This is a genomic window from Burkholderia sp. COPS (assembly GCF_019425585.1).
Classification (GTDB): Bacteria; Pseudomonadota; Gammaproteobacteria; order Burkholderiales; family Burkholderiaceae; genus Burkholderia; species Burkholderia cepacia.
This window is the reverse complement of sequence record NZ_WIXR01000001.1, coordinates 1-54,282: the sequence shown is the minus strand read 5'-3', so window position 1 is coordinate 54,282 and position 54,282 is coordinate 1. Positions and strand designations below refer to the sequence as shown.

Here is a 54,282-nt window from a genome sequence, read left to right as displayed (position 1 = left end):
AGGCCCATGATCCCTCGCGGCAGCAGCAGCGGCACGAGCACGAAGATCAGGCCGAGGAAGAACAGCCAGTATTCGGCGAAGTACGCGGTGAAGAAACTCTTCGCGCCGTTCACCGCGAACGCACCGACGATCGGCCCGATCAGCGTGCCGCGCCCGCCCACCGCGACCCAGATCGCCATTTCGATCGAGTTGCCGGGCGACATCTCGCCGGGGTTGATGATGCCGACCTGCGGCACGTACAGCGCGCCGGCGATGCCGCACAGCACGGCCGACACGGTCCACACGAACAGCTTGTACGCGAGCGGGCTGTAGCCGAGGAACATCAGCCGCGTCTCGCCGTCGCGCACTGCGGTGACCACACGCCCGAGCTTGCTGGTGACGATCGCGCGCGCGGCGATGAACGCGAGCACGAGCGTCGCGAACGTCAGCAGCAACAGCACCGTGCGCGTGCCGGGCGACGTGATCGCGAAGCCCGCGATGCGCTTGAAGTCGGTGAAACCGTTGTTGCCGCCGAAGCCCGTCTCGTTGCGAAAGAACAGCAGCATCGCGGCGAACGTCAGCGCCTGCGTGATGATCGACAGGTACACGCCTTTCACGCGCGAGCGGAACGTGAAGAAGCCGAACACCCAGGCGAGCACGGCCGGCACGAGCACGACGAGCGCGAGCGCCCACGCGAGATGCTGCGTGCCGCTCCAGTACCACGGCAGCTGGTGCCAGTCGAGAAACACCATGAAGTCGGGCAGGTCGCTGCCGTACTTGCCGTCGCGGCCGATCTCGCGCATCAGGTACATGCCGATCGCATAACCGCCGAGCGCGAAGAACAGCCCGTGGCCGAGGCTCAGGATGCCGCAGTAGCCCCACACGAGATCGAGCGCGAGCGCGGCGATCGCGTAGCACATCAGCTTGCCGGCGAGCGTCATCGCATACGCGGACAGATGGAACGCGCTCGACTCGGGCGCGACCAGCGCGGCGAGCGGCACGCCGATGCCGATCGCGATGCACAGCGCGATCAGCGCGAGCCACGCGCGGCGCGACAGCAGCGCGGGGCGAGGCGGCAGGCCGAGCGCGAAACCGTTCTCCGCACGCGCGGCGGCAGAGGGCTTCGGCGCGTCGGCGAGCGGCTTCGACAACGAATCGGTGATTGAAGTCATGTCACGCCTCCGCGCTGCGGCCCTTCGGGGCGAACATGCCCTGCGGACGCTTCTGGATGAACAGCACGATCATCACGAGCACCGCGATCTTCGCGAGCACGGCGCCCCAGAACGGCTCGATCGCCTTGCTGACGAGGCCGAGCCCGAACCCGCCGAGCACGGTGCCGGCGATCTGCCCGACACCGCCGAGCACGACGGCCATGAACGAATCGATGATGTAGTTCTGGCCGAGGTCGGGGCCGACATTGCCGATCTGCGACAGCGCGCAGCCGCCGAGGCCCGCGATGCCGGCGCCGAACGCGAATGCGTACGCGTCGACGCGTGCGGTCTTCACGCCGACGCACGCGGCCATCCGGCGGTTCTGCGTGACCGCGCGCACGAACAGGCCAAGGCGCGTCTTCGTCAGCACGGCCCACGCGACGAATACCACCGCGAGCGCGAACGCGAGGATCACGAGGCGGTTGTACGGCAGGATCAGGTTCTGCATCACCGTCACGCCGCCGCTCATCCACGACGGGTTCACGACCTGCACGTTCTGCGCGCCGAACAGCATGCGCGTCGCCTGGATCAGGATCAGGCTCACGCCGAAGGTCGCGAGCAGCGTTTCGAGCGGGCGGCCGTACAGGTGCCGCAGCACGAGCCGTTCGAGCACGATGCCGACGAGCGCGGCCACCGCGAACGACACCGGCACGGCGACGAGCGGATACCAGTCGAATGCGCCGGGCGCGTAGCGCTGGATCAGCGTCTGCACGACATAGGTTGCGTACGCACCGATCATCAGGAATTCGCCGTGCGCCATGTTGATCACGCCGATCAGCCCGTACGTGATCGCGAGGCCGAGTGCGGCGAGCAGCAGCACGCTGCCGAGCGACAGCCCCGCGAACAGCGTGCCCGCGATCTCGCCGCGGCGCTGCAGCGAGTGCAATGCGTCGAGCCCTTGCTGGGCGGCGTCGCGCACACGCGCGTCGGGCTCCGCGTAGCTGCCGTCGGCATTCTTCGCGACGAGCGGGCGCAACTGCTCGATCATGTCGAGATCGCTGCGCGCGGCCACGACCTGCACGGCTTCGAGGCGCTTCGCCGGATCGGCGTCGTGCAGCGCGGCGATCGCCCATAATGCATCGAGGCGGCGCTTCAGCGCGGGATCGGTTTCCTTCGCACGGGCGCGGTCGATCATCGGCTTGAGTGCCGGGTCGGGCGACTTCAGCAGCGCATCGATCGCGTCGCGGCGCGCGGCGACGTCGGGCGACGCGAGCGCGAGCCCTGACAGCGCGCCCGCGATTTTCGTGCGCAGCAGGTTGTTCAGCATCACGGGCTGCGCGTCGCCGGCCGGCGTCGCGGCCTGCGAGAGCGCGTCGTGTGCGGTGTCGCCGGACTGGATCAGCAGGCGGCCGTCGCCGGTCGCGAGCGCGTCGCCGCTCGACAGCGCGTTGAGCAACGCGACGGCGCGCGGATCGGGATCGGCGGCGAGCCGTTCGATCGCAGCCGTCTTCGCGTCGAAGTCGTCGCCGGCGAGCGCGGCGGTATCGGCGGCCGTCAGCGCGAACGCGGCGCGCGGCAGCCCGCCCGCGAGGGCGGCGCACGCGACGATCGCGACGGCGGCTCGGCGAAAGCGTGTAGGCATCGGGAAATCCTGTCGGGCGTGGAAGGCGGATGCGGGCGGCGATGCGCGGGCGCTTGCGGTGCGTCGGCAAGCGCGCCCGGTACAGCGGCGCCTGCAAGCGGGCGGAGCATCGCGCCGGTGCGCGACGCCCCGCGTCGCGTCAGGCGAGCGCCGTGCGCTGCCGGCGCAGGAACGCCGGGATCGACGTGACGATGTCCGGCTTGCCCTGGTTACCCGCGATGTACGGGCTCCACGGTTGCGCGCGCACGGCCGTCTTCGTCTTCCACACGACGTTGAACTGCCCGTCGCCGCGGATCTCGCCGATCATCACCGGCTTGTGCAGGTGATGGTTGCCGTCCATCGCGAGCGTGAAGCCCGACGGCGCGGCGACCGTCTGGCCGATCATCGCGACACGCACCTTGTCGACATCGGTGCTCTTCGCCTTCTCGACGGCCTGCTTCCACATGTGGATGCCCACATAGGTCGCCTCCATCGGGTCGTTGGTCACGCGTTTCGCGCCGCCCGGCAGGTTGTTCGCCTTCACCCAGGCGGCGAACTGGTCCTTGAACTTCGTGTTGGTCGGGTTCTTCACCGACATGAAGTAATTCCACGCGGCGAGGTGGCCGACGAGCGGCTTCGTGTCGATCCCGCGCAGTTCCTCCTCGCCGACCGAGAACGCGACGACCGGCACGTCGGTCGCCTTGATCCCCTGGTTGCCGAGCTCCTTGTAGAACGGCACGTTCGAGTCGCCGTTGATCGTCGAGATCACGGTCGTCTTGCCGCCCTGCGAGAAGTTCTTGATGTTCGCGACGATGGTCTGGTAATCGCTGTGGCCGAACGGCGTGTAGACCTCCTGAATGTCGGCGTCCTTCACCCCCTTCGATTTCAGGAACGCGCGCAGGATCTTGTTGGTCGTGCGCGGATACACGTAGTCGGTGCCGAGCAGGAAGAAGCGCTTCGCGCAGCCGCCTTCCGCGCCCATCAGGTACTCGACGGCCGGGATCGCCTGCTGGTTCGGCGCCGCGCCCGTATAGAACACGTTGCGCGACATTTCCTCGCCTTCGTACTGCACCGGGTAGTAGAGCAGCCCGTTCAGCTCCTCGAACACCGGCAGCACCGACTTGCGCGACACCGACGTCCAGCAGCCGAACACGCACGCGACCTTGTCCTGCGTGAGCAGCTGGCGCGCCTTCTCGGCGAACAGCGGCCAGTTCGACGCGGGATCGACCACCACGGGCTCGAGCTTGCGGCCCATCACGCCGCCGCTCTTGTTGATGTCGGCGATCGTCATCAGCGCGGTGTCCTTCAGCGACGTCTCCGAGATCGCCATCGTGCCCGACAGCGAGTGCAGGATGCCGACCTTGATCGGGCCGGTGCCCGCATCGGCCGCGTGCGCGAACGGGCTCTTGCCCGCGAGCGCAAGCGCGCCGGCCATCGAACCGAACTTCAACAGACTGCGACGTTTCATCGGGTTCCCCTTGACGTGTTGGATATGCGTGCGCCTTGACGGCGTCGGCCAACAGATAACGCAAGGCATGTGCCAGTCGTGCGGATGCACGCCCGGCGTGCCTGCGCGGGGCAGGGTGGGGCGCCGGGACGGGGCACATGACGCGTCGTGCAGCATGCGCGGTCCGTCGCGGTGCAGGGTCGCGGGCGGAAATGGTGCACGGTCGGGGTTCCCCGTTCCGGTGCCTGCGTGCGGTGCGGGAACGGTCGTGCACCATGACTTCACGCCAAGCGGGGTGGGGCGGCGCGGTACCGTCGCAGGTCAGACGACGCCGAGACGAACCGGAGCGGGAAAGAAAAACGGGCGCGCCATGCGCGCCCGTTCGGCGGGTCGGTATGACCGGCGGCGATGTGCCGGCCGGTGCGGCGGCGCGCGATGCGCCACCGGCGGGATCAGTAGCGCGGGACGGACGGATCGACGTCGCGCGACCACGCGTCGATCCCGCCTTGCAGGTTGTACAGCTTCGTGAAGCCGCGCGACTCGAGGAACATCGCGACCTGCGCGCTGCGCATCCCGTGATGGCACACGCAGACGATTTCCGCTTCGTCGTCGAGTTCTTCGCTGCGCGCGGGAATCTGCTGCATCGGGATCGACACGCTGCCGGCGATGTGCGCGGTCGCGATTTCCCACGGTTCGCGCACGTCGAGCACGACCGGCGCGGGGCGCGCCTTGTCGCCGAGCCATTCCGCGAGCATCGCGGCGGTCAGGATCTGCATGGAGGCTCCGCTGCTCAGAACTTGAAGCGCGACGGCTCGATCGCGTTGACGAGGTGGTCGATGTAGGTTTCGAACACGTCGGCGACGCGGTACTGCTTGTCGTCGATGCGCGTGATGATCTGCGCCTTCATCACCGGACGGCCGCCGACGAATGCCGACAGGCGGCCGCCGACCTTCAGTTGCTCGAGCATTTCCTGCGGCACGACGGGCAGGCCGCCCGCGACGCAGATCACGTCGTACGGCGCCTTGCCGGCCCAGCCGCGCGAACCGTCGCCGAGGACGACTTCCGCGTTGGTCACGCCGTCGTTGCGCAGGTTGTCTTCCGCGAACTTCGCGATGGCCGGATCGATCTCGACGGCCGTCACGTGCCGGGCGCGATGCGCGAACAGCGCGGCCAGGTAGCCCGAACCGGCGCCGATCACGAGCACGTTCTCGTGCTTCTTGACGGCCAGCTCCTGCAGCACGCGCGCTTCGACGCGCGGGAACAGCATCTTGCTGGTGCCGCCCGGCAGCGGCAGTTCGAGGTCGGCGAACGCGAGATCGCGGTATTCGGCCGGAACGTAGTTTTCACGCTTGACGATCGACAGCAGGCCCAGGACGTCGAGATCCAGCACGTCCCACGGCCGGATCTGTTGTTCGATCATGTTGAAACGCGCGTTTTCGATATTCATGGTGTGGTCACGCAGCCTGGTCGGCCATCAGCGGGGATAGAGAAACTTCGTGATTGTACCAAACGGGGCGGCCGCGAAGCCTTCAGGCGGCCTGCAACAGACCTTTACCCCTTGCTCTTCTTGATCTGCGCCTCGAAGGCGAGGTCGAGCTTGCTCGCCTTGCGCGGCTTTTTGGGGCCGAATTCGTCGACGAACTTGACGAACTCGTCGAGCGGCAGCGGCTCGCAGCGCTTCTCGGCGGTGCCGCCCGAGCGGTCGACGAGATAGAACAGGCCGCCCGCCATTGCGACGGCCGCGAAATGCGGGTTGCCGGAGCGGGTCTTCAGGCGTTCGACCGCGTGGGTCGCTTTGGTGGTGCGCATCGTGCGGTTCTGGCGGGGCGTAAGCCCCACACTGTATCAAACCGGCCGCCCGCATGCGCCCGGCCGGCGCCCGGCCGACCCTAGACCGTGCGTGAATACCGTTGCTGCTGCGTTTGCCCGAGGTACGCGTCGAACGCCATCGCGATGTTGCGCACGACCATCCGGCCCGCCGGATGGATCGTCAGGCGGTCGCCCGCGATCGTCAGCAGCCCGTCGCGCTCGAACGGGCGCAGCGCGTCGAGTTCGCGCGCGAAATGATCGGCGAAGCGGATGCCGTGTGCGGCCTCGACATGCGAGAACGGCAGTTCGAGGTTGCACATCAGCTGCGTGATCACGTCGCGGCGCAGCCGGTCGTCGGGCGTGAGCCGTACGCCGCGCGCGATCGGCAGCCGGCCCGCGTCGAGCGCGGCGCCGTAGGCGGGCAGGTCCTTCGCGTTCTGCGCGTAGACGTCGCCGACCTTGCCGATCGACGACACGCCGAAACCGACGAGGTCGGTATCCGCGCGCGTGCTGTAGCCCTGGAAATTGCGTTGCAGCGTGCCGTTGCGCTGCGCGCGCACGAGTTCGTCGGACGGCCGCGCGAAGTGATCCATCCCGATGTACACGTAGCCGGCCGACGTCAGCATGTCGATCGCGAGGCCGAGCAGCGCGATGCGCGTTTCCGGCGGCGGCAGCGTCGCATCGTCGATCTGCCGCTGCATCTTGAACAGGTGCGGCATGTGCGCGTAGCCGAACACCGACAGCCGATCGGGCGCGAGTTCGATGATCGTTTCCAGCGTGCGCGCGAAGACGGCAACGGTCTGGTGCGGCAGCCCGTAGATCAGGTCGACGCTCACCGAATGAAACCCCGTCGTGCGCGCGGCGGAGAGCAGGTCGGCCGTCATCGCGCGCGGCTGGACACGGTTGATCGCCTGTTGCACGGCCGGGTCGAAATCCTGCACGCCGAGGCTCAGCCGGTTGAAGCCGATATTGCGCAGGTGGACGAGCGTGGCGGGCGTGACCGTGCGCGGATCGATCTCGATCGAGAATTCGGCGTCGGCATCCGGCGCGAGCGCGAAGTGCTCGCGCGTGGCCGCCATCAGCTCGGCCGTTTCGTCGTCGGACAGGAAGGTGGGCGTGCCGCCGCCCCAGTGCAACTGCGTGACCGGGCGCGCGGGATCGAACAGCGCGGCCTGCAGCGCCATCTCGCGCTTGAGCTGCTCGAGATACGGGCGTGCGCGGCGGCGGTTGTTGGTCGCGATCTTGTTGCAGCCGCAGTAGAAGCACGCGGTGTTGCAGAACGGGATGTGGAAGTACAGCGACAGCTCGCTCGACGAGGCGCCGGGGTCGCTCGCCGCGCGCAGGTAGTCGGCCGGGTCGAAATCGTCGCGGAACTGCAGCGCGGTGGGGTACGACGTATAGCGCGGCCCGTTCGCGCCGTATTTCGCGAGCAAATCGGGACGGAACATTGAGTCGGCAGAACCGGAACGCATGATGGTCTCGCGCTTTTTAGATGCTTTCGAGTATATAAACGCGCGATTGAGCTGCATTGTGTAATAACGTCGCAGCCGGCGATGGCACAATGCGGGGTGGGCTGCCGGCACCGCGTCCGGTTGCCGCACCGTTTTTTGTTGTTCGTTCGAGAGAGCCGAGTGTCCGTCGAAATGCCTGTCCGCCCGGCGCCTGCCGATGTCCCGCCGCCGCATGCGTGCCGCGAGGGCTGCGGCGCGTGCTGCATCGCGCCGTCGATTTCCAGCCCGATTCCGGGCATGCCCGACGGCAAGCCGGCCGGTGTGCGCTGCGTGCAGCTCGGCGACGACCTGCGCTGCCGGATCTTCGGCCGCCCCGAGCGGCCCGCGTGCTGTTCGGGGCTGCAGCCTGCCGCGGACATGTGCGGCGCGTCGCGCGACGACGCGCTCGCGTGGCTCACGCGTCTCGAGGCCGCGACGCGGCCGTCGCAACCAGGAGAGTGTTCAGCATGACCGCACCTTGCGCGCCCGGCCGGCGCCGTTTCCTCGCCGCAACCGTCGGCGCCATCGGCGTGACGCTGTCGCTCGCCGCTTGCGCGTCGACCTTCCCGTTCATCCCCGATCACTACACGTTCTCGCGCGGCGACGTGCAGAAGGCCGTCGCCCGCAAGTTCCCGTACCAGAAGACGGTCGCGCAGGTCGTCGACGTGTCGCTCGCGAACCCGGCCGTCAACCTGCTGCCCGACCAGAACCGCGTCGCCGTGCAGCTCGATGCGCATTTCGCGAGCCCGTTCCTGCGCGCGCCCGTCAGCGGCAAGTTCACCGTGTCGGGCCAGCTTGCTTACGACGCACCGAGCCGTTCGGTGGTGCTGAAGTCGCCGGCCGTCGACAGCCTCGCGCTCGACGGCGACGCGCAGATGTACGCGCAACAGGTCGGCGCGGCCGCGGGCCTGCTCGCGACGCAGTTGCTGACCAACTATCCGATCTACACGTTCAAGCCCGAACAGCTGCAATTTGCCGGGGTGAACTACGAACCCGGTACAATTACGATTCTTACAAACGGCATACGCGTGGCGATCGTCGAAAAGTGACGGCGAACCGCGCCCGGCCGGAGGGGGGCCGCGCGTGGAAGAGTGGCCCATTCATTCGACCATTTCGGAGTTGGGCCACGGATGGACTGGATCCTGATCTGCAAGGCTTTGATCCTCGGCGTCGTCGAGGGGCTGACGGAATTCCTGCCGGTGTCGAGCACCGGTCACCTGATCGTCGCGGGCAGCTTCCTGAATTTCAACGATTCGCACGCGAAGACTTTCGACGTCGTGATCCAGTTCGGGGCGATTCTCGCGGTCTGCTGGGAATACCGGCAACGGATCGCGTCCATCGTATCCGGGCTGCCCAGCCGGCCCGATGCGCGGCGCTTCACGCTGAACGTCGTGATCGCGACGATTCCCGCGATCGCACTCGGCCTCCTGCTCGAGAAGAAGATCAAGGCGGTGCTGTTCTCGCCGGTACCCGTCGCGTTCGCGCTCGTCGTGGGCGGGGCGATCATCCTGTGGGCCGAGGCGCGGCAGCGCGAACGCAGCGAGCCGCCGCGCGTGGTGTCGGTCGACGCGCTGACCCCGCTCGATGCGCTCAAGGTCGGCATCGCGCAGTGCTTCGCGCTGATTCCCGGCATGTCGCGCTCGGGCTCGACGATCATCGGCGGGATGCTGTTCGGTCTCGACCGGCGCGTCGCCACCGAATTCTCGTTCTTCCTCGCGATTCCGATCATCTTCGGCGCGACACTCTATGAAACCGTCAAGGACTGGCAGGCGTTCACCGTCGATTCGCTCGGCCTGTTCGCGCTTGGCCTCGTCGCCGCGTTCGTCAGTGCGTTCGTGTGCGTGCGCTGGCTGCTGCGCTACGTCGCGACGCACGATTTCACGGTGTTCGCGTGGTACCGGATCGCGTTCGGACTGTTCGTGCTGCTGGTCGGGTACAGCGGCTGGCTGAACTGGGCGTGACGCGGCACGGAGGCGGGCGCGCCTCCAATGAGAAAAGCCCGATCGGCAGATAACCGATCGGGCTTTTTTTATCCGGATCCGGGCGGCATGCGCCGCCGCAGCGGGAAGGCTCAGCCGGCGCGCTTGCGGAATACCAGGTCCCACACGCCGTGGCCGAGGCGCAGCCCGCGCCGTTCGAACTTCGTGACCGGGCGGTAGTCGGGGCGCGGGGCGTAGTCGGCGGCGGTGTTTTCGAGCGTCGGTTCCGCGCCGAGCACTTCCAGCATCTGCTCGGCGTAGTTCTGCCAGTCGGTCGCGCAGTGAATGTATGCGCCGGGCTTCAGGCGCGACGCGAGATGCGCGACGAGCGGCGGCTGGATCAGCCGGCGCTTGTGGTGGCGCGCCTTGTGCCACGGGTCGGGGAAGAAGATGTGCACGCCGTCGAGACTTTCCGGCGCAAGCATGTGCTCGAGCACCTCGACCGCGTCGTGCTGGATGATGCGGATGTTCGGCAGATCCTGCTCGCCGATCAGCTTCAGCAGCGCGCCAACGCCCGGCTCGTGCACTTCGACGCCGAGGAAGTCGTCGCCGGGGCGGTTCGCGGCGATTTCTGCGGTCGATGCGCCCATCCCGAAGCCGATCTCGAGGATGCGCGGCGCGCTGCGGCCGAACACCGCATTCCAGTCGGGCAGCTCCGGCGCATACGGCACCACGAAGCGCGGGCCGAGTTCGTCGAGCGCGCGGCGCTGGCCGGTCGACACGCGGCCGGCGCGCGTCACGAAGCTGCGGATGCGGCGGTGGTGCAGCGGATTGACGGCGTCGGCGCCTTCGGCGGCTTCGTCGGGAATGGCGTCGTCGTGCGGCGGCAGGCCGGCTTCGTTCGGATCGTCGTGCATCATCGGTACAGAGAAAGGCTCGGTTGCGGGCGAGGGCCCGTTGCGCGCAGCAGTGCGCCGGGTGAACCGGCACATGGTACAAAAAAGCCGCCTTCGACGAGGCGGCTTTTGCGCAGGCTGCGATGCAGCTGGAAAGTGGAGCGGGCGATGGGAATCGAACCCACGTCATCAGCTTGGGAAGCTGAGGTAATGGCCATTATACGACGCCCGCAGAACGCGTGATTCTACAGGGGTTCGGGTCGGGATGGCAAGCGGGAGGTTCGGCGCAGAGCAACTGACAGGGCTCGATGCCGGAGCGTTGGCGTCGCGCGCAGTGGCGGGTGAGCCCTCGTATTCACGGGATCTACTGTCCAGGCTGCGACCTGTTGTTTGGACGGAGTGCACTTGAAATCGGTCGTACATACGATCCGTTCTTTCATTCACTGGGACTGAAGGACACCAATTTTTCGGACCCGGTGTATGCCACCGGGTTCGCGGAGGGGGGGGGGATCGAGAGATTGATTTGCTACGCGCTCAAGTGCACGGTCGGATTCGGTTATACCGGGATGCTTGCATACGGAACACGTGCGGATGGCGGGACCCGCGTATTCGAGCACTGGACCTATGAATCCATGTTCGAAAACGCGCCCCTTCCTGCATGGCGATATTGGCCACCCGGTCGCACCTATCCTGCATCGCTTCCTCCCTGTCCGCCGAAGAACGAATCCGCAAGCGGCGAGGTTTGCAGCGACCAGGAGATTCCTGTCGAGGGGATCTGGGAGCCGTGGTTTCCGTTCGGCAAGGTGGGCTGTCCGAGCTACTTCCTCAAAGGCAGTGTTGCCCACAAGTATCTGTTGGAAGGTACGAACGACGAGCACGAGGTGCGCTGGCGGCTGCTGTGGGAAGACGAGCGTTACCGGGATGGCAGCATTCCGGCGGAGGAGGAAACTTACTTCCCCAAGCCTGTCGCGTAACCGAGGCTACACGCCTTGCCCGGAGAGCGCTTGTCCGCGCACCGGTTACTGGCAAAGCCCGGCCGCATCGTCAGGCGGCACCGCAACGCCAACACCGAACGAAAAGCGGCGGTCGTGCGCTTCCCCGCAGGCCGGTGTCGAAAATAGACGAGTCGGTGTCGGAAGCATGCAAGTCCCGACCACGCTTTCGCACTAACGTGACAAGCCCTTTACACGAACGTTAGTCTGGAGCTGACATGTCCGATTTCATCACCGTTCTGCGCGAAACCTGCCCGACGCCGGTCCTTGACGCGACCAAGTGGAAGCGTATCGGCGGCGATCCGCACACCGTGAACCTCAACGCGTACCTCTCCAAGGACGGCAGCAAGATCATGGGTACCTGGATCTGCACGCCGGGCAAGTTCGAGGTGAACTACGAGAAATGGGAGTACTGCCACTTCCTCGATGGCTACTGCATCATCACACCGGAAGGCGAGGAGTCGGTGCACCTGAAAGCCGACGACGTGTTCGTGATCGAACCCGGCATGAAAGGAACCTGGGAAGTGGTGGAGACGGTGCGCAAGTACTTCGTCTTCGCCTGAGCGGGCCGGTAGATTCGAGCCACGCATACCGTCGTCGTCCGGATACCTTCGAGGTTCGCGCCCTCCGGGCGACCGCACGCTTTCGCGCGACTGCGTGGCCGATGCGGTGTGCGCGGTTGGCCGGGGCATTCGTATCGCGGGGCGCGGTCAAATCGCCAGCCCCGGCGATGCGTTCAACCACGTGCTCGTTCAAGCCGGCACACACCGGCGCATTCCGTCCAGGCGGTGCGCCGGCCGATTCGAAAAGGCGATCGCCGCGCCGGCCTGCGCGTCATCGCCCAAACCCCTATGATGCAGCGATCCGCCCACCGTTCCGGTCGCATCGCGTACCTCGTTCGCTTGCGCCGGTCGCTACTCCCGGAATCCCGACCATGCGTATCACCGACATCCGCGAACGCACGATTCCCGTCTCCCGCTATGCCGACCCGGTCATTCCATCCGGCGGCCTGACGACGAGTGTCGTCGCGCTCACCACCGACGTCGTGCGTGACGGCCGCCCCGTGACGGGCTACGGCTACGCATCGGTCGGCCGCTTCGCGCAGGGCGGCCTGATCCGCGAACGGTTCGCGCCGCGCCTGCTGGCCGCCGCCGACGCGCTCGCCGACGAAGCCGGCACGAACCTCGACCCGTTCCGCGCGTGGCGCGCGATGATGGCCGGCGAAAAGCCCGGCGGACACGGCGAACGCTGCGTGGCGATCGGCGCGCTCGACATGGCGATCTGGGACGCCGCCGCGAAAATCGCCGACCTGCCGCTCAATCGCTTTCTGGCCGACTGGCTTGGACGCACGGCGGCACCGCGCGTCCGTGTGTACGCGGGCGGTGGTTATCGTTATCCGCACGACGATCTCGCGCGTCTGTCGGACGAGATGCGCCGCATTGCCGACCTTGGCTACACGCACGCGAAGATCAAGATCGGTGGCACGGACGTCGCTCAGGACAGCAGGCGCATCGAAGCGGCCGCCACGCAGTTGGCGGACAGTTCGCATCTCGCGGTCGACGCGATGAACACGTACGACGCGACGACCGTCGATATTGCCGTCGCGATGCTCGAGCCGTTCGGCCTCTGGTGGTTCGAGGACATCTGCGATCCGCTCGACCTGCCGCTCCAGGCGGACGTCGCCACGCGCTACGCGCCGCCGATCGCGGCCGGCGAAGCGCTGTTCTCGCTCGCGGAAGCGAAGCTGCTCGACCGCTACGGCGGCCTGCGTCCCGACCGCGACGTGCTCGTGTTCGACCCCGTGCATTGCTACGGGCTGCCGGGATACCTGCAGATCGTCGAGCACTTCGCATCGCGCGGCTGGCGGCGCGACGCGTTCTGGCCACATGGCGGCCACCTGTTCTCGCTGCACGTCGTCGCTGCACTCGGGCTCGGCGGTGCGGAAGTCAATCCGTTCGCGTTCGATCCGTTCAGCGGGCTCGCCGATGGCGCAACCGTCGACGCAGGTTTTGCGCGCACGCCGCAGGCACCGGGCATCGGTTTCGAGCGGCATGCCGGCGCGCATCGCGCGTTTCGCGCGGTATCGGGCCGCTGACACCCAAAGCGGTCAGCGCGTCGCCGCCTCGCCGAGGTTGAGCGCGACGAGCGCACAAACGGTCAGCGCGATGCCGGCGAGCTTCAGCGACGACACCGATTCGTCGAAGCAGACGATGCCGATCACGGCCGTGGCCGCGGTGCTGGCGGCGGCCCAGCTCGCGTACGCGAGCCCCATTTCGAGCCGCTTCGTCGCGAGCGCCATCAGCCAGACGGCGCAGGCATAACAGACGACGGTGAGCGCGGACGGGAGCGGGCGGGAAAAGCCGGCCGAAAACTTCAGGCCGACGGAGCCGAGCACTTCGGCGAGGACACTGACGCCCAGCAGAAGCCAGGCAGACTGGAGCGGGGACACGAACGGCCTCCTTCCCTCGACGCTTATACCGAGCGGCGAGGAGAAGTGGAGGTGTCAGCGGTACCCAGAACGAAAGCAGCTTAGTACGCGCGGAAGGGCAATACAAGGCATGCGCCGCGCCAGTCATGCGCGGTCGGTGTTGCCGGCCGCCCACTCCGGTCGCTGCCCGAGCGTGTCGAACAGCCGGACGATCTCGGCTTTCACCTTCTGCACCGCGTTGCTGACGAGCGCCGTATCGTGCCAGCACAGCGACAGGTCGCGCGCGAACAGCCGGTGCGCGACCGTCGACAGCTTGAGCTTGCGTTCCTCGATCTCGACGTGCGCGGCCGTCCACGGCAGGATCGTCACGCCGAGCTGCGCCATCACGGCCGCGAACAGCAGCCCGGTCGAGCTCGCCTCGAAGCCGATCTCGTACGACAGCCCGGCCTCGCGCATCGCCCATTCGACACGGTTGCGGATCGTGTTCGGTGCGCTCGGCAGGACGAGCGGCATCCGTGCGATCGCATCGAGCGGCACGGGATCGTCCGGCACCGGGAATTCGGGCCACGTGATCAGGTACAGCGTTTCCGTCAGCAGCCGGTGGATCGCGATGCCGCGCGTCTCGACCGCGTCGACGACGATCGCGAGATCGAGCCGTGCGCGTTCGAGCAGCGTGTCGAGATCGGCACTCGGCGCCTCGATCAGCTCCAGCATGATGCCCGGATAGCGGTCGCGCACCGCGCGGGCGAGCGGAATGGCCAGCACGCGCGCGGTGCTCGACGGCATCCCGACCGTCACGCGGCCCTGCGGCGTGTCGGCGTCGCGGCGCAGCAGCTCGCGCGTGCCGTCGGCCTGGCGCAGCAGTTCGAGCGCATGCCGGTACAGCGTGCGGCCGGCGGCGGTCGGCGCGACGCCGCGCACGCTGCGTTCGAGCAGCTGCATCCCGAGATCCTGTTCGAGATTGCGCATCTGCTGGCTCACCGCCGGCTGCGCGACATGCAGTGCCTCGCTCGCATGCGTGACGTTGCCGCATTCGACGACCTTCACGAAATAGCGCAACTGCCTCAAGTCCATCGCCGCCGCCTCCCGATTCAAGCCATAAGCCAATCCGATCGAGCAAGATGAATATCATATTTTTCCCCGATCGATGGGGTTTCTATACTCGTCTCACACAAGAGCCAGCCTGCCGGCCATCCCGGACCGGACGCGGCAAAAGCGCCGGCCCCGCCGGCAAGGAGACGAAGATGTTCAAGGCGATCGACGCGCCGGCGGCCGGCGCGAAGCCGCGGCGCACGCCGCTCACGCGCGAGCAGGTCAAGGGCTTCTGGGCCGTGTATGCGGGCTGGGTGCTCGACGGCGTGGATTCGGTGATCTATGCGCTCGTGCTGATTCCCGCGCTGACCGAGCTGCTGCCGGCGTCCGGCATCGCGGCGACGCCCGTGAATCTTGGGATGTACGGCTCGATCCTGTTCGCGCTGTTCCTGATCGGCTGGGGGCTGTCGTTCATCTGGGGGCCGCTCGCCGACCGCTTCGGCCGCGTGCGCACGCTCGCCGCGAGCATCCTGATCTATTCGGTGTTCACCGGCGCGGCCGCGTTCGTGCACGACGTGTGGGCACTGGCGGCGTGCCGTTTGATCGCCGGGATCGGCGTCGGCGGCGAATGGGCGCTCGCGGGCACCTACGTGGCCGAGAGCTGGCCGGAAGACCGCCGCAAGATGGGCGCCGGCTACCTGCAGACGGGCTACTACTTCGGCTTCTTCATCGCGGCGTGCCTGAACTACACGATCGGCGCGACCTACGGGTGGCGCGCGATGTTCCTGTGCGGGCTCGCGCCGGCGCTGCTCGCCGTGTTCACCGTGATGCGCGTGAAGGAGCCCGGCCAGTGGCGCCGGCACGACGCACGCGACGGCGACGTGGCCGACGCGCGGCGCGCGCATCCGCTGCGCGAGATCTTCGCGCCGGCCTTCCTGCGCCGCACGTTGACGAGCGCGAGCCTGGTCGGCGTCGCGATCGTCGGGCTGTGGGCCGGCTCCGTGTATGAGGCGAGCGCGGTCACGACGCTGGCGGCGCGTGCGGGCATCGATCACATCGGCGCGCTGCGGCTCGCGTCGATCGGCGCGGCGATCCTGTCGTGCGCGACGATCGCCGGCTGCCTGGTTGCGCCGTGGCTCTCCGAACGGCTTGGCCGGCGCACGGCGCTCGGTGTGTATTTCGCGGGCATGGCCGGTTCGATCGTGTTCGCGTTCGGCTGGGCGTTCTACCAGCCGAACGGGCTCGCGGCATTCATGGTGTCGCTCGCGTTCCTCGGTTTCTTCGGCGGCAATTTCGCGATCTTCTCGTTGTGGCTGCCCGAGCAGTACCCGACACGCGTGCGTGCCACCGCGTTCGCGTTCAACGCGTCGGTCGGCCGCTTCATCGGCGCAGGCGTGAACTTCCTGCTCGGCGCCGCGATTCACGGTTACGGATCGCTCGGCGTGCCGGTCGCATGGACCGCGGCCGCGTTCGGGCTCGGCATCCTGATCCTGCCGTTCGCGGTCGAAACGCGCCATCAGACGCTGCCCGAATGAGCGGTGCGCCGCGATCGTTCGGAAACAAGCCACACCCAGTCATCAATATCAGGAGTCCGGAATGCAGGCATTACAAGGAATCAGGGTCGTCGATCTGAGCCGCGCGCTGTCGGGGCCGTTCTGCTCGATGGTGCTCGCCGATCTCGGCGCCGACGTGATCAAGGTCGAGTCGGGGCCGCACGGCGACATGAGCCGCGCGTGGGGGCCGTTCGATCGCGGCGTGAGCACGTACTACCTGTCCTGCAACCGCAACAAGCGCGGCATCTGCGTGGATTTCCGGCAGCCGGCCGGCCTCGACGTCGTGCGCGGGCTGATCGCGCAGGCCGACGTCGTGATCGAGAATTTCAAGGCCGGCACGATGGACGCGATGGGGCTCGGTTACGCCGCGCTGAGCGCGCGCGATCCGCGGCTCGTGATGGGCAGCGTCACCGCGTTCGGCCCGCGCGGCCCGTTGCGCGACTGGCCGGGCTTCGACCAGGTCGCGCAGGGCTACGCGGGGCTGATGAGCCTCACCGGTTTTCCCGACGGCGAGCCGACCCGCACGGGCACCGCGATCGGCGATCTCAGCTCGGGGATGTGGGTCGCGACCGGTGTGGTGGCGGCGCTGTTCGAGCGCGAGCGCACGGGGCGCGGGCAGCATGTCGGCACGTCGCTGCTCGAAAGCCTCGTGTCGCTGCTGAGCGTGCACGGGCAACGCTACCTGAGCCTCGGTGACGTGCCGCGCCGCACCGGCAATGCGCATGCGGTGATCGCGCCGTACGGCGTGTTCGAGACGGCCGACGGGCCGCTCAACCTTGCGCCGATCACGACCGACATGTGGCTGCGGCTGTGCCAGTTGCTGGATCTGCCCGAACTGCCGGACGATCCGCGCTTCGCGACCAACGATGCGCGTGTCGCGCACCGTGACGAACTGAAAGCGCTGCTCGAAGGCCGGTTGCGCACGCGCGGCAAGCGCGAATGGACGCAACGATTCGTCGACGCCGGGCTGCCGGCGGGGCCGATCAACACGCTCGACGAAGTGTTCGACGATCCGCAGCTCGCGCATTGCGGGCTGGTCGAACCGGTCGCGCATCCGACGCTCGGCACGCTGCGCCAGGTCGTCACGCCGCTCGGCGGGATGGGGGACGCGGTGCCGGCGCCGCGCACGCGCCATGCGCCGCCGCTGCTCGGCGAGCATACGGTCGACGTGCTGCGCGAAGCGGGCTACGACGACGACGCGATCGACACGCTGCTGGCCGGGCGCGCGATCTTCCAGGCGGAAGCGGCGGCGGAGGCCGTGCAATGAGCGACACGACGAAACACGATGGCGCGTCGCGCGTGACGGTCGACATGGTCGGCGAACGGATCGCGCGCGTGCGGTTCGCGAATCCGGCGCGACGGCATGCGCTCGACGCGCCGTTGCTCGATGCGCTCGTCGCGCGCCTCGATGCGCTGGCCGAACACCGTCCTCCGCCCGTCGTGATCCTGTCGAACGACGGCAGCGGCGACGTGTGGAGCGCGGGGCACGATCTGCGCGAGCTGGCCGACGATCGCGATCCGCTCGCGTACGGCAAGCCGCTCGAACGGGCGCTGCGGCGCGTGCGGACTTATCCGGGCGCGGTGATCGCGGCGGTGTCGGGGTCGGCGTGGGGCGGGGCGGTCGATCTCGTGATGAGCTGCGACCTGGTGGTCGCGGCGCGCGATGCGCGTTTTGCGATGACGCCCGCGAACATCGGCCTGCCGTATTCGACGAGCGGCCTACTGCGCTTCCACGACAACCTGCCGATCCACGTGCTGAAGGAGATGTTCTTCTGCGCGCAGCCGCTCGATGCGGAACGCGCCGCGCATCACGGGCTCGTGAACCGGCTGGCGGAAGCCGGCGGTGTCGACGAGGCGGCGCTCGACGTCGCGCGCACGATCGCCGCGAAGGCGCCGCTCGCGGTGCACGCGGTGAAGGAGCAGTTGCGCGTGCTGCAGGATGCGCGGCCGTTGCCGGCCGACGCGTTCGAACGGATCGCCGAGTTGCGCCGGCACGCGTGCGAAGGCGAGGACTTCGACGAAGGGCTGCGCGCGTTTGCGGAGCGGCGCGCGCCGGTGTTTCGCGGCGCGTAGGGCCGGCGCAAGCCCGCTATCGGCGTGAACAGGCCCGCTGCGTTCACGTGCGCGAGCGGTTCCGCGGCGCGAGGCGGCGTGCGTTACGCGCCGCCGATCGCGTGCACGCCGACGAGCAGCAGCGCGCCGATGGCGATCAACAACAGCGCATGGACGCGCGTATACATCACGCACAGCGTCGACGCGACCGCGATCGCGCGCGCGGCCCAGCCGCCGTCGAGCGCCTGCAGCAGCACCCACACCGACGCGAGGATCATGCCGGCCGCGACCGGGCGCAGGCCGCCCTCGAGCGCGATCTGCCAGCGCGCGCCCTGGTGCCGCCGCCACAGATGCGCGACGCCGTAGATCAGGAACGCCGTCGGGCCGAACAGCGCGAGCGTCGCGATCACCGCGCCCCAGAAACCGGCCACCTGCCAGCCGATCAGCGTCGCCAGCAGCGAGCCGGGGCCCGGCGCCATTCGCGCGATCGCGAAATCGTTCACGAATTGCGTGGCGGTCATCCAGTGATGCACGTCGACCACCTGCCGCTGGATGTCGGCGATGATCGCCTGCCCGCCGCCGATCGTCGCGATCGACAGCGGCGCGAACACGCCGAACAGCGCGGCGTAGCGTTGCGATGCGGTCATCGTGTGTCGCGCCCGGCCGGTGTGGCGGCTGCGCGGCGGTATTCGAGCGCGACGCTCAGCGTGCCGCCGACCAGCACGGTCCACACCAGCGGCCAGTGCAGCACCGCAACCGACACGAAGGTGAGCGCCGTCACCGCGAACGGCAGCGCGCGGCGCGGCAACCGACGCACGGCGGTGATCGCCATCGAGATCGACAGCCCGATCGCGGCGGCCGCCGCGCCGGCGAGTGCGACGTGCGTGAGCGGAAAGCGCGTGAGGGTCGAGAACGCGATGCCGAACAACACGATCAGCACGGCCGGCGGCGCGATGATGCCGGTGAAGCCGGCCACGGCGCCGCGCCATCCGGCGAGCCGGTAGCCGATCCAGATCGCGAGGTTCTTCACGTTGACGCCCGGCAGCGCCTGCGACAGCGCGAGGCCGTTGAGGAACGCCTCCTCGTCGAGCCAGCGGCGCTCGTACACGAAGTCGCGCATCATCCGGCCGCTGAGCCCGCCGCCGAAGCTGGTCAGGCCGATCTGCGAGAACGCAATGAACAGTGCGAGGACGCCGGGCGTCGGCGCGTCGCCTGCGGGCGGCGCCGACGGGGAGGTGGCGGAGGGCGGGGGCATCGGGCGTGCAGTGCGTGGCGATGGGGTGGGCGCCCATGTTAGCAAGCGGACGCTGTCAGCACGCTGACATCGGCGAGGTGTTGGCGTGATGAAAGCACGCAGGTGATACGACGGACATATCCAGCCCATCCGCCACGGCCACGACCGACGCTACGCACGCACGACCGTCACGCCCGCCGCTTCGATCGGCTTCGTCAACGCGGCGTCGGTTTCCTTTTCGACCACCACGGTGTGCGCCAGCGTCAGCTCGCCGATCACGAACTGCGACGCCGCGCGCAGCTTCGACTGCGACGCGAGCACGACGGTCTCGGCCGCGCGTTCGGCCAGTGCGCGCTTGATCGCCGCTTCCTCGAAATCGCCGGTGCTGAGCCCCGCAACCGGATGCACGCCCGTCACGCCCATGAAGTAAAGATCCGCGTGGATGCGTGCAATGCCTTCCATGGCCGCCGCGCCGACGGCGACGATCGAATGCTTGTAGAGCCGCCCGCCGATCAGGATCACGTCGATCGACGGATGCGCGGCGAGCGCCACCGCGACACTCGGGCTGTGCGTGACGATCGTCGCGCGCAGGTCGGCCGGCAACTGGCTGACGAGCAGCGCCGAGGTGGTGCCGCCATCGACGATCGCCACCTGCCCGGGCGCGATCATCTCCGCGGCGCGGCGCGCGATGCGCCGCTTTTCCGCCGTCTCGAGCGTTTCGCGCTGCGCGAACGGCGCAACTGCCGGCGATGCCGGCAGCGCACCGCCATGCACGCGCTGCAGCAGGCCCTCGGCGGCCAGCTCGCGCAGGTCGCGGCGGACGGTGTCTTCGGATACGCCGAATTGCGCGCTCAGCTCGACCGCCAGCACCTGGCCGTCGCGCGCGAGTGCGTCGAGGATCGCTTTCTTGCGTTGTGTCGTCAGCATCGGGTTTGCACGAATTTTCTTGAAATTGCACGAATCTGCACGTTACCATGGGCACCGTCTTTTGTCGAACCGGAGGCTGGGATGGCTGCAACGCGGGACCGTGTCCGCATCGTCGATACGACGGTGCTGTCCGATGACTGGTATGTGCTGAAGAAGGTGACGTTCGATTTCCTGCGCCGCGACGGAACGTGGCAGCGCCTGAGCCGCGAGACCTACGATCGCGGCAATGGCGCGACCATCCTGTTGCGCAATGCCGATACCGGCGACGTGCTGCTGACGCGGCAGTTCCGGATGCCGGCGTTCGTCGGCGGACACGACGGCATGCTGCTCGAGGCCGCCGCCGGCCTGCTCGACGACGCGACGCCCGAGGCGCGCATCCGCGCGGAGGCCGAGGAGGAGACCGGTTACCGCGTGCGCGGCGTGCGCAAGGTGTTCGAGGCGTTCATGAGCCCGGGCTCGGTGACGGAGAAGCTGCATTTCTTCGTCGGTGAATACGATGCGTCGCTGCGCACCGGCGACGGCGGCGGCGTCGCGGAGGAGGGCGAGGATCTCGAGGTCGTCGAGATGCCGCTGCAGGCGGCGCTGGATGCGGTCGAGCGCGGCGAGATCGTCGACGCGAAGACGATCATGCTGCTCCAGTACGTCGCGCTGCGGGAAACCGCCGGCGCGCGCACGGCATGACGCCGCTGCTCGTGCTGGTCGCCGGCCCTTACCGCAGCGGCACGGACGGCGACCCCGCGCGCATCGCCGCGAACCTGCACCGGCTGGAGGAGGCCGCGCTCGCCGTGTATCGCCGCGGGCATGTGCCGATGATCGGCGAGTGGGTGTCGCTGCCGCTCGCCGTCGCGGCCGGGTCGCGACAGGTCGGCGACGCAGTCAGCGAGGCGTTCCTGTATCCGGCCGCGCACCGGCTGCTGCGCCGCTGCGATGCGGTATGGCGGATCGACGGCGCGTCGCGCGGAGCCGACGCGGATGTCGCCCTCGCGCGGCAGCTCGGCAAGGCCGTCTATTTCTCGGTCGACGACATTCCGGTCGTGCAGGACGACTCGGATCGCTGAACAGGAGGTGCCCGGCCAAGGCGGTGCAGGCGGCTCCGCGCGTCGCTCGCCCGCACCGCCCGCGGCCGGGCGAGCGTCGCGTCATGCCGTTGCATCGTGCACCTCATGCATGCCGCGCTGCGCGCGAACCGGCGTATGATCGCGACGCCACCCGCGCACCGTCCGACGCCACCGACGCCCCGTCATGCCGCTCTCCGATTCCGCTGATTTCACTGCTGCTGCTGCCGCCGCGCAACTGCCCGCCGATCTCGTCGCTTCCGCCGTTGCCGCGCTCGCACGCGCAGACGCATTGCTCGTGACGGCTGGCGCCGGTATCGGCGTCGATTCCGGGCTGCCCGATTTCCGCGGCACGGACGGGTTCTGGCGCGCGTATCCGGCGCTGCGCCACGAGCGCTTCGAATTCCACGAGATCGCATCGCCGCACGCGTTCCGCGCGCGTGCGCCGCTCGCATGGGGCTTCTACGGGCACCGCCTCGCGCTCTACCGTGCGACGGTGCCGCATGCGGGCTTCGCGATCCTGCGCCGCTGGATCGACGCGATGCCGAACGGCGGCTTCGTCCTGACGAGCAACGTCGACGGCCAGTTCCAGAAAGCCGGCTTCGATCCGGCGCGGATCGTCGAGATCCACGGTTCGATCCACGCGATGCAGTGCCTGCGCCCCTGCTCGGACGACACGTGGGATGCGGCGCCGTTCGTGCCGGACGTCGATGAAACCACCTGCCGCCTCGTCGGCGAAATGCCGCGCTGCCCGCGCTGCGGCGGCCTCGCGCGGCCGAACATCCTGATGTTCGGCGACACCGGCTGGCTCGGTGCGCGCTACGACACGCAGGAACGCGCGCTGGAAGACTGGATCGCGCGGGCCGGGCGTGTCGCCGTGGTCGAGATCGGCGCGGGCACCGCGATCCCGACCGTGCGCCTGCTGAGCGAACGGCTCGGCGCCGACGTGATCCGCATCAACGCGCGTGAAGCGCATGCGCGCCGTGCGGACGTGATCGGCCTGAAGGGCGGCGCGCTGGCGACGCTGGGCGCGCTCGACGCAGCCTGGCAACGCGCGTGACCGTGTGTGAACGTGCGGGTACCCGCCACGCGAACGGGCGGGCATCCCGCCGGTGGCGGCCGTTGCAGGCGCGACGCGAATCCGCATACAGTTCAGCCAGTGCCGCCCGCACGCGCGCCGCATGCGTGCGGCCCGGACATCACCCCGGGCGACCGGGGCCGGCGGCTGAATCCAGCCGCTTCATCGAACGGGAGCGCCCTTGTTCTATTCGATCGTCGCGATCTTCGTCGGCGCCGGGCTCGGCGCATTGCTGCGCTGGTTCCTGAGCCTCGCGCTCAACGAATTCTTTCCCGCCGTGCCGCTCGGCACGCTCGCCGCGAACCTGATCGGCGGCTACGTGATCGGCATCGCTGCCGTCGTGTTCACGACTCGCGTCGGGTTGCCGCCCGAGTGGCGGCTGTTCGTGATCACGGGCTTTCTCGGCGGCCTCACGACGTTCTCGACCTATTCGGTCGAAGTGATGACGCATGCGTTGCAGGGCGAATTGGGATGGGCGTTTGCGGTGGCTGCCCTACACTTGACTGGATCGTTCGCGCTGACGGCGCTCGGCATGTGGACCGCGCGCGCATGGCTCGCGGCGGCCTGAGCGTGCCGCCATCGGAGGGAGCGATGGACAGGATCTTCTTGCGCTTCTACGTGCACGAGCAGCACCGGCTGCACTGGAAGCCGCTGTGGGAATGGCTGCTGGAGGAGGCGAACCGGATGGGCGTCGCGGGCGGTTCCGCGTTTCGCGCGATGGCCGGCTTCGGCCAGCATCGCGTGTTGCACGAGGACCGCTTCTTCGAGCTGCAGGGGTCGGTCGCGATCGAGGTCGAATTCATCGTCACCGAGGACGAGGCGCAGCGCTTGCTCGCGAGGCTGTCGCAGGAAAAGGTGCGCGTGTGCTACGCGATGATGCCGGCGCAATTCGGCGTGATCGACACGCTCGGCGCACCGCCGGTGCACGGGCCGGCGGTGTAGGGGGCGACGGCGTCAGATGCCGAACATCGTCAGCGACACGGCGGCGCGCGTGACGATCATCAGCAGCACCTGCACGATCACGAACAGCAGGATCGGCGACAGGTCGATGCCGCCGAGATTCGGGATCACGCGGCGCAGCGGGTTCAGGAACGGCGCGGTGAGCTGGTAGAGGATCGGCATGGCCGGCGAGCGCGGGTTGAGCCACGACAGCAGCGCCATCAGGATCGTCATCCAGATCACGAGATTGAGCGCCCACTTCACGACGGTGAGCAGCGCGACCACGACGAGCGTCGCGATCACCGCGGCCGGGTCGAAGCCGGCCATCACGACCATCAGCACGACATAGACGAGCGCGGTGAGGAGGGCGGCGACGACGCTGGCCCAGTCGATGCCGCGTACGCCCGCGATGACGCGGCGCAGCGGCAGCACGAGCCAGTTGGTCGCCTGCAGCACGGCCTGCGTGACGGGGTTGTACGGCGGCACGCGGACGGCCTGCATCCAGACGCGGAGGATCAGCGCGGCGCCGAACAGCGTGAAGACGGTATTGAGCAGAAAACGGGCGATCTCGCCGAACATCGTTGGCATCCTTTTTATACGGTCAGTAGCGTGCGGCCGCCAACGCCGGATGGCGGCGCATCGGCCGACACCTTATCACGCCTCGTCTCGCGACGGGGAGGGGGGCGCGGCCGTGCGCGCGAGCGACGTTTCGACGGCTTCGACGAGCGCCGGCAGCGACGCCGGCGGCGTCGCGCGCTGCGCCGCGAGCGCGACCGCGCGGCGCGTCAGCAACGCGTACAGCGTCGCGTGATCGCCGCCCAGCGTTTCAAGCAGTGCCAACTGGCGTTCGACGATGCCCGTATCGCCGCGCGACACGGGGCCCGAGAGCGCGTTCGCGAGCCCCTTGTCGCGTGCGGTCTCGATCGTACCGGCCAGCATCGGCAGCAGCGCGCGCAACGTGGCTTCCTCGTCGAAACCGAGCCCGCGCCACAGCTCGACCGCTTCCGCCAGCCCGCACAGCGCGAAGCTCGCCGCGTAGTGCGCGGCCGCGTGATAAAGCATCCGGCCGCCGGCCGGAATCGACAGCGGATGGCAGCCGAGTGCGGCGGCAAGTCGCATCAGCGTCGCATGCAATGCGCCGTCGGCTTCGATCGTGACCGAGCAGCCGTCGATGCGGGCGAGATCGGCGTCGGTGCCGCCGAACAGGTAGAGCGGATGGAAGCCGCCCGTGGCCGTGCCTTGCTGCTTCGCCGGATCGAGCAGTGCGACGGCCGACGCGCCGCTGCAGTGAACGACGGCCTGCCGCGCGGCGCGCGATGCGTCGAAGCGCAGCGCCGCGGCGGCGGACGCGAGATGGTCGTCGGGCACCGTCAGGAAGATCAGGTCGGCGGCGTCGGCGACCTGCTGCGGCGTGTCGACCGCCTGGCAGCCGTCGATGCGCGCGGCGAGGGCTGCGGCCGATGCGGGCGTGCGGCTCGCGATCGCGACGACCGGAAAGCCGGCCTGCGCGAAACGCTGCGCGACGCAGCGTGCGAGACGGCCGGCGCCGATGAAGCCGAGGCGGGGTGTGTCGGGGACGGACATGGCAGCGAACGTAAGCGAAAACGAAGCAACCGCCAGTATCGCAGGAATGACGGCGGGGCCGCGAAAGGGCAGCTTCCGTGCGGACACGTGCGTGGCTGACAGTTACGCGGCGCGAACGACGTATCTATCGACGCCCGGGCACCACGGTCGATTCACGATCCTGGAATCCGACCCCGAAATATACCGAACCGGTGTCCGACTTGAAACGTCGGCATCTTGTCTCGAATTTGTAATCGTTCATTACGATCGCGTGCCCGCCGCACGCGCCGTATCCGGTAAGACTGACCGGTCATCATGTCGCGACCCGACTCGCCGGACGGAACCGCGCGGCCCGCAAGGCCCGCCGAAGGTGCTGCGAGCCGCGCCGAACGGCGGTTCCGGCCGCGTGCGATTGCAATTTGCAACAAATGCCCGATACGTGAGGAGCGCGTTTTCGCTACATTGCTTCCATGCGACGTGCATGCCCGCCGTTGCCGACAGGGGCGCATAAAATACCGCTCCAGCAGGAGAATCGAAGTGAAAAAGCTCATTCCGTTCATCGCCGCCGCCGCGCTGGGCCTGGGTGCCGCAAGCGCTGCGCAGGCTCACGTGTCGATCGGGGTCGGCATCGGTATCCCGGTCGCACCCGCGTATCCCGTTTATGCACCGCCGCCGCCCGTGTACTACGCGCCGCCGCCTCCGCCCGTTTATTACGCGCCGGCGCCGGCCTACTACGCGCCGCCGCCCGCCGTGGTCGTCGGCGGCTATGGCGGCTACTACGGTCGCCCGTACTGGCGCCATGGTTACGGCGGCTGGGGCCATCACGGCTGGCGTCGCTGATTCGTCCCGCGCGGCCTGACCGCGCGTGGCAAAACGGCGCAGCGTCCCGAGCGGGGCGCTGCGCCGTTTTTCTTTTCGGGCTGCCGCCCGGCCTCGGTGAGCGGCCCGTGCAGGCCGGCTGCGATTACACCGCGTGCACGATCAGGTCGCGGTAGCCGCCGACGATCACGCTATACGAGAAATACGCGAACAGCAGCGCCGACGCGACGTGACACGCGCGCATCAGCCCCGCGCCCGCGCGCTTGCGGCCCTGGCTCGCGAGCGTGCACATGAAGAGCGTCCATGCGAGGCCGCCGAGGAAAAAGCCCGACAGGAACACCGACGCGGTGGCCGGCGTGGTCGCGCCGGCTTTCGCGATCAGCGCGCCGCCGACCGCTGCGAACCACAGGATCGCGCTCGGCGACGACATCGCGAGCAGCATGCCGCGCAGGAAGCTGCGCCGCGCGCTCGCACGCGGCTGCGGCGTATCCTCGCCATCGTCGCCCGCCGCCTTGGCCGGCGCCAGCGCTTCCCGCGCCATCTTCCACGTGAGGAACAGCAGCACCGCGCCGCCGCCGATCCACACGATCCAGCGCACCGGCTCGAATTGCAGCAGCACGGCCATTCCCGCGAGCGCGAGCGCCGCATAGACGAGATCGCCGACGCACGATCCGATGCCGAGCCAGAAGCCCGGCCGGAAGCCGTGCGACAGCGTCAGCGACAGCATCGCGACGTTCACGAGGCCGATGTCGAGACAGAGCGACAGCGACAGAAAGAAGCCGTCGGACAGCATGGAGGCGGGCGGAAAGGTCATCTTCGTTGTTCTTGTTGCAATGGCAATCCACGGGCCGGCGGGCGCCGGCCGCGTGGCGTCAGAGTCCGATCTCCTGCCAGAGCCGGTCGACGCGCGCCTTCACGGCGGCATCCATCTCGATCGGGCGGCCCCATTCGCGGCTGGTCTCGCCCGGCCACTTGTTGGTCGCGTCGAGCCCCATCTTCGAACCGAGGCCGGCCACCGGCGATGCGAAGTCGAGATAGTCGATCGGCGTGCTGTCGACCATCACGGTGTCGCGCACGGGGTCGACACGCGTCGTGATTGCCCAGATCACCTCCTTCCAGTCGCGGATGTTCACGTCCTCGTCGACGACCACGATGAACTTCGTATACATGAACTGCCGCAGGAAGCTCCACACGCCGAACATCACGCGCTTCGCATGGCCCGCGTAGCTCTTCTTCATCTGGACGATGGCCATCCGGTAGCTGCAGCCTTCGGGCGGCAGGTAGAAGTCGGTGATCTCCGTGAACTGCTTCTGCAGCAGCGGCACGAACACCTCGTTGAGCGCGACGCCGAGCACCGCGGGCTCGTCGGGCGGCTTGCCCGTGTAGGTCGAGTGGTAGATCGCGTCGCGGCGCATCGTGATGCGCTCGACGGTGAACACGGGGAACCACTCCTGCTCGTTGTAATAGCCGGTGTGGTCGCCGTAGGGACCCTCGAGCGCGTGTTCGTACGCGGCCGACGCGTTGCCGGCCGGACGCGGCGGTGCGCCGGCCGGAGCGGGGGCGGGGGTGCCTTCCTGCGGATAAATGAAGCCTTCGAGCACGATCTCCGCGCGCGCGGGCACCTGCAGCGTGTCGACGCCGGGCGTCAGGCACTTCGCGAGCTCCGTGCGGCTGCCGCGCAGCAGGCCGGCGAACTGGTACTCGGACAGCGAATCGGGCACGGGCGTCACCGCGCCGAGCGTCGTGGCCGGATCGGCGCCGAGCACGACCGCGACCGGATACGGCTTGCCGGGGTTGCGCAGCGCGAATTCGCGGAAGTCGAGCGCGCCGCCGCGATGCGCGAGCCAGCGCATGATCAGCTTGTTGCGGCCGATCAGCTGCTGCCGGTAGATCCCGAGGTTCTGCCGCGACTTGTTCGGCCCGCGCGTGACCGTCAGGCCCCACGTGACGAGCGGCCCCGCGTCGCCGGGCCAGCAGGTCTGGATCGGCAGCCTGTTCAGGTCGACGTCGGCGCCTTCCCAGACGATCTCCTGGCAGGGCGGCGACGACACCGACTTCGGCGCCATGTCCCACACGGCCTTCGCGAGCGACAGCAGCTTGCCGGCGTCCTTCAGGCTCTTCGGCGGATCGGGTTCCTTCAGCGCGGACAGCAGGCGCCCGAGATCGCGCAGCGAATCGAGCGCGGCGTCGTCGCCCGCATCGACGCCCATCCCGAGGGCGACGCGGCGCGGCGTGCCGAACAGGTTGCCGAGCACCGGGAAATCGTAGCCGGTCGGTGCGTTGAACAGCAGCGCAGGGCCGCCGGCGCGCAGCACGCGGTCGGACAGCTCGGTCATTTCCAGCACGGGCGACACGGGCTGCGTGACGCGCCGCAGTTCGCCGAGCGCCTCGAGGCGCTGGATGAAATCGCGTAAGTCTTTGTATTTCATGAAGATGGTCCGGGCCACCCGCGTGGCGGGCAGCGATGGGCGGGCGCAGCGGCCGGCTGCGGCCCCGAATCGACCGACGATTTTACCCGCGCTGCCGCATGCCCGCCCGGCGGAGAAAAAAGTCGACCGCGCGCAAACCCCCTACGGCACGGGGCTCGCGATCTGAAGAGTGTCCGTAAATTACTTTTTGTTATAATTTCAAGGTTTTATAGTGTTGACGATCTATAAAACCCTGCTAGAATCCGCTCACATTGGCTGCAGGGTAAAAGGCTTCGAGCCGCCAATCACCGATCTTTGACGCAGCGCGTCACCGTCCGCCGATACCTGCACGGCGTATCCGACGGCCTTAGTCGTAGTCTCAGCCAGCGCCACCAGACGCTGGTTTTTTGCGTGGGTGCCACCGCGTATGCCCGCCTCGCCCAGTGTGCGAAGGTGCCGGCCCTCTTACACCGTGGCCTCGAACGGTACTTATACCGTTTCCCCGATGTCTGCACGCCCCGACCAAGGCGTGCGGCGTCGTGATTCCGCGGCGCGTTACCTGTCTCGCCATCGAGCTGAGCGAGCCGCACGAGTCATGTTCATGGGAGATGATCTGAATGAACGCTTGGTTATCGTGGCGTCCTAGTGAGCAGCATGCGCAATTCGTGCGCAGCATGCTGCGTCGCGGGACGCGTGTCAGTCACCATCTATTCAGCGTTGTTGGCTGTCTCGCGGTCGCGGTTGCACTCGCACTGTGGCTGCTGCCAACCGTGCGCGGCACGCTTGCCGCAAAGCTGATGCCGGTCGTATCCGCGGCCGTGCAAGCCGGCCCGGCCCGTCTGCTGACCGGCCATCCGCTGCCGAACTTCGCGCCTGCCGGCGCGCAGCCGCAGCAGGAAGACAGCCCTGAAACGGACGCGCTTGCGGTCGGCCTCGACGTCGCACCGGAAGCCAACGCGCAGGGCGATGCATCCGATCCCGCCCGCAACGGCCCGTCGCCCGTTGCGCTGGCGAAGCTGATCCCGACCCAGCGCGTGGCGGCCGATGCGCGTGACGACCGTGCGCTCGCGTCGAATCGCGAGCAGGCGCTGGTCGCGACCTACCTGTCGCGCCGTTACCGCGTCGCGCAGGAGCCGCTCGGCCAGCTCGTCAAGGCTGCGTTCCAGACCGGCCGTGACGTCGGCCTCGATCCGCTGCTGCTGCTGTCCGTGATGGCGATCGAATCGGGCTTCAACCCGTACGCCGAAAGCGGCGTCGGCGCGAAGGGCCTGATGCAGGTCATGTCGAAGGTCCATTCCGACAAGTTCGAGTATTTCGGCGGCACCGATACCGCACTGCAGCCGCTCGCGAACCTCCAGGTCGGTGCGCTCGTGCTGAAGGACTGCATTGCACGTGGCGGTTCGCTCGCGAACGGCCTGCGCCTGTACAACGGCTCGACGAACCCGGACGACACCGCATACGGCGCGAAGGTGATGGCCGAGCGCAGTCGCCTGCGCGACGTGTCGCACGGCCGCAGCGTGCCGGTCAACGCGCCGCAGGCGCCGGCGAAGCCGATCGTCACGGCCGCTGCCGTGACGGCGGCAGCGGGCGGCGCGAAGCGCGTGCATGCGACGCTCGAAACCACGACGTCGGCGAAGTCGACGGCATCGAAGGAAGCCGCGCCGCAGGACGACGCGAGCGTCGATACCGCGAAGTCGCACGGCGACCGTTCGGAGCTCGGCGCGTAACGCCCGGCGCTAGCGCACTGCTCGGTTCCGCCGGCAGGACATGAAAAAGGCACCCGATCAGGGTGCCTTTTGCTTTTTGCGGCGCGAGAAGCCGCCGGCGTGCCGGCCGAGGCTCAGCCGAGGCTCAGTGCTGCCCGAACAACGTCGCGAGCCGTTCGACCGCTTCCTCGAGCCGCGAGTAGGCCGTCGCATAGGACAGGCGGATATAGTCGCGCGGTGCATGGACACCGAAGTCCATGCCGGGCACCAGCACGACGCCCGCGTCATGCAGCATCGCCGTCGTGAGCGCGGCGCTGTCGCCGGCCGCCGGGTGGGCGACGCCGCCGCAGTGCGCATACACATAAAACGCGCCATCCGGCATCACGGGCACCGTGAAGCCGAGCCGTTCGAGCGCCGGCGCGATGAAATCGCGGCGGCGCTTGAATTCGAGCCGGCGCGCTTCGTAGATGTCGAGCGCCGCCGGCTCGAAGCAGGCGAGCGCCGCGTGCTGCGCGAGCGCGGACGGGCAGATGAACAGGTTCTGCGCCAGCTTCTCGAACGTGCTGACCAGTGCGGGCGGCACGACCAGCCAGCCGAGCCGCCAGCCCGTCATGCTGAAATACTTGGAGAAGCTGTTCACGGTGACAACGTCGTCGCCGAATGAAAGCGCCGACACGGGCGCCGCGTCGTAGCTGAGCCCCTGGTAGATCTCGTCGACGATCGTGAAACCGCCGCGTGCGCGCACGGCTTCGACGATCCGCTTCAGCTCGTCCGGTTCGAGCGACGTGCCGGTCGGGTTCGACGGCGATGCGAGCAGCACCCCGCGAGTGCGGTCGCCCCAGCGCGTGCGGACGTCGTCCTCGGTGAGCTGGAAGCGTGCGTCCGGGCCGCTCGGCACGAGCACCGCGCGGCCTTCGGCCGCCGCGACGAAGTGCCGGTTGCACGGATACGACGGGTCGGGCATCAGCACCTCGTCGTCACGCCCGACGAGCGCGAGGCACGCGAGCAGCAGCGCAGCCGACGCGCCGGCCGTCACGACGATCCGCTCCGGGCTGATCGTGAGGCCGTAGGCACGCGCGTAGTGCGCGGCGATCGCCTCGCGCAGCGGTGCAATGCCGAGCGCGCTCGTATATTGCGTGACGCCGCGGCGCAGCGCGGCCGCAGCCGCTTCGACGACCGGCTCCGGCGCGGTGAAATCCGGCTCGCCGATGCCCATGTGGATAACATCGCGCCCGGAGGACTCGAGACGCTGTGCCTCCTTCATCAGTTCCATCACGTAGAAGGGCTGGATCGCGTCGACGCGTGCGGCGAGCTTGACGAGCGAATCGGTGGCGGTATTCATCGGGCGGGCAGGGGGAGGGGCGTGACGAAAGAAAAAACGGGCGCATGCGCGCCCGTTCCGGACCAAACGGTATCAGCCGTTGCGGCGCGCCTGCGTTTCGGCGGGGCGCAGCTTCGCGGCGAGCTTGTCGAGCACGCCGTTTACGTACTTGTAGCCGTCGGAGCCGCCGAACGTCTTCGCGAGTTCGACGGCTTCGTTGATGATCACGCGGTACGGCGTTTCGACGTGGTGCGTGAGCTCGAACGTCGCGATGAGCAGCACGGCGCGTTCGACCGGCGACAACTGGTCGATCGGGCGGTCGAGCGACGGCGTCAGCGCTTCGACGAGCGTGGCGTGCTCGCGGATCACGCCGTGCAGGATCGCGTCGAGCAGCTCCTTGTCAGCCTTGTCGTAACCGAGCGCGCCGCGCAGTTGCGCGTCGATCTCGCCGGAGGACGCGTTCGACAGCAGCCACTGGTACAGCCCCTGCGTCGCCAGCTCGCGCGATTGTCGGCGGGCGCTCTTCTTCATGCGCGCTCCTCTTCGTCGTCTTCGTCTTCCTCTTCGTCCTCGTCGTCATCGCCGAGCTGGTCGAGCGCCATCGTCAGGTTGGCCATCTCGACGGCGACGCGTGCGGCATCACGACCCTTTTCGGTCATGCGCGCGACGGCCTGCTCGTCGTTTTCGGTCGTCAGGACCGCGTTGGCGATCGGCAGGTTGAAGTCGAGGCCGATGCGGGTGATGCCCGCGCCGCTCTCGTTCGACACGAGTTCGAAGTGGTAGGTCTCGCCGCGAATCACCGCGCCGAGCGCGATCAGCGCGTCGAACTGGCCGCTTTCCGCGAGCTTCTGCAGCGCGAGCGGGATTTCCAGCGCGCCGGGCACCGACACGAGCAGCACGTCTTCACCGGTGACGCCGAGGCGTTCCAGTTCCTCGACGCACGCGTCGGCGAGGCCGTTGCACACCGGCTCGTTGAAGCGCGATTGCACGATGCCGATCCGCAGGCCGTCGCCTTCGAGATTCGGTTGGTATTGTCCGATTTCCATGATCTTGTCCGTGGTGTGGATGAACGGTTATAGGGCGAAAGCGCCGTGGCGGGTTACGCGTTGGACGCCGGGCAGGACTTGGCTTCGCCGCCGGGCATCGGAATGAAGCCCGTGACTTCCAGGCCGTAGCCGGACATGCTGCCCAGCTTGCGCGGATTCGACAGCACCTGCATCTTGCCGACGCCGACATCGCGCAGGATCTGCGCGCCGATGCCGAACGTCTTGAAATCGACCGGCCGGCGCTTCAGCACAGCGGCCTTTTCTTCCTCGTCGAACGCCTTGAAGACGTCGATCAGGTGTTCCTTCGTGTCGCCGCAGTTGAGCAGCACGATCACGCCGAGGTCGCGCTCCGCGATCTCGCGCATCGCGGCGTCGAGCGTCCACGAGTGCGTCGACACGCCCGTTTCGAGCAGGTCGAGCACCGACAGCGGCTCGTGCACGCGCACCGGCGTATCGGCGTCGGGCGCGGGCGCGCCGCGCACCAGCGCGATGTGCGGCGAGCCGCTCGGCTGGTCGCGGTACAGCACCGCGCGGAACGTGCCGTGCGCGGTCTGCATCGTACGCTCGGCGATCCGCTCGATGATCGATTCGGTGCGGCTGCGGTACTGGATCAGGTCGGCGATCGTGCCGATCTTCAGGTTGTGCTCCTGCGCGAATTCGATCAGGTCGGGCAGGCGCGCCATCGTGCCGTCGTCCTTGATGATCTCGCAGATCACCGCGGCCGGCGTGAGGCCGGCGAGCGCGGTGAAGTCGCAACCGGCCTCGGTGTGGCCCGCGCGCACGAGCACGCCGCCCGGCTGCGCCATGATCGGGAACACGTGGCCCGGCTGCACGATGTGCTCGGGGCGCACGTCGTGCGCGACCGCCGTGGCGATCGTGTGCGCACGGTCGGCGGCCGAGATGCCGGTCGTCACGCCTTCGGCCGCTTCGATGCTGACCGTGAACGCGGTGCCGTACTGCGTGCCGTTGCGGTAGGTCATCAGCGGCAGGTGCAGCTGCTTGCAGCGTTCCTGCGTCAACGTCAGGCAAACCAGGCCGCGGCCGTACTTGGCCATGAAGTTGATCGCTTCCGGTGTGACGAATTCGGCGGCGATCACGAGGTCGCCCTCGTTTTCGCGGTCTTCTTCGTCGACCAGGATCACCATCCGGCCGGCTTTCAGCTCGGCGATGATGTCGAGCGTGGAGGCGAGCGTCATAAGGGGGCGAGAAAGAGGAAAGTGCGTATTTTACGCCAGCCGGACGGCGTTTCGGCTGGCAGGGGCCGCGCGCCGCCGGCAAGCGCTCCGGAAAGCGCCGCGGCCGGCCTGCGCGGCCGGCCCGGCCGGCCCGCCGCGCGTTGCCTGCACGCGCGGTGCGGACGGTGGCGGGCCGGGCCTTGCCCGGCCGCGCGTCAGGCTTGCTGGTCGCGCCCGCCCAGGTAGTCGAGCTTGCCGAGCTCGACGCCGCTGTGGCGCAGGATGTCGTACGCGGTCGTCACGTGGAAGAAGAAATTGGGCAGCACGAAATTCAGCAGGTACGACTCGCCGGTGAACTCGATCGGGCCGACGCGCATCTTCAGCACGATCTGGCGCGTCTCGCTGCCGTCGATCTGCGCGGCGTCGAAGCTTTTCAGGTAGTCGATCGTCTTCTGGATGCGTGCGTGCAGTTCGTCGAAGGTCTGCTCGACGTCCGGATAGCTCGGGATCTCGGCGCCGGCGAGGCGCGCGGCGCAGCCCTTGGCCGTGTCGGTCGCAATGTAGACCTGGCGGACGAGCGGCAGCATGTCCGGGTACAGGCGGGCGCCGACGAACACCGACGGATCGATCTGCTTTTCGGCCGCATGCGCCTGCGCCTTGCCGAGAATGTGCTGAAGATTGGTCAGGCCGCGGATCAGCACGGGCAGCGAAGCCTGGTACATCGAGATGGACATGGGGACGACTCCTTGAGGAAGAGGGCGGCCGCTACGCGGCTCGTCGTGCATTGCGGTATCGAAACCGCTGTCGACGCATCTTAGCGCGACCGCATGACCCGTGCGCGTCGTTGGCCGTTCGGCCGATGGCGCCGGCGGGCGGGCCGGTGCGTGCGCGGCGCCGGCCGTTCACGCGCGCTGCAGCCAGTCGATCATCCGCCGGTACCGGTCGGCAATATTGGCAGGCGATTGCGGCACGTGATCGTCGCCCCAGTAGCGGATCAGCCGAACGTCGCGCTTGAGCTGGGTCAGCGCCGCGAACATCCGTTCGCTTTGTTCCAGCGGCACGTAGTCGGCGTCGCCATGGATCAGCAGCAGCGGGGTCGTGATCCGTGCCGCGTGCAGCACCGGGCTGATCGCGTGATAGGCATCCGGGCGGATCGACGGCGGCGCGTCGATGTTCCAGCTGTTGTCGGCAAGCACCTTGCCGAGCAGCTCGAAACGCTCGGGACGCGTGTCGTGGCCCGTTTCGTAACGCAGGCGTGCGTCGAGCGACGCGTAGAGCGCGGCCGCATCGCTGATGCCGGCGCTCGACATGCCCGAGCGGAACATCGGCGTACGGGCGAGCATCATCATCGTGGCCCAGCCGCCCAGGCTCTGGCCGTACAGGTGGAGCCGGCCGCGATCGACGAATCCGGCATCGACCGCGGCGTCGACCGCCGCGTGGACGTCGTCGAGCATCCTGTCTGCCATCGTCGCCGGCGCCTCGCCCAGCACGCCCCGCATGTTCACGTCGACGACCGCAAAGCCGTGTGCGGCGAACAGCTGGAAGTTGAACGGCAGCGGGCAGTCGGGTTCGTGAAACAGGTGCGGATGGGGCGCGACCTTTTCGTACGGGTACACCCAGACGACTGCGGGTACCGGCGCACCCGCGTAATCCGGTGGCAGCAGGACGTCGACGAAGCGCTGCCGGCCGGGTTCCGCGCCGCGGCAGGCAAGCCGGTGCGTCGTGCCGGTCGCGATGCCGGCCAGCTGGCGATTCGTCTCGAACACCACGGTCGCGTCGCGCGCGCCGGCCAGGCGAACCGTCAGCCGGGTGGCGTCGCGGCCGTGTTCGATGGAGGCCGCGTACCGGCGCTCCGGTTCTGCCGATATGCGTTCGCGGCGCACGCCGTCGTGATCTGCCGGTTCGTCGGCGTCGTTCGTGCCGCGCGTGTCCGGCGGCGTGTCCGTGACCGCCGCGCGTGTCAGCCCGGCCCGCGCGCACGCTTGCGGCGACAGCGCGGACAACGCGCCCGATGCGGGATCGAACGCCCACCAGTCGGGTGCGGATGCGGCGGGCGGATCGCCGAACGCGGCGCTGTCGAGCACGTCGGCCGTCGGTTGGCGGCCGAGCGCGTTGGCCGCCCATGCATCGTGCGCGTTCCCGAACAGCCGGCGGTGCAGATGCGCCATCACGGGCGTCGCCCGTTCGGCAAGCAGCGGCAGCGCGACGCGGCCATCGGGCAGCCACGTGAACGGCCCGTCGCGGTCGAGCGGGGACAGGTCGACGCTGCGCGCGGTCGTGACCGGCATCGCGGCCCCGGTCGCCGGGTCGATCAGGACGGCATGCACCGCATCGTCGTCGGCCGACAGCGTGACCGCTGCGATCCATCTTCCGTCCGGCGACCACGACGGCGAGCCGCACGCGCGGCCGGCCCGCGCATCGCCGGCCAGCCGGCGCAGCGTGCGGCCGGCGAATTCGTACAGGTGCAGCTCGGCCCGGTCGAGCCCGCCAAGATACGCGCGGTCGAAGCGGCGGCCATCGGCCAGCGGGCGGACGACGGCGAAGCAGATCGAGCCGCCGTCCGGCGACAGCGCGCAGGTGCGACCGTAGTCGCGCTGGAAGCTGTCGAGAGACAGCAGGTCGTCGACGGTGAAGCGGCGGTATTGCGCAGGATCGGAAGGGACGGCCGTCACGCAAGCTCCTCGTCGCATCGGTGGAAGCGGATAGACAAGATGCGTCGGAAACGAGTTCCGGCCCGGCCGCACCGGCCGCCGGCAGGGCCATGTCCGTGGTCGGGCACGACGGGGCGGGAATGTCGCCGGATCCCGGCGGGTGTTCGACACGATCGCCGCGCGTGATGCGGAAGGAGGCCGGGCGCGCGGCACGCGAGCATGTGCGGCAGTTGCTCGGGACGATTCCGGCGCGGGCAGGAGGGGAGGACGCAGGCGCGTGATTGGCGGTGCGCGGCGGAGCGAAGGACAAGGAAACGTGGCGGCCGGCAGCGTACCGGCCGCCACGCCGGAAACCGCCCGCGTGACCAGTCCTGATGTACGCCTTGCGACGTCGACAGCATCCGTTCGACGTATCGCGCAATCATGTCGACTTCGAGATCGACCTTGTCACCGGCCTTCACGTGGCGCAGTGTCGTGACCTCGACCGTATACGGAATCAGGTTGATCGCGAACTTGCAGCCGTCTGCGTGATCGTCGACCGTGTTGACGGTCAGGCTCACGCCGTTGACCGCCCCTTGTACGCGAAATCGCGGCCGAGCTCGCGCGGCGCGGCGATCCCGTTCAGTGCGCGGCGTCCGTCGGCGTGAAGCGCGCGAGGATCCGCAGATCGTCGCCGACCCGCTCGACCCCGTGGAACGACAGCCGCGTGCGCGCATCGAGGCTCGCCGGCGCAGCGAGGTCGAACATGCCGGCCGCATCGGCGCCCAGCAGGCTCGGTGCGAGATAGATGAGCAACTCGTCGACGCACTGCTCGCGCAGCAGCGAGCCGTTCAGCTTGTGGCCGGCCTCGACGTGCAGCTCGTTGACGCCGCGTGCGCCGAGCGCCGCCAGCATCGCGGGCAGGTCGACCTTGCCGTGCGCATTCGCGAGCGGCACGATTTCCGCGCCGCGGGCCTTCAGCACCTTCGCCCGCACTTCCCCGGCGGCGTCGAGCCGGCCGCAGAAGATCAGCAGCGGAGCGCCTTCGAGCAGCCGCGCGTCGAGCGGCAGGTCGAGGCGGCTGTCGACCAGGATGCGCTGCGGCTGGCGCGGCGTGTCGATCCCGCGCACGGTCAGCAGCGGGTTGTCCTTGCGCACGGTGCCGATGCCGGTCAGGATCGCGCAGGCGCGCGCGCGCCACGCGTGCCCGTCGAGGCGCGCGGCCTCGCCGGTGATCCACTGGCTTTCGCCGGACGGCAGCGCGGTGCGGCCGTCGAGCGACGCGGCGGTCTTCATCCGCACCCACGGGCGGCCGCGTGTCATCCGCGACACGAAGCCGATGTTCAGTTCGCCCGCTTCATGCGCGAGCAGCCCGCAGCGTACGTCGATACCGGCGTCGCGCAGCATCCCGAGGCCGCGCCCCGATACCTGCGGGTTCGGGTCTTCCATCGCGGCGACGACCTTCGCGACGCGCGCGTCGATCAGCGCGTTCGCGCACGGCGGCGTGCGGCCGAAATGGCTGCACGGTTCGAGCGTGACGTAGACGGTCGAGCCCGCGACGTCGTGGCCGCGTGCGCGCGCGTCCTTCAGTGCCTGGACCTCCGCGTGATCCTGGCCGGCCGGTTGCGTGAAGCCTTCGCCGATCACGTCGCCGTCCTTGACGATCACGCAGCCGACACGCGGGTTCGGTGCCGTCGTATACATGCCGCGCGCGGCGAGCGCGAGCGCACGCTGCATGTGGGCGAAATCGATATCCGAGAACATGCGCGCGGCCCCGGGTCAGGCAGCGAGTGCCGCGAAGGCGCGGCGCGCGGCCGCGAGCGTCGCGTCGATCACCGCGTCGTCGTGCGTGCTCGACACGAAGCCGGCCTCGTACGCGGACGGCGCGAAATACACGCCTTCGTCGAGCATCAGGTGGAAGAAGCGGTTGAAGCGCTCGGTGTCGCTCTTCGTGACTTCGGCGAAGCTGGTCGGCACGCGTTCGGCGAAATAGAGGCCGAACATCGCGCCGATCGAGTCGGCCGCGAACGGCACGCCGGCCGCACGCGCTTCGGCCGCGAGGCCGTCGGCGAGACGCTTCGTCTGCGCGGTGAGCGCGTCGTAGAAGCCGGGCGCCTGGATCAGCTGCAGCGTCTTCAGCCCTGCGGCGACCGCGATCGGGTTGCCCGACAGCGTGCCGGCCTGGTAGACGCCGCCGAGCGGCGCGAGGTGGGCCATGATGTCGCGGCGGCCGCCGAACGCGGCAGCCGGCATCCCGCCGCCGATCACCTTGCCGAGGCAGGTGAGGTCGGCCGTGATCCCGTAGTACGCCTGCGCGCCGCCGAGCGCGACGCGGAACCCGCACATCACCTCGTCGAAGATCAGCACGGCGCCGTGCTTCGTGCACAGTGCGCGCAGCGCGTTGAGGAATTCCGGCGTGCCGCGCACGAGGTTCATGTTGCCCGCGACCGGCTCGACGATCACGGCGGCGATCTCGTCGCCGAACGCGCCGAACGCTTCCTCGAGCGCGGCGACGTTGTTGTATTCGAGGACGGTCGTGTGCTTCGCGATGTCGGCGGGCACGCCGGCCGACGTCGGGTTGCCGAACGTCAGCAGGCCCGAGCCGGCCTTCACGAGCAGGCTGTCCGCGTGGCCGTGGTAGCAGCCCTCGAACTTGACGATCCGGCTGCGGCCCGTGAAGCCGCGCGCGAGGCGCAGCGCGCTCATCGTGGCCTCGGTCCCGCTCGACACCATCCGCACCTGCTCGATCGACGGTACGAGCTTGCAGATTTCCTCGGCGATCTCGATCTCGGCTTCGGTCGGCGCGCCGAACGAGAAGCCGTCGGCGAGCACGTTCTGCACGGCCGACAGCACTTCCGGATGGACGTGGCCGACGATCATCGGGCCCCACGAGCCGATGTAGTCGATGTACTGCTTGCCGTCGGCATCCCAGAAATACGGGCCTTGCGCGCGCGCGACGAAGCGCGGCGTGCCGCCGACCGAACGGAATGCGCGCACCGGCGAGTTGACGCCGCCGGGAATGGTCTTCTGGGCGCGTTCGAAGAGGATCTGATTGTTGGACATGAGCGAAACCTGCGAGAGAAGGGCGCGGGGGCCTGTGCACGGGCCGCGGCGCCTGGGCGGAACGATCGTCCGATTGTACCGGAGACGCGCGCGGCGGGCCCGCGGCGCGGTCCGCGGCCTTTCGGCGCGTGCGGGGTTGCGCGGGCCGGGGCCGGAAAGGAGGGGCAGATGCGGCGCGGCGGCCGCTTCCGTTATCGCGGCGGTTTGCGCTTGCCGGTCAGCTCGGCCCAGCGCTTCTCGAGCGGGCCTTCGACCATCGGCTTGATCACGGTGCCGGAGCTTTGCGCATCCCAGGTCTGTACCGAGTACGGATGCACGCGCAGCGCGTCGCGCGGGATCACGACGTCCTGGTGCGCGTCGACCAGCCAGTCGTAGACGAAGTCGATGCACAGCCGGTAGCCGCGCTTCGTCGCCGGATCGGGTACCTCGTACGGCGCGCGCGTCACGTAGCCGGAGCCGAACACGCCCTTGGGCTCCTTCGCGACGCGGTGCAGGAACACGCGGTCGCCCGGCAGGATGCCGCGCGCGAAGCCGCAGCCCCACACGTCATGCACGGCCTCGCCGGCCTTCACGCGCGCGGCGACGTCGGGCAGTTCGGGCCACGGCCATTTCTTGGGGCTCCAGATCAACAGGAAAGCGGTCATCGGTTCGGTCGTGCGTCGAATTGAATGGGGCAGACAATAGGGGAGTGAGGCGCTGCAAGCTTAATCGAATCCCTGCTCGCGATCCCGCGCGGCGGGCACCGTGCCGGTGTTTTTCCGCCGGTCGCGCGCCGGGCCGGCGGCACGAAAAAAAGTTGCGCGTACAATCATGGGCCGAGCGCGTCGTTCGCGGCGCGGTCTCCCGTCTTCACCACCACGCGCGCCCCGATGCGCGCGGCGCTCCATTCCGGATACCCATGTCTCACGTCGTCCGGCGCCGGCCCGATGCCCGGCTGATCCTGTTGCTCGGCGCGCTCGCCGCCTGCGGGCCGATCGCTACCGACATGTACCTGCCGAGCCTGCCGTCGATCGCCGACGGCTTCTCCGTCAGCCCCGGCGCCGCGCAGCGCACGCTGACGAGCTTCATGGCCGGTTTTTCGGTCGGCATGCTGCTGTACGGCCCGCTGTCCGACACGTGGGGCCGCCGTCCCGTGCTGCTCGGCGGCATCGCGCTATTTACGCTCGCGAGCATCGGCTGCTTCGTATCGAACTCGATCGACATGCTGATCCTCGTGCGCTTCCTGCAGGCGCTCGGTGCCGGCGCGGCGTCGGTGCTGTCGCGTGCGATCGCGCGCGACGCGCACGAGCCGACCGACGCGGCGAAGGTGCTGTCGATGGTCGCGATCGTCACCGCGGTCGGGCCGCTGCTCGCGCCGCTGATCGGCGGGCAGATCCTGCGTTTCTCGGGCTGGCGCGGCGTGTTCGTCGTGCTGGCCGTGTTCGGCGCGGTGTGCGCGGCGACCGCGTACCTGCGCGTACCCGAAACCTGGCCGAAGGAGCGGCGCAAGAGCGCGGCCGTGCTCGCGTCGTTCGCATCGTACGGGCGCATCCTGTCCGATCCCGTCGCATGGGGGCACATGCTGTGCGGCGGGATGGCGTTCGCGTCGATGTTCTCGTACATCACCGCGACGCCGTTCGTGTACATCGAGTATTTCCACGTGTCGCCGCAGCACTACGGGCTGCTGTTCGGCCTGAACGTGGTCGGCATCATGATCGGCAACTTCACGAACACGCGGCTGGTCGGCCGTGTCGGTTCGCTGCGCATCATCGCGGCCGCGTCGCTCGTGAGCTGCATCGCGTCGCTCGCGGTCGCGTTCGTCGCGCTGACGGGGTTGGGCGGGCTGTGGTCGATCGTCGTGTGCCTGTTCTTCGTCGTCGGCGTGGTCGGGATCCTGTCCGCGAACTGCACGACCGACCTCATGCATCGTTATCCGCACAATGCGGGCGCGTCGGCGGCGGTGTTCGGCGCGATGCAGCTTGCGCTCGGCGCGCTGGCGAGCGTCGCGATCGGCGCACTCGCGGACGGCACGCCGTTCGCGATGGGCGTGACGATCGGCGTCACCGGCGTGCTGTGTTTCGTCGGGCGCTATCTGGTGCTGCGCTGGCACGGACGGCCGGTGAAGGCGGGCGCCTGAGCGGCGGGGCGGAACTGGCGGAGGAGGGCGGTGGACGGGTTTGAACTTCCCACCTCTGCATCACTTTGAACGGTCTGACGAGCGATTGTCGAGTCGATAGCTGCGCTTCGGGTTGGTCACGAACCGTTTGACCTGCGCATCGAGTTCCCGACTGTGATACAGATCCAGGCATTTCAGAAAATCAAACCGCACGCCCTTGATTTCGGATTCGACGACCGGATTGCGATAGTCGCGAGCAAGAAAACGATTGACCAGCGATTTGCCCGCGTCGGGGTTCCGTTCCAGATCGAAGTGTGGGGATGTACGAACGTATGACGTCACGCGCGCCCTCGGCAGAAGGCATCGTCGATGCCTGTCGCGCCGCTGTTGTTTGCGCTGGTGCCGCTCATGCAAAACACCCCGAACGCCGGGCTTGAATCCAGCGTTCGGGGTGTCGTGGATCGACGGTGTTTCGCCGAAGCGTCAGTCCCGCGCGACGTCCTTCGCCGCCGGCGATGCGCCGTGGCTCAGCCAGTCGAGCACGTCGGCCGTTTCGTCGTCGCTCGCCCGCGCGCGCGCCTGCGCGACGGCCTCCGGCAACTCACCGTTGGTCGACGCCCGGCGGATCGCGACGCCGACCGCGAGGATGTCGATCATCAGCAGATGCAGGATCCGCGAGATCATCGACAGCTGCGATTCGCGCATCTCGATGTGGTCGGTTTCGAGCGCGACGGTCGCGCGCTTCGCGAGCGGCGTGTTGCTCGACGTGATCGCGATCACCTTCGCGCCGGCCTGCATCGCGACGTCGAGCACGCGCAGCAGCTCGGGCGCGCGTCCCGACTTCGACACCGCGACGATCACGTCGCCCTTGCCGAGCAGCGCGGCCGATGCGGCCTGCATGTACAGGTCGCCGTACGCGATCGTCGGGATTCCGAAGCGGAAGAACTTGTAGTGCGCGTCCTGCGCGACGATGTTCGAGTTGCCGAGCCCGTAGAACTCGATGCGCCGCGCGCCGTTCAGGATCTCGATCGCGTTCTCGACGTGCTCGAAGTTCAGGTGCTCGCGCAGCTGCAGGATCGCCGACACCGTGTTGTCGAGCACCTTCGCGCCGAAGTCGGTGGCCGTGTCGCCGAGATGCACCTGGCTGTGGCTCATCGGGATCGTGCCGGTGAGGCCGGTGGCGAGCTTCAGCTTGAAGTCCGACAAGCCCTGGCAGCCGAGCGAGCGGCAGAAGCGGATCACCGTCGGCTGGCTCACGTCGGCCTTGCGCGCGATGTCGACGATCGGGTCGTTGATGATCGAGCGCGGATGGTTCAGCGCGAGATCGGCGACGCGGCGCTCGGCCGGCGTCAGCGCGTCGCGCATCTGGCGGATCCGTTCGAACACGGCCGACGACGCACCACCCGAGCGGTTCGACAACTGCTCCGCGAGGATCGCGGATACGCCGAGGAACGCCGGGTATTCGGCGGTGATCAGGTAGGTCGGGATGTTCTCGAGATAGTGCGTGAAGCGGCCCTTCGCCTCGAAGCGCGCGCGGAACGACGAGCGCGTGAACAGCTCGCCGAGCTTCAGCGCGACGCCGCCGCCGATGTACACGCCGCCGAGCGCGCCGAGCGTCAGCGCGACGCTGCCCGCGAACGCGCCGAGAATCCCGCAGAAACATTCGACCGTCTCGAGCGCGAGCGCGTCGCCCGCATGCGCGCGCTCGACGATCTCGACCGTGTCGACGGTCGCGGCGACGCGCTTCTTGTCGCGCGCGGCGAGCGCGCGATAGATGATCTCCATGCCGGGGCCCGCACACACGCGTTCGAACGACACGTGCGGAAACTTCTTGCGCGCGTACTGCAGCACCAGATCCTCGCGCTCGTCCTGCGGCGCGAACGACGCGTGGCCGCCCTCGCTGCCGAGCGCGATCCAGCGGTCGTCGGCCGGAATCAGCCCCGACACGCCGAGCCCGGTGCCGGGCCCGAGCAGCCCGATCACGCTGTTCTGGCGGCGCGCGCCGCCGCCGACCTGCACGCGCTGCGCATCGGTCAGGCCCGGCAGCGCCATCGCGAGCGCGGTGAAATCGTTGACGACGAGCAGCGTGTCGAAGCCGAGCGCGCGGCGCGTCGCCTCGATCGAGAAGCTCCAGTCGTGGTTGGTCATCGTGACCTGGTCGCCGTCGACCGGGTTCGCGATCGCGATCGCCGCGTGGTTCACGCGGCTGATCTTCACGTCCTTCAGATACTTGCGGATCGCGTCGGTGATCGTCGGATAGTCGGCGCCGGGATAGACGCGGATCTGCGTGATCTCGCCCGGGCCGGTTTCCAGCGCGAAGCGCGCGTTGGTGCCGCCGACGTCCGCGAGCAGGCGCGGGCCGTCGGCATGCTGACCCGCGACGACCGCCTTACTTTGCGCACCAGTAGACATCGAGCTGGGTCCCCTTGTCGTTGGCCAGTTGGGAAATCGCGTTCTTCTGCAGCGACGCGGCCGCGGCGTCGAGCACCGCGCGCTTGCGTTCGCCCGCGATCAGCAGGAACAGCCGGTCGACGCGCTTGAGCGCATCGAGCGAGAAGCTCACGCGCGCATGCGGCGCGGTGCCGGGATGCACGGCGACGAACCGCTCGGGCGTCGTGATCGCGTGATCCCATTCGGGCGCGTCGGCGAAGATCGACGCGGTGTGGCCGTCCTCGCCCATGCCGAGCACCGCGACGGTCGGCACGCGGTAATCGGCGTTCGCGTTGAGCGCGGCGACGTGCGCATCGAGCGTGCTGCGCGTGTCGACGAGCGGCAGGAAGCGGGCAGGGGCCGCTGCGTGTTGCAGCAGCGTGTCGCGCACGAGTTGCGCGTTGCTGGCCGCGTCGTCGTCCGGCACCCAGCGGTCGTCGACCAGCGTCACGTCGACGCCGGCCCAGTCGAGCGCCGCGTGCGACAGCGTGTGCAGGAACGGGCGCGGGCTCGTGCCGCCGGACACCGCGAGCGTCGGGCGCGCGGGGCCGGCGAGCGCGGCGCGCAGCGCATCGCCGACGGCGCGCGCGAGCGCTTCGCTTTGCGCTTCCTGGGTGTCGAAAGCGTGGATCTCGATCACATCTCCTCCGGACTGCTTTGTCTGTTCAAATCGTACGAATCGTGATGCACGTTGCCGCGTACGGTGGCGTACGCGGCAACGGTTTGTATCAGTTCTCTTCTTCGAGCCAGCAGGTGTCGTGCTGCGCGAGCATCGCGCTCGACGCGGCCGGCCCCCATGTACCCGCCGCATACGGCTTCGGCGGTTTCAGCGTGCGTGCCCATTCGTTCAGGATCGGCTCGACCCACTGCCAGGCGGCTTCCTGTTCGTCGCGACGCACGAACAGCGCGAGCCGGCCGTTGATCACGTCGAGCAGCAGGCGCTGGTACGCCTCCATCTGCCCTTCCTTGAAGAACTGGTCGAACGCGAGGTCGAGGTGCACGCTCGCGAGGTTCATCCCTTCGCCCGGCTGCTTCGCGAGGCAGTACAGGCGAATCGTCTCGTTCGGCTGCAGCCGGATCACGAGACGGTTCGCACCGGGACGCAACGCGGTCGGCCCCAGCGCCGAGTGCGGCACCGGGCGGAAGTTGACGACGATCTCCGCGACGCGATCGGCCAGCCGCTTGCCGGTGCGCAGGAAGAACGGCACGCCGGCCCAGCGCCAGTTCTCGATCTCGACCTTCAGCGCGACGAAGGTTTCGGTCTGGCTGTCGGGCTTCACGCCTGGCTCGGTCGCGTAGGCCGGCACCTGCGCGCCCTTGATCACGCCCGCATGATACTGGCCGCGCACGGCAACCTTGCCGATGTCGCGCGGATCGATCGGCTTCAGCGCGCGCAGCACGCGCAGCTTCTCGTCGCGCACCGAGTCGGAATCCATCGAGTGCGGCGGCTCCATCGCGACGATCGACAGCAACTGCAGCAGGTGGTTCTGCACCATGTCGCGCAGCGCGCCCGTATTGTCGTAGAAATCGCCGCGCGCCTCGACGCCGAGCTCTTCCGCGATCGTGATCTGGATGCTCTCGACCCATTCGCGGCGCCACAGCGGCTCGAACAGCGCATTGCCGAAACGTAGCGCGAGCAGGTTCTGTACCGGCTCCTTGCCGAGGTAGTGGTCGATTCGGTAGATCTGGCCTTCCGCGAAGATCTCGCCGACCGCGTCGTTGATCGCATTCGACGACTTCAGGTCGTAGCCGAGCGGCTTCTCGAGCACGATGCGCGAGCCTTCGTTCAGGCCGACCGACGCGAGTGCCTTGCAGATCGGCACGAACAGCGACGGGCCCGTCGCGAGATAGAACACGCGGATGCCGGGCAGCGATGCGATCGCGTCGCGCAGCACGACGTAGTCTTCCGCACGGCCGAGGTCGAGCTTCACGTACTCGATGCGATCGAGGAAGGACTTCCACGCGGTTTCGTCGAGCGCCTTGCCGGCGGCTTTCTCCGCGTGCGGTTTCACGTGCGTGTCGACCCACTCGAGATAACCCGCACGATCCGATTCGTGACGCGCCACAGCGACGATCCGGCCGCTCTCCGCCAGCATGTTCGCACGGTGCGCTTCGAACAGCGCGGGCAGGATCTTGCGCATCGACAGATCGCCGGTGCCGCCGAAAAGTACGAAGGTAAAGCTGGAATCGGTATGCATGTGTCTCCGCCGTGTTGGGGGTGCTGGGAAGCGATCCGTAGTGCGATAAAAATATTTTTGACACTGAATTGTAGTTTAACTACAATCCGCCGCAAGGGGTAGCACCTGGGTGAAGAAAAAAAGAAGTGCAGTCGATGAACTGCGCGAGCTTCGCCTTCGGGAACGCCTTGTGCCGAATGTTATCGGACATTGACGGCGCGCATCGTCCGCGCGCCGTTAGCCCCGGGCTCGCGCCGCAGCATCGCGGCGGGCCAGAAACACAAAGAGGAGACACGCCGTTGAATCTCGATTCACGCTTTCTGTAAGAGCCCGGCCGGTCATCGGCCCCGTACGCTGCATGCGTCCCGCGGCTCGATTTCCCCGTCGTTTATCAAGAAGCCGGTTCCCGGTCAGGGAACCTCACGAGTTGATTCAGTCTGGAGGAGATAAGTAATGAAAGTTCGCTCGATCATGGGCGCGCTCTGCGCGGCAGGTCTGATGGCTGGCGCCGTGGCGGCGCAGGCAGCCGAGAATGTAACGGTGCTGCACTGGTGGACCTCGGGCGGCGAGTCGAAGGCCGTCGGCGTGCTGAAGGACGACCTGCAAAAGCAGGGCTACGTGTGGAAGGACTTCGCGGTCGCGGGCGGCGCGGGCGCAGCGGCGATGACCGCGCTGAAGACCAAGGTGATCAGCGGCGACGCACCGTCGGCCGCGCAGATCAAGGGCCCGCTGATCCAGGACTGGGCCGACCAGGGCGTGCTCGTCAACATCGATTCCGCTGCCGGCGACTGGAAGCAGAACCTGCCGCCGGAAATCGACAAGATCATCAAGTACAAGGGCCACACCGTCGCGGCGCCGTTTTCGGTGCACCGCGTGAACTGGCTGTACATCAACAAGGCCGCGCTCGACAAGGTCGGCGCGAAGGTGCCGACCACCTGGCCTGAATTCTTCGCGGTGGCCGACAAGCTGAAGGCCGCGGGTATCCAGCCGGTCGCGATGGGCGGCCAGCCGTGGCAGGACCTGACGCTGTGGGAAGACGTCGTGCTGTCGCAGGGCCCGGCGTTCTACAAGAAGGCGCTGGTCGATCTCGACCAGGCGACGCTGACGTCGCCGCAGATGCTGACCGTGTTCGACACGGTGCGCAAGATCCAGGGTTACTTCGATACCGGCCGTAACGGCCGCGACTGGAACCTCGCGACCGCGATGGTCATCAACGGCAAGGCCGGCATGCAGTTCATGGGCGACTGGGCGAAGGGCGAGTTCGAGAACGCCGGCAAGAAGGCGGGCAAGGACTACATCTGCGCGGCGGTGCCGGGCACGGCGAATGCGTACACGTTCAACGTCGACTCGTTCGTGTTTTTCCAGCAGAAGGGCGAGAAGAACGCGACGCCGGGCCAGCTCGCACTCGCGAAGACGATCATGACGCCGGACTTCCAGGAGCAGTTCAGCCTGCTGAAGGGCTCGGTGCCCGTGCGTCTCGGCGTGAAGATGGACAAGTTCGACGATTGCGCGAAGAAGTCGTACGCCGACGAGCAGACCGCGATCAAGTCGGGCGGCTTCGTGCCGTCGCTCGCACACGGCATGGCGCAAAGCGACGCGACCGCCGGCGCGATCACCGACGTCGTGACGAAGTTCATGAACTCGCAGCAGGATTCGAAGAGCGCGGTCGCCGCGCTCGCGAAGGCCGCGAAGGTCAAGTAACGCGCGCCAGGCGCCCGGCCGGAAACGCTTCATCGGCCGGGCGTTTTTGCATGTGCAGCAAACGGGCTCGCCCGCGGGCCCGTGTCGTACCCGGCGCCGGCCCGGCCTGCGTCGCCCTCGTTCCAGGAGTCGAATCAAGTGGCTGCCCCTCTTAGCGGAAACGGATCCGGCGCTGCCGCCGCACGGCGTACGTCGCCGATGTCGGCCTTCGCCGATCGCTGGATCCCGAAGCTCGTGCTCGCGCCGAGCGTCGCGATCGCCGTGGTGTTCATCTACGGCTTCATCCTGATTACCGGCTATCTGTCGCTGACCCGCTCGCGGCTGTTGCCCAACTACGAATTCGACGGCTTCGGCCGTTACACGGACCTGTTCCAGAACGACGTGTGGTGGACCTCCGCCGCGAACCTCGGCTGGTTCGGGATTCCGTTCATCGCGATCTGCGTGGGGCTCGGCCTGTTCCTCGCGATCCTGCTCGACCAGCGGATCCGCAACGAAGGCGCGCTGCGCGCGATCTTCCTGTACCCGATGGCGCTGTCGTTCATCGTCACGGGCACCGCGTGGCAGTGGATCCTGAACCCGGGCCTCGGCCTCGAGAAGGTGATGCACGACTGGGGCTGGACGAGCTTCTCGTTCGGCTGGCTCGACGATCCGGACAAGGCGATCTTCTGCGTGGTGATCGCGGCCGTGTGGCAGTCGACCGGCTTCGTGATGGCGCTGTTCCTCGCGGGGCTGCGCGGCGTCGACGCCGAGATCTTCAAGGCCGCGCAGGTCGATGGCGCGACGCTGCCGACCATCTACCGCAAGATCGTGATCCCGAGCATGCGCCCGGTGTTCTTCTCGGTGCTGCTGATCCTCTGCCACATCACGATCAAGACCTTCGACCTCGTCGTCGCGCTGACGGCGGGCGGGCCGGGCACGTCGTCGTCGCTGCCGGCCATGTTCATGTATACGTTTTCGTTCAACCGCGGCCAGCTCGGGCTCGGCGCGGCATCCTCGGTGATGATGCTCGCGACCGTGGTCGCGGTGCTGGTGCCGCTGATGTATATGGAATCGAGGAGCACCCGCAATGCAGCCTAAGATGACGATCAGCCGGGCAGTGATCTACGCGGCACTGATCCTGTTCGCGCTGTATTTCCTGTTCCCGATCTACGTGATGCTGTCGACGTCGTTCAAGGATCTCGACCAGCTGCGCACCGGCAACCTCTTGACGCCGCCCACCAGCTGGACCGTCGATCCGTGGGTGAAGGCGTGGAGCGGCGCCTGTACCGGCGTGCGCTGCGACGGCATGAAGCCGTTCTTCCTGAACTCGCTGCAGATGGTGATTCCGGCCGTGCTGATCTCGTCGCTGATCGGCGCGTTCAACGGCTACGTGCTCACGCACTGGCGCTTTCGCGGCGCCGACGCGCTGTTCACGATGATGCTGGTCGGCTGCTTCATTCCGTTCCAGGTGATCCTGCTGCCGATGGCGCGCCTGCAGGGGATGCTCGGCCTCGCCAACACGATTCCGGGCCTCGTGTTCGTGCACGTCGTGTACGGGATCGCGTTCACGACGATGTTCTTCCGCAACTTCTACGTGAGCGTGCCGGCCGAACTGGTGAAGGCCGCGCGCATCGACGGCGCGGGTTTCTTCACGATCTTCACGAAGATCCTGCTGCCAGTGTCGCTGCCGATCTTCATGGTGTGCCTGATCTGGCAGTTCACGCAGATCTGGAACGACTTCCTGTTCGGGATCGTGTTCTCCGGCGTCGATTCGATGCCGATCACGGTTGCGCTGAACAACCTCGTCAACACGTCGACGGGCGTGAAGGAATACAACGTCGACATGGCCGGCGCGATCATCGCCGCGCTGCCGACGCTGCTCGTCTACATCGTCGCCGGCCGCTATTTCGTGCGCGGGCTGACGGCGGGCGCGGTGAAGGGGTAAGCGCGGCTTCATCCGATACGACGAACCGGCCGCGCCTCGCGCGCGGCGCATCGAAACGAACCCGACGCGGTGCCGGAGTGCGCCGCGCGAGACGAGACAGAGGATTCACAGCATGGCAAGCCTTTCCATCCGTGACGTGTACAAGACCTACCCGAACGGGGTGCCGGTCCTGAAGGGTGTCGACATCGAGATCGAGGACGGACAGTTCCTGATCCTGGTCGGCGGTTCGGGCTGCGGGAAATCGACGCTGCTCAACATGATCGCCGGGCTCGAGACGGTCACGAGCGGCGAGATCTGCATCGACGGCAAGGTCGTCAACGACCTGTCGCCGAAGGATCGCGACATCGCGATGGTGTTCCAGTCGTACGCGCTGTACCCGTCGATGACGGTGCGCGAGAACATCTCGTTCGGCCTGAACATCCGCAAGGTGCCGAAGAGCGAACAGCAGCAGATCGTCGACCGCGTGTCGCAGATGCTGCAGATCCAGCACCTGCTCGACCGCAAGCCGGGCCAGCTGTCCGGCGGCCAGCGCCAGCGGGTCGCGATGGGCCGCGCGCTCGCCCGCGATCCGTCGCTGTTCCTGTTCGACGAGCCGCTGTCGAACCTCGACGCGAAGCTGCGCATCGAGATGCGCGCGGAAATCAAGCTGCTGCACCAGCGCCTCGGCACGACGATCGTCTACGTGACGCACGACCAGATCGAGGCGATGACGCTCGGCGACCGGATCGCGGTGATGAAGGACGGCGTGGTCCAGCAGTTCGGCGCGCCGCAGGAGATCTACGATTCGCCGTCGAACCTGTTCGTCGCGGGCTTCATCGGCGCGCCGCCGATGAACTTCATCAACGGCAAGCTGGTCGAGCAGGGCAGCGGGATCGCGCTCGAGATCGACACGGGCCTCGCGCGCAGCGCACTGAACCTGCCGTTCGACGCGAAGCGGATGAACGGCCACGTCGGCCGCGAGGTGATCCTCGGGCTGCGTCCGGAGCGCATCACCGATGCGCGCAACGCCCACCACGGCGAGGCGTCGAAGCTGCAGCCGATCGACGTGCGCGTCGACGTGACCGAGCCGACCGGGCCGGACACGCACGTGTTCGCACAGGTGAACGGCAAGCGGATCGTGAGCCGCGTGCATCCGGCCGCGAACCCGCAGCCGGGGCAGACGCAGTCGTTGCTGTTCGACGTGTCGAAGGCGGTGCTGTTCGATCCGGCGTCGGAAGAGCGGATCGCGTAGCGTCGCACGTCTCACCGAGAAAGCAAAGGGCCGTCATATCTCTGACGGCCCTTTGCGTTTTCGGCGGGCGATGCCGGTACTCACTGCCGATACGCGCAACTTCCGGGCGTCGGCGAACGCGCTCCGAATCTTCACAAGTGCGAAAAAACATCTCGTTTCCCCACCTTGTACCTTCCACGGGCGTGATGAGAGAGTTTCGCCAGCTCCTCGGTCACTGGGCAAAAAATAGCGTCACGAGTTGATGAAACGACGTCAATCGACCTGACGAAAGCGACGGTTGGATTTCAGTTTCCTACGAACATCGGGGGCAAATATAACGGAGCCTAGAACGGAGAGCATGAGTAAGCTCAGGTAGACCGAGGCAGCGCTTAGAATCGGTACGAACAGCATTCTATGTCCTGCAGAGAACAGGTTGAGTGAAAAGAAGATGGGGAGCAGCACAAGGAATGGAACAAACATGGACGCAACGAAGCATTGCCGGTAGCGTTTCTTTGTGTGATCTTTCGAGGTTAGTTTTGCGCTATCGATAACGGAATGAATTTCGTTTTCGGAAGTGGATTTCAGCTCTGGAACAATCATTCGAAGGATGAACAGGAATGGGATTGTTTTCATCGCCGTTTTCGGGTGTAAGTAAGTATTTTCGGAAGTGTCGAGCGGAACGAGATCGAATGATCGTGGCCTTGAGAAATGGCTGAATTGGTGTCCGGTGAAAATTTGACGTGTCGCGTCACGAGTGGGCTATCTCAATAATATCCTGGTGACAGAGGTCGGTTATTAATTTTGCGATTTGATTCCCGTCGAGCTCGGGGTGGCGGAATTTTAAATCATTCATTAAGATTCCTGGATTTTCGATGATGATCGTAATCAATGGAAGGTGCCCGGAGCTAGATGGAACGTTCCGCCGCCGAGCGGTAACGGGATCACGCCGCCGATGCCAAATCCTGCGACATCACCTGCCCAAGTGGCGCCAGAAACGAGATCCAGTTCGCTGATGGTCAATTCCCTCATCCGATATTTCTCCTTCAAATTTATTTGGATAACTAATCGATAAACGTTTATTACGAATTGCTTTCGCAGTGTTGCGCAACCGACGGCTGTTTGCAACCAGTTTATTTTGAGATTTCCGCCTGGAGTCGTCGCGTTACATTTGATCAGTGAGAGGCGACATCGTGAGGGCTGTTGATGCGTTCGAAGGCGCGAAACGACCTAATGTTATCGACGCCGCATTGGGGATTCGCCTCGAGCGAAGTTAAGCGGTGGACTGCCGAGATGGGGCGCTGCGGTGGATCGAGCCGCTCAGTGCGGCAGCCGCACGTCGAACTTGAAGGTCGCGAGCCGAGCGACGAGGATGAAGCCGGTCGCGAGCAGCACGCTGTACACGGAATCGAACTGCAGCCACACGAGCAGCAGGTAGAACCAGCAGCCGACGAACGCGCAGGTCGCGTACGGCCGCGAATCGCGCAGGATCAGCGGGATGTCGTTGCACAGCACGTCGCGGATGATCCCGCCGACCACGCCGGTAATCACGCCCATCATCACCGCGATGAAGCGCGGCATCTCGGCATCGAGCGCGATCGCCGTGCCCGAGATGCTGAAGATCCCGAGCCCGATCGCATCGGCGACGAGCAGCAGCCGCTCGGCCGACAGCCGCGACAGCATGCGCAGCACGAACGGCGCGAACAGCGCGAGCACGAAGATCGCGATCACGTAGTCGTCGTGCACGACCCAGTAGAACGGCCGGCGCTCGAGCAGGATGTCGCGCAGCGTGCCGCCGCCGAACGCGGTGGCGAGCGCCACGACGAACGTGCCGACCGAATCGAGACGGTTCTTGCGCGCCTCGATGAAGCCCGAGATCGCAAAGGCCAGCGTGGCGATCGCCTCCAGTATCGCGATCGCGAGCGTCAGCCTAGGATGCGGCACGCGGCCCCCGGTCGGCGGGTGCCGCGAACGGCTGCAGCAGGACCAGCACCGCGCCCGCGCCGCCGTCGTGGCCGCGCGCCTCGCAGAACGCGATCACCTCTTCTTTCTGCACGAGCCACGCGCGCACCTTGCCCTTCAGCACGGGTTCCTTGCCGATCGAGCCGAGCCCCTTGCCATGGATCACGCGCAGGCAGCGCAGCCCTTTCTTGCCGGCTTCGCGGATGAACTCGGCGAGCGCGTCGCGCGCCTCGTCGCGCCGCATCCCGTGCAGGTCGATCTGCGCCTGCACGATCCACGCGCCGCTCCTCAGCTTGCGCACGACGTCGCGGCTGATGCCGGGGCGGTGGTAATACAGCGAGTCGTCGCTGTCGAGCAGCGTCTCGGGATCGAATTCGTCGGACAGCGTCGCGTTCAGCACGGCTTCCTCGTCGCGCTGCGTCTGCTTCGGCACCGGGTCGGGCGGCGTGCGGCCGGCGGCCGCGCGCGGCGGGGCATTGAGCGGCTGGATCGCGCCGATCTCGTTGCGGAACAGGTTCGCGTCGGCTTCCGCCTTGCGCTCGGCCTTGGCCGTTTCGACGCGTTGGCGTTCACGGCGATCGGCTTCGCCTTGCAGCGACTTGCGCAACGCGCCGAGGCCCGCGAGCCCCTGGCCGCGCAATGCGGCGGGATCGGGCGCGGGCGCCGGCGCGACGGGCGCGGGGTTCGCGGGACGGGCGGCGATCTGCCGCTTCGCGGGATCGCTCGGATGGGGCTGGTTCTTCGCCATGATTCGGTACGCAGGGCAGGCGCGTTCGGGCGCGCGGGCAAAAAAAAGCCGCTGCACGGCGGCAGCGGCTTTCCGGTCGAGCCCGCTTCGCGGCAGCGGACGCCATTGTAGCGCCCGGCGCGAGCGGTCTCGCGGCTTACTTCTTGTCGTGCAGGCTTTCGAGGTAGCGCTGCGCGTCGAGCGCGGCCATGCAGCCCGTGCCCGCGCTGGTGATTGCCTGGCGGTACACGTTGTCCTGCACGTCGCCGGCGGCGAACACGCCCGGCACGCTCGTTGACGTCGCGTTGCCGTGCAGGCCGCTCTTCGTCAGGATGTAGCCGTCCTTCATCTCGAGCTGGCCCTGGAACAGGTCGGTGTTCGGCTTGTGGCCGATCGCGACGAACACGCCCTGCACGCTGAGGTCTTCCGTCGCACCGGTCTTCACGTTCTTGATGCGCAGGCCCGTGACGCCCGAATCCTCGCCGGTCACTTCGTCGAGCACGTGATCCCACTTGATCACGACGGCGCCTTCCTTTTCCTTTTCCAGCAGGCGGTCGATCAGGATCGGCTCCGCGCGGAACTTGTCGCGGCGATGGATCACCGTGACCTTCTTCGCGATGCCCGTCAGGTAGAGCGCTTCCTCGACGGCCGTGTTGCCGCCGCCGATCACAGCGACTTCCTGGCCGCGATAGAAGAAGCCGTCGCAGGTCGCGCAGGCCGACACGC

Annotated in this window: 57 protein-coding genes, 1 tRNA gene and 1 pseudogene (1 of these 59 only partly in view); 22 read left to right on the top strand and 37 right to left on the bottom strand. The window is 67.7% G+C overall.

All coding sequences use genetic code 11. The annotated features are described in order from the left end of the window. From urtC to hemN, 7 genes are all read right to left on the bottom strand, one after another. Positions 1-1,151, bottom strand: the 5' portion of a protein-coding gene (urtC, locus tag FOZ70_RS00295; RefSeq protein WP_219704726.1) for an urea ABC transporter permease subunit UrtC. Its footprint begins 37 nt before the window's first position; 1,151 of the gene's 1,188 nt are visible here — the first part of the coding sequence; its start codon is at positions 1,149-1,151; its stop codon lies beyond the left edge, outside the window. A gap of 1 nt (position 1,152) precedes the next feature. Then, positions 1,153-2,772, bottom strand: a complete 1,620-nt coding sequence (urtB, locus tag FOZ70_RS00290) for an urea ABC transporter permease subunit UrtB (RefSeq protein WP_219704725.1) — start codon at positions 2,770-2,772, stop codon at positions 1,153-1,155. Between the two features lie 139 nt (positions 2,773-2,911). Continuing rightward, positions 2,912-4,219 carry an urea ABC transporter substrate-binding protein gene (gene urtA / locus FOZ70_RS00285; RefSeq protein ID WP_219704724.1) on the bottom strand — a complete coding sequence of 436 codons (1,308 nt, stop codon included), beginning with the start codon at positions 4,217-4,219 and terminating at the stop codon, positions 2,912-2,914. Positions 4,220-4,650: 431 nt separating this feature from the next. Beyond that, a complete protein-coding gene (locus tag FOZ70_RS00280; protein WP_011351193.1) occupies positions 4,651-4,974 on the bottom strand; it encodes a rhodanese-like domain-containing protein in 324 nt (107 codons plus the stop codon). A 14-nt stretch (positions 4,975-4,988) separates the two neighbouring features. After that, positions 4,989-5,645, bottom strand: coding sequence for a protein-L-isoaspartate O-methyltransferase (locus tag FOZ70_RS00275; RefSeq protein WP_021157052.1), 657 nt, complete (start codon positions 5,643-5,645; stop codon positions 4,989-4,991). Between the two features lie 104 nt (positions 5,646-5,749). Beyond that, the gene (locus tag FOZ70_RS00270) at positions 5,750-6,007 is read right to left on the bottom strand and encodes a hypothetical protein (RefSeq protein ID WP_006476690.1); all 258 of its coding nucleotides are present in this window, start codon (positions 6,005-6,007) and stop codon (positions 5,750-5,752) included. A gap of 80 nt (positions 6,008-6,087) precedes the next feature. Then, a complete protein-coding gene (hemN, locus tag FOZ70_RS00265; protein WP_027788157.1) occupies positions 6,088-7,479 on the bottom strand; it encodes an oxygen-independent coproporphyrinogen III oxidase in 1,392 nt (463 codons plus the stop codon). Between the two features lie 171 nt (positions 7,480-7,650). Here hemN and FOZ70_RS00260 point away from each other — a divergent pair, with 171 nt between their 5' ends. From FOZ70_RS00260 to FOZ70_RS00250, 3 genes are all read left to right on the top strand, one after another. Beyond that, entirely contained in the window at positions 7,651-7,968 is a 318-nt protein-coding gene (locus FOZ70_RS00260) for a YkgJ family cysteine cluster protein (RefSeq protein ID WP_034195806.1), read from the top strand. Beyond that, complete coding sequence (locus tag FOZ70_RS00255) at positions 7,965-8,546, top strand: DUF1439 domain-containing protein (protein ID WP_021157056.1); 582 nt, start codon at positions 7,965-7,967, stop codon at positions 8,544-8,546. The genes FOZ70_RS00260 and FOZ70_RS00255 overlap by 4 nt, the downstream gene beginning before the upstream one ends. 81 nt (positions 8,547-8,627) lie before the next feature. After that, a complete protein-coding gene (locus tag FOZ70_RS00250; protein ID WP_021157057.1) occupies positions 8,628-9,458 on the top strand; it encodes an undecaprenyl-diphosphate phosphatase in 831 nt (276 codons plus the stop codon). A gap of 110 nt (positions 9,459-9,568) precedes the next feature. Here FOZ70_RS00250 and trmB read toward each other — a convergent pair whose 3' ends face one another. Next, positions 9,569-10,336, bottom strand: coding sequence for a tRNA (guanosine(46)-N7)-methyltransferase TrmB (gene trmB / locus FOZ70_RS00245; protein WP_021157058.1), 768 nt, complete (start codon positions 10,334-10,336; stop codon positions 9,569-9,571). 133 nt (positions 10,337-10,469) lie between these two features. Continuing rightward, positions 10,470-10,544: transfer RNA gene (locus FOZ70_RS00240), tRNA-Gly, on the bottom strand. A gap of 76 nt (positions 10,545-10,620) precedes the next feature. On the opposite strand from FOZ70_RS00240, the gene FOZ70_RS00235 reads away from it, so the two are divergent. The 3 genes from FOZ70_RS00235 to FOZ70_RS00225 all read left to right on the top strand — a co-directional run bounded on the left by FOZ70_RS00235 (position 10,621) and on the right by FOZ70_RS00225 (position 13,399). Beyond that, a complete protein-coding gene (locus tag FOZ70_RS00235) occupies positions 10,621-11,286 on the top strand; it encodes an Imm72 family immunity protein (RefSeq protein WP_258025504.1) in 666 nt (221 codons plus the stop codon). A gap of 236 nt (positions 11,287-11,522) precedes the next feature. Continuing rightward, complete coding sequence (locus FOZ70_RS00230; protein WP_219704723.1) at positions 11,523-11,867, top strand: cupin domain-containing protein; 345 nt, start codon at positions 11,523-11,525, stop codon at positions 11,865-11,867. 371 nt (positions 11,868-12,238) lie between these two features. Next, positions 12,239-13,399 carry an enolase C-terminal domain-like protein gene (locus FOZ70_RS00225; protein ID WP_219704722.1) on the top strand — a complete coding sequence of 387 codons (1,161 nt, stop codon included), beginning with the start codon at positions 12,239-12,241 and terminating at the stop codon, positions 13,397-13,399. A gap of 12 nt (positions 13,400-13,411) precedes the next feature. On the opposite strand, the gene FOZ70_RS00220 is transcribed toward FOZ70_RS00225, so the two are convergent. Further along, complete coding sequence (locus tag FOZ70_RS00220; RefSeq protein ID WP_060309549.1) at positions 13,412-13,753, bottom strand: SMR family transporter; 342 nt, start codon at positions 13,751-13,753, stop codon at positions 13,412-13,414. Positions 13,754-13,876: 123 nt separating this feature from the next. Continuing rightward, positions 13,877-14,806, bottom strand: coding sequence for a LysR substrate-binding domain-containing protein (locus tag FOZ70_RS00215; RefSeq protein ID WP_021157065.1), 930 nt, complete (start codon positions 14,804-14,806; stop codon positions 13,877-13,879). A 170-nt stretch (positions 14,807-14,976) separates the two neighbouring features. Between FOZ70_RS00215 and FOZ70_RS00210 the strand changes: the two genes are divergently transcribed. The 3 genes from FOZ70_RS00210 to scpB all read left to right on the top strand — a co-directional run bounded on the left by FOZ70_RS00210 (position 14,977) and on the right by scpB (position 18,390). Next, the gene (locus FOZ70_RS00210; protein WP_219704721.1) at positions 14,977-16,299 is read left to right on the top strand and encodes an MFS transporter; all 1,323 of its coding nucleotides are present in this window, start codon (positions 14,977-14,979) and stop codon (positions 16,297-16,299) included. A 61-nt stretch (positions 16,300-16,360) separates the two neighbouring features. Further along, positions 16,361-17,584 (top strand): CaiB/BaiF CoA-transferase family protein, encoded by a 1,224-nt coding sequence (locus FOZ70_RS00205; RefSeq protein ID WP_059856460.1) that lies wholly within the window; start codon positions 16,361-16,363, stop codon positions 17,582-17,584. Beyond that, positions 17,581-18,390 carry a methylmalonyl-CoA decarboxylase gene (gene scpB, locus FOZ70_RS00200; RefSeq protein WP_021157068.1) on the top strand — a complete coding sequence of 270 codons (810 nt, stop codon included), beginning with the start codon at positions 17,581-17,583 and terminating at the stop codon, positions 18,388-18,390. Before FOZ70_RS00205 ends, scpB begins: the two co-directional genes overlap by 4 nt. A gap of 83 nt (positions 18,391-18,473) precedes the next feature. Here scpB and FOZ70_RS00195 read toward each other — a convergent pair whose 3' ends face one another. The 3 genes from FOZ70_RS00195 to FOZ70_RS00185 all read right to left on the bottom strand — a co-directional run bounded on the left by FOZ70_RS00195 (position 18,474) and on the right by FOZ70_RS00185 (position 20,530). Further along, entirely contained in the window at positions 18,474-19,016 is a 543-nt protein-coding gene (locus FOZ70_RS00195) for a chromate transporter (protein WP_048024209.1), read from the bottom strand. After that, the gene (locus FOZ70_RS00190; RefSeq protein ID WP_021157070.1) at positions 19,013-19,624 is read right to left on the bottom strand and encodes a chromate transporter; all 612 of its coding nucleotides are present in this window, start codon (positions 19,622-19,624) and stop codon (positions 19,013-19,015) included. Before FOZ70_RS00190 ends, FOZ70_RS00195 begins: the two co-directional genes overlap by 4 nt. A 150-nt stretch (positions 19,625-19,774) precedes the next feature. Beyond that, entirely contained in the window at positions 19,775-20,530 is a 756-nt protein-coding gene (locus tag FOZ70_RS00185; protein WP_021157071.1) for a DeoR/GlpR family DNA-binding transcription regulator, read from the bottom strand. Positions 20,531-20,611: 81 nt separating this feature from the next. Here FOZ70_RS00185 and FOZ70_RS00180 point away from each other — a divergent pair, with 81 nt between their 5' ends. The 5 genes from FOZ70_RS00180 (at position 20,612) to FOZ70_RS00160 (ending at position 23,605) form a co-directional block, all read left to right on the top strand. Further along, positions 20,612-21,211, top strand: coding sequence for an NUDIX domain-containing protein (locus FOZ70_RS00180; protein WP_021157072.1), 600 nt, complete (start codon positions 20,612-20,614; stop codon positions 21,209-21,211). Continuing rightward, positions 21,208-21,588 carry an NUDIX hydrolase gene (locus FOZ70_RS00175; RefSeq protein ID WP_021157073.1) on the top strand — a complete coding sequence of 127 codons (381 nt, stop codon included), beginning with the start codon at positions 21,208-21,210 and terminating at the stop codon, positions 21,586-21,588. The genes FOZ70_RS00180 and FOZ70_RS00175 overlap by 4 nt, the downstream gene beginning before the upstream one ends. Before the next feature lie 184 nt (positions 21,589-21,772). Then, positions 21,773-22,645, top strand: a complete 873-nt coding sequence (locus FOZ70_RS00170) for a Sir2 family NAD-dependent protein deacetylase (protein ID WP_059619138.1) — start codon at positions 21,773-21,775, stop codon at positions 22,643-22,645. A gap of 199 nt (positions 22,646-22,844) precedes the next feature. After that, positions 22,845-23,231 carry a fluoride efflux transporter CrcB gene (crcB, locus tag FOZ70_RS00165; RefSeq protein ID WP_021157075.1) on the top strand — a complete coding sequence of 129 codons (387 nt, stop codon included), beginning with the start codon at positions 22,845-22,847 and terminating at the stop codon, positions 23,229-23,231. 23 nt (positions 23,232-23,254) lie between these two features. After that, a complete protein-coding gene (locus FOZ70_RS00160) occupies positions 23,255-23,605 on the top strand; it encodes a DUF190 domain-containing protein (RefSeq protein ID WP_219704720.1) in 351 nt (116 codons plus the stop codon). A 12-nt stretch (positions 23,606-23,617) separates the two neighbouring features. Here FOZ70_RS00160 and FOZ70_RS00155 read toward each other — a convergent pair whose 3' ends face one another. Both FOZ70_RS00155 and FOZ70_RS00150 read right to left on the bottom strand, forming a co-directional pair. Further along, a complete protein-coding gene (locus FOZ70_RS00155) occupies positions 23,618-24,181 on the bottom strand; it encodes a YggT family protein (RefSeq protein ID WP_006488584.1) in 564 nt (187 codons plus the stop codon). Between the two features lie 75 nt (positions 24,182-24,256). Continuing rightward, positions 24,257-25,186: a DUF2520 domain-containing protein gene (locus FOZ70_RS00150; RefSeq protein ID WP_219704719.1), complete on the bottom strand. Its 930-nt coding sequence runs from the start codon at positions 25,184-25,186 to the stop codon at positions 24,257-24,259. A 516-nt stretch (positions 25,187-25,702) separates the two neighbouring features. Here FOZ70_RS00150 and FOZ70_RS00145 point away from each other — a divergent pair. Next, on the top strand, positions 25,703-26,005 hold the full coding sequence (locus tag FOZ70_RS00145; RefSeq protein ID WP_021157078.1) for a hypothetical protein: 303 nt from the start codon (positions 25,703-25,705) through the stop codon (positions 26,003-26,005). 124 nt (positions 26,006-26,129) lie between these two features. Here the strand turns inward: FOZ70_RS00145 and FOZ70_RS00140 are convergent, their stop codons facing one another. Both FOZ70_RS00140 and FOZ70_RS00135 read right to left on the bottom strand, forming a co-directional pair. Continuing rightward, the gene (locus tag FOZ70_RS00140) at positions 26,130-26,798 is read right to left on the bottom strand and encodes a LysE family transporter (RefSeq protein WP_048024200.1); all 669 of its coding nucleotides are present in this window, start codon (positions 26,796-26,798) and stop codon (positions 26,130-26,132) included. 58 nt (positions 26,799-26,856) lie between these two features. Beyond that, the gene (locus FOZ70_RS00135; RefSeq protein ID WP_059590274.1) at positions 26,857-28,413 is read right to left on the bottom strand and encodes a UbiD family decarboxylase; all 1,557 of its coding nucleotides are present in this window, start codon (positions 28,411-28,413) and stop codon (positions 26,857-26,859) included. Between FOZ70_RS00135 and FOZ70_RS00130 the strand changes: the two genes are divergently transcribed. Continuing rightward, on the top strand, positions 28,385-28,579 hold the full coding sequence (locus FOZ70_RS00130) for a hypothetical protein (protein WP_124475170.1): 195 nt from the start codon (positions 28,385-28,387) through the stop codon (positions 28,577-28,579). The two genes, FOZ70_RS00135 and FOZ70_RS00130, sit on opposite strands and share 29 nt — an antisense overlap. Positions 28,580-29,009: 430 nt before the next feature. Beyond that, positions 29,010-30,119, top strand: a complete 1,110-nt coding sequence (locus tag FOZ70_RS00125) for a lytic transglycosylase domain-containing protein (protein WP_042973113.1) — start codon at positions 29,010-29,012, stop codon at positions 30,117-30,119. A gap of 124 nt (positions 30,120-30,243) precedes the next feature. On the opposite strand, the gene FOZ70_RS00120 is transcribed toward FOZ70_RS00125, so the two are convergent. The 10 genes and pseudogenes from FOZ70_RS00120 to FOZ70_RS00075 form a co-directional block, all read right to left on the bottom strand. Beyond that, positions 30,244-31,440 carry a pyridoxal phosphate-dependent aminotransferase gene (locus tag FOZ70_RS00120; protein WP_059619144.1) on the bottom strand — a complete coding sequence of 399 codons (1,197 nt, stop codon included), beginning with the start codon at positions 31,438-31,440 and terminating at the stop codon, positions 30,244-30,246. Between the two features lie 72 nt (positions 31,441-31,512). Then, complete coding sequence (nusB, locus tag FOZ70_RS00115; protein WP_021157083.1) at positions 31,513-31,950, bottom strand: transcription antitermination factor NusB; 438 nt, start codon at positions 31,948-31,950, stop codon at positions 31,513-31,515. Continuing rightward, a complete protein-coding gene (gene ribH / locus FOZ70_RS00110; protein WP_011351235.1) occupies positions 31,947-32,465 on the bottom strand; it encodes a 6,7-dimethyl-8-ribityllumazine synthase in 519 nt (172 codons plus the stop codon). Before ribH ends, nusB begins: the two co-directional genes overlap by 4 nt. Before the next feature lie 53 nt (positions 32,466-32,518). Beyond that, the gene (gene ribBA / locus FOZ70_RS00105) at positions 32,519-33,661 is read right to left on the bottom strand and encodes a bifunctional 3,4-dihydroxy-2-butanone-4-phosphate synthase/GTP cyclohydrolase II (protein ID WP_059485266.1); all 1,143 of its coding nucleotides are present in this window, start codon (positions 33,659-33,661) and stop codon (positions 32,519-32,521) included. Between the two features lie 194 nt (positions 33,662-33,855). Next, positions 33,856-34,374, bottom strand: a complete 519-nt coding sequence (locus FOZ70_RS00100; protein ID WP_048024197.1) for a DUF1993 domain-containing protein — start codon at positions 34,372-34,374, stop codon at positions 33,856-33,858. A gap of 168 nt (positions 34,375-34,542) precedes the next feature. Beyond that, positions 34,543-36,312 carry a prolyl oligopeptidase family serine peptidase gene (locus FOZ70_RS00095; RefSeq protein WP_219704718.1) on the bottom strand — a complete coding sequence of 590 codons (1,770 nt, stop codon included), beginning with the start codon at positions 36,310-36,312 and terminating at the stop codon, positions 34,543-34,545. 362 nt (positions 36,313-36,674) lie between these two features. Continuing rightward, a pseudogene (locus tag FOZ70_RS00090) lies at positions 36,675-36,907 on the bottom strand (riboflavin synthase); the annotation flags it as partial. A gap of 5 nt (positions 36,908-36,912) precedes the next feature. After that, a complete protein-coding gene (ribD, locus tag FOZ70_RS00085) occupies positions 36,913-38,034 on the bottom strand; it encodes a bifunctional diaminohydroxyphosphoribosylaminopyrimidine deaminase/5-amino-6-(5-phosphoribosylamino)uracil reductase RibD (protein WP_219704717.1) in 1,122 nt (373 codons plus the stop codon). Positions 38,035-38,049: 15 nt separating this feature from the next. Further along, positions 38,050-39,333, bottom strand: a complete 1,284-nt coding sequence (hemL, locus tag FOZ70_RS00080) for a glutamate-1-semialdehyde 2,1-aminomutase (RefSeq protein ID WP_014897811.1) — start codon at positions 39,331-39,333, stop codon at positions 38,050-38,052. Between the two features lie 191 nt (positions 39,334-39,524). Beyond that, a complete protein-coding gene (locus tag FOZ70_RS00075; RefSeq protein WP_048024193.1) occupies positions 39,525-39,977 on the bottom strand; it encodes a hypothetical protein in 453 nt (150 codons plus the stop codon). A gap of 254 nt (positions 39,978-40,231) precedes the next feature. Between FOZ70_RS00075 and FOZ70_RS00070 the strand changes: the two genes are divergently transcribed. Then, positions 40,232-41,449, top strand: coding sequence for a Bcr/CflA family multidrug efflux MFS transporter (locus FOZ70_RS00070; RefSeq protein ID WP_124626845.1), 1,218 nt, complete (start codon positions 40,232-40,234; stop codon positions 41,447-41,449). A gap of 60 nt (positions 41,450-41,509) precedes the next feature. Here the strand turns inward: FOZ70_RS00070 and FOZ70_RS00065 are convergent, their stop codons facing one another. The 4 genes from FOZ70_RS00065 to zwf all read right to left on the bottom strand — a co-directional run bounded on the left by FOZ70_RS00065 (position 41,510) and on the right by zwf (position 46,056). After that, complete coding sequence (locus FOZ70_RS00065) at positions 41,510-41,770, bottom strand: T6SS amidase immunity protein Tai4 family protein (RefSeq protein WP_346656376.1); 261 nt, start codon at positions 41,768-41,770, stop codon at positions 41,510-41,512. Positions 41,771-41,911: 141 nt separating this feature from the next. Then, positions 41,912-43,840 (bottom strand): bifunctional transcriptional regulator/glucokinase, encoded by a 1,929-nt coding sequence (locus FOZ70_RS00060; protein ID WP_089439434.1) that lies wholly within the window; start codon positions 43,838-43,840, stop codon positions 41,912-41,914. Next, the gene (gene pgl / locus FOZ70_RS00055) at positions 43,818-44,498 is read right to left on the bottom strand and encodes a 6-phosphogluconolactonase (RefSeq protein ID WP_069253289.1); all 681 of its coding nucleotides are present in this window, start codon (positions 44,496-44,498) and stop codon (positions 43,818-43,820) included. The genes FOZ70_RS00060 and pgl overlap by 23 nt, the downstream gene beginning before the upstream one ends. Positions 44,499-44,586: 88 nt before the next feature. Continuing rightward, the gene (gene zwf / locus FOZ70_RS00050; RefSeq protein ID WP_021163442.1) at positions 44,587-46,056 is read right to left on the bottom strand and encodes a glucose-6-phosphate dehydrogenase; all 1,470 of its coding nucleotides are present in this window, start codon (positions 46,054-46,056) and stop codon (positions 44,587-44,589) included. Between the two features lie 432 nt (positions 46,057-46,488). On the opposite strand from zwf, the gene FOZ70_RS00045 reads away from it, so the two are divergent. The 4 genes from FOZ70_RS00045 to ugpC all read left to right on the top strand — a co-directional run bounded on the left by FOZ70_RS00045 (position 46,489) and on the right by ugpC (position 50,891). Continuing rightward, on the top strand, positions 46,489-47,736 hold the full coding sequence (locus FOZ70_RS00045; protein ID WP_219704716.1) for an ABC transporter substrate-binding protein: 1,248 nt from the start codon (positions 46,489-46,491) through the stop codon (positions 47,734-47,736). A gap of 138 nt (positions 47,737-47,874) precedes the next feature. Further along, positions 47,875-48,813, top strand: coding sequence for a sugar ABC transporter permease (locus FOZ70_RS00040; protein WP_042977917.1), 939 nt, complete (start codon positions 47,875-47,877; stop codon positions 48,811-48,813). Further along, positions 48,803-49,660: a carbohydrate ABC transporter permease gene (locus FOZ70_RS00035; RefSeq protein ID WP_006476648.1), complete on the top strand. Its 858-nt coding sequence runs from the start codon at positions 48,803-48,805 to the stop codon at positions 49,658-49,660. Before FOZ70_RS00040 ends, FOZ70_RS00035 begins: the two co-directional genes overlap by 11 nt. 112 nt (positions 49,661-49,772) lie before the next feature. Then, a complete protein-coding gene (ugpC, locus tag FOZ70_RS00030; protein WP_021163438.1) occupies positions 49,773-50,891 on the top strand; it encodes a sn-glycerol-3-phosphate ABC transporter ATP-binding protein UgpC in 1,119 nt (372 codons plus the stop codon). A gap of 252 nt (positions 50,892-51,143) precedes the next feature. On the opposite strand, the gene FOZ70_RS00025 is transcribed toward ugpC, so the two are convergent. The 5 genes from FOZ70_RS00025 to FOZ70_RS00005 all read right to left on the bottom strand — a co-directional run. Next, positions 51,144-51,503 carry a hypothetical protein gene (locus FOZ70_RS00025; RefSeq protein WP_124587970.1) on the bottom strand — a complete coding sequence of 120 codons (360 nt, stop codon included), beginning with the start codon at positions 51,501-51,503 and terminating at the stop codon, positions 51,144-51,146. Positions 51,504-51,755: 252 nt separating this feature from the next. Next, positions 51,756-51,899, bottom strand: a complete 144-nt coding sequence (locus FOZ70_RS00020) for a hypothetical protein (protein WP_219704715.1) — start codon at positions 51,897-51,899, stop codon at positions 51,756-51,758. A gap of 288 nt (positions 51,900-52,187) precedes the next feature. Then, the gene (locus FOZ70_RS00015; protein ID WP_011351253.1) at positions 52,188-52,811 is read right to left on the bottom strand and encodes a trimeric intracellular cation channel family protein; all 624 of its coding nucleotides are present in this window, start codon (positions 52,809-52,811) and stop codon (positions 52,188-52,190) included. Further along, entirely contained in the window at positions 52,798-53,577 is a 780-nt protein-coding gene (locus FOZ70_RS00010; protein ID WP_027788120.1) for a Smr/MutS family protein, read from the bottom strand. The genes FOZ70_RS00015 and FOZ70_RS00010 overlap by 14 nt, the downstream gene beginning before the upstream one ends. Positions 53,578-53,713: 136 nt before the next feature. Beyond that, positions 53,714-54,282, bottom strand: a 569-nt coding sequence (locus tag FOZ70_RS00005) for an FAD-dependent oxidoreductase (RefSeq protein WP_219704714.1), incomplete at its 5' end; no start/stop codon positions are given.

What these genes read in the sequence shown, in the direction of transcription:
- FOZ70_RS00275 (WP_021157052.1), bottom strand. Translation starts at nt 5,645, where the DNA reads ATGAATATCGAAAACGCGCGTTTCAACATGATCGAACAACAGATCCGG.
- FOZ70_RS00035 (WP_006476648.1), top strand. Translation starts at nt 48,803, where the DNA reads ATGCAGCCTAAGATGACGATCAGCCGGGCAGTGATCTACGCGGCACTG.
- FOZ70_RS00045 (WP_219704716.1), top strand. Translation starts at nt 46,489, where the DNA reads ATGAAAGTTCGCTCGATCATGGGCGCGCTCTGCGCGGCAGGTCTGATG.
- FOZ70_RS00255 (WP_021157056.1), top strand. Translation starts at nt 7,965, where the DNA reads ATGACCGCACCTTGCGCGCCCGGCCGGCGCCGTTTCCTCGCCGCAACC.
- FOZ70_RS00020 (WP_219704715.1), bottom strand. Translation starts at nt 51,899, where the DNA reads ATGAGGGAATTGACCATCAGCGAACTGGATCTCGTTTCTGGCGCCACT.
- FOZ70_RS00270 (WP_006476690.1), bottom strand. Translation starts at nt 6,007, where the DNA reads ATGCGCACCACCAAAGCGACCCACGCGGTCGAACGCCTGAAGACCCGC.
- nusB (WP_021157083.1), bottom strand. Translation starts at nt 31,950, where the DNA reads ATGAAGAAGAGCGCCCGCCGACAATCGCGCGAGCTGGCGACGCAGGGG.
- urtB (WP_219704725.1), bottom strand. Translation starts at nt 2,772, where the DNA reads ATGCCTACACGCTTTCGCCGAGCCGCCGTCGCGATCGTCGCGTGCGCC.
- FOZ70_RS00120 (WP_059619144.1), bottom strand. Translation starts at nt 31,440, where the DNA reads ATGAATACCGCCACCGATTCGCTCGTCAAGCTCGCCGCACGCGTCGAC.
- FOZ70_RS00025 (WP_124587970.1), bottom strand. Translation starts at nt 51,503, where the DNA reads ATGAAAACAATCCCATTCCTGTTCATCCTTCGAATGATTGTTCCAGAG.
- FOZ70_RS00185 (WP_021157071.1), bottom strand. Translation starts at nt 20,530, where the DNA reads ATGCTGACGACACAACGCAAGAAAGCGATCCTCGACGCACTCGCGCGC.
- ugpC (WP_021163438.1), top strand. Translation starts at nt 49,773, where the DNA reads ATGGCAAGCCTTTCCATCCGTGACGTGTACAAGACCTACCCGAACGGG.
- zwf (WP_021163442.1), bottom strand. Translation starts at nt 46,056, where the DNA reads ATGCATACCGATTCCAGCTTTACCTTCGTACTTTTCGGCGGCACCGGC.
- FOZ70_RS00125 (WP_042973113.1), top strand. Translation starts at nt 29,010, where the DNA reads ATGAACGCTTGGTTATCGTGGCGTCCTAGTGAGCAGCATGCGCAATTC.
- FOZ70_RS00205 (WP_059856460.1), top strand. Translation starts at nt 16,361, where the DNA reads ATGCAGGCATTACAAGGAATCAGGGTCGTCGATCTGAGCCGCGCGCTG.
- FOZ70_RS00135 (WP_059590274.1), bottom strand. Translation starts at nt 28,413, where the DNA reads ATGAAATACAAAGACTTACGCGATTTCATCCAGCGCCTCGAGGCGCTC.
- FOZ70_RS00155 (WP_006488584.1), bottom strand. Translation starts at nt 24,181, where the DNA reads ATGTTCGGCGAGATCGCCCGTTTTCTGCTCAATACCGTCTTCACGCTG.
- hemL (WP_014897811.1), bottom strand. Translation starts at nt 39,333, where the DNA reads ATGTCCAACAATCAGATCCTCTTCGAACGCGCCCAGAAGACCATTCCC.
- FOZ70_RS00060 (WP_089439434.1), bottom strand. Translation starts at nt 43,840, where the DNA reads ATGTCTACTGGTGCGCAAAGTAAGGCGGTCGTCGCGGGTCAGCATGCC.
- FOZ70_RS00250 (WP_021157057.1), top strand. Translation starts at nt 8,628, where the DNA reads ATGGACTGGATCCTGATCTGCAAGGCTTTGATCCTCGGCGTCGTCGAG.
- FOZ70_RS00100 (WP_048024197.1), bottom strand. Translation starts at nt 34,374, where the DNA reads ATGTCCATCTCGATGTACCAGGCTTCGCTGCCCGTGCTGATCCGCGGC.
- FOZ70_RS00210 (WP_219704721.1), top strand. Translation starts at nt 14,977, where the DNA reads ATGTTCAAGGCGATCGACGCGCCGGCGGCCGGCGCGAAGCCGCGGCGC.
- ribD (WP_219704717.1), bottom strand. Translation starts at nt 38,034, where the DNA reads ATGTTCTCGGATATCGATTTCGCCCACATGCAGCGTGCGCTCGCGCTC.
- FOZ70_RS00150 (WP_219704719.1), bottom strand. Translation starts at nt 25,186, where the DNA reads ATGTCCGTCCCCGACACACCCCGCCTCGGCTTCATCGGCGCCGGCCGT.
- FOZ70_RS00225 (WP_219704722.1), top strand. Translation starts at nt 12,239, where the DNA reads ATGCGTATCACCGACATCCGCGAACGCACGATTCCCGTCTCCCGCTAT.
- FOZ70_RS00010 (WP_027788120.1), bottom strand. Translation starts at nt 53,577, where the DNA reads ATGGCGAAGAACCAGCCCCATCCGAGCGATCCCGCGAAGCGGCAGATC.
- FOZ70_RS00170 (WP_059619138.1), top strand. Translation starts at nt 21,773, where the DNA reads ATGCCGCTCTCCGATTCCGCTGATTTCACTGCTGCTGCTGCCGCCGCG.
- urtA (WP_219704724.1), bottom strand. Translation starts at nt 4,219, where the DNA reads ATGAAACGTCGCAGTCTGTTGAAGTTCGGTTCGATGGCCGGCGCGCTT.
- FOZ70_RS00130 (WP_124475170.1), top strand. Translation starts at nt 28,385, where the DNA reads ATGAAATCGCGTAAGTCTTTGTATTTCATGAAGATGGTCCGGGCCACC.
- FOZ70_RS00070 (WP_124626845.1), top strand. Translation starts at nt 40,232, where the DNA reads ATGTCTCACGTCGTCCGGCGCCGGCCCGATGCCCGGCTGATCCTGTTG.
- FOZ70_RS00280 (WP_011351193.1), bottom strand. Translation starts at nt 4,974, where the DNA reads ATGCAGATCCTGACCGCCGCGATGCTCGCGGAATGGCTCGGCGACAAG.
- FOZ70_RS00195 (WP_048024209.1), bottom strand. Translation starts at nt 19,016, where the DNA reads ATGACCGCATCGCAACGCTACGCCGCGCTGTTCGGCGTGTTCGCGCCG.
- FOZ70_RS00180 (WP_021157072.1), top strand. Translation starts at nt 20,612, where the DNA reads ATGGCTGCAACGCGGGACCGTGTCCGCATCGTCGATACGACGGTGCTG.
- scpB (WP_021157068.1), top strand. Translation starts at nt 17,581, where the DNA reads ATGAGCGACACGACGAAACACGATGGCGCGTCGCGCGTGACGGTCGAC.
- FOZ70_RS00235 (WP_258025504.1), top strand. Translation starts at nt 10,621, where the DNA reads ATGCCGGAGCGTTGGCGTCGCGCGCAGTGGCGGGTGAGCCCTCGTATT.
- FOZ70_RS00075 (WP_048024193.1), bottom strand. Translation starts at nt 39,977, where the DNA reads ATGACCGCTTTCCTGTTGATCTGGAGCCCCAAGAAATGGCCGTGGCCC.
- hemN (WP_027788157.1), bottom strand. Translation starts at nt 7,479, where the DNA reads ATGCGTTCCGGTTCTGCCGACTCAATGTTCCGTCCCGATTTGCTCGCG.
- ribBA (WP_059485266.1), bottom strand. Translation starts at nt 33,661, where the DNA reads ATGACGCTCGCCTCCACGCTCGACATCATCGCCGAGCTGAAAGCCGGC.
- FOZ70_RS00190 (WP_021157070.1), bottom strand. Translation starts at nt 19,624, where the DNA reads ATGCCCCCGCCCTCCGCCACCTCCCCGTCGGCGCCGCCCGCAGGCGAC.
- ribH (WP_011351235.1), bottom strand. Translation starts at nt 32,465, where the DNA reads ATGGAAATCGGACAATACCAACCGAATCTCGAAGGCGACGGCCTGCGG.
- FOZ70_RS00160 (WP_219704720.1), top strand. Translation starts at nt 23,255, where the DNA reads ATGGACAGGATCTTCTTGCGCTTCTACGTGCACGAGCAGCACCGGCTG.
- FOZ70_RS00215 (WP_021157065.1), bottom strand. Translation starts at nt 14,806, where the DNA reads ATGGACTTGAGGCAGTTGCGCTATTTCGTGAAGGTCGTCGAATGCGGC.
- FOZ70_RS00140 (WP_048024200.1), bottom strand. Translation starts at nt 26,798, where the DNA reads ATGACCTTTCCGCCCGCCTCCATGCTGTCCGACGGCTTCTTTCTGTCG.
- FOZ70_RS00260 (WP_034195806.1), top strand. Translation starts at nt 7,651, where the DNA reads ATGCCTGTCCGCCCGGCGCCTGCCGATGTCCCGCCGCCGCATGCGTGC.
- FOZ70_RS00175 (WP_021157073.1), top strand. Translation starts at nt 21,208, where the DNA reads ATGACGCCGCTGCTCGTGCTGGTCGCCGGCCCTTACCGCAGCGGCACG.
- FOZ70_RS00230 (WP_219704723.1), top strand. Translation starts at nt 11,523, where the DNA reads ATGTCCGATTTCATCACCGTTCTGCGCGAAACCTGCCCGACGCCGGTC.
- trmB (WP_021157058.1), bottom strand. Translation starts at nt 10,336, where the DNA reads ATGATGCACGACGATCCGAACGAAGCCGGCCTGCCGCCGCACGACGAC.